We start from the raw sequence: 55799 nt of genomic DNA on the forward strand, positions 1-55799 counted from the left end.
CCTTGAGGCCGCTGAGCTGGGTACAGGCGGCGAGCATGCGCCTGTCCTGCTCCTGCCAGGCCTCGGGGGTGGAGGCCTGGGCGCCGGCGGCGCAGAGCAGCAGGGTGGCGAGCAGGGAGCGGTGAGTCTTCAAGGGCGTTCTCCATCGAGTGGGTCCAGCTGCGTAGACCGCGCGCATGGCCGTTCGTTTGCCGGCCCGGCCATGCGCCGGGTGCCTGCCGTCAGCGTTTCGCGTTGCCGGTCGCCATGCTGGCGAGCACGCCGTCACGGCGGATCAGGCCATGGAACAGCGCCGCCCCCAGGTGCAGCAGCACCGTGGCGAACAGCAGGTAGCCGAGCCAGTAGTGGGCCTGGCGCAGCACGGCGTAGAGCGCGGCGTCATGGGGCGCAATCGCTGGCAGCTGCAGCCAGCCGAGTACCACCACCGGGTAGCCGCCGGCGGACAGCATCGCCCAGCCCACCAGCGGCATCACCAGCATCAGTGCGTAGAGCAGCAGGTGCGAGAGATGGGCGAGCCCGCGCTGCCAACCCGGGAGGTCGGCAGGCAGCGCAGGTGGTGGCCGACGCAGGCGTACCGCGATGCGCAGCAGCACCAGCACCAGCAGGACGAGGCCCAGCGGCTTGTGCAGCTCCACCAGCCAGGTGTGGCGGGTGGACAGGGTGATCACCATGCCGGCACCGATGAACAGCATGGCGAGGATGAGCAGCGCCATGGACCAGTGCAGCAGGCGGGCGAGGGGGCTGAAGCCCGAGGCGTGGCGGTTCATGGGTGGGCTCCTGCGGGGGCGGTGGGCACACCTTCACGGGTGCGGCGGTTGAAGGACACGGCGTAGGCCGCCGAGCGGGCGGCGAGGATCGGGTCGTCCGAGGGCTCGATGCCGTCGGGGAGGATCAGCGGGTCGAAGTTGAGGTCGCGGCAGGCGCCCTGGTCCTCGGCCTGCGCCCGGTCGATCACCAGGGTGCCGGCGTCGATGCGCTGGCGCGAGGCGGGCCAGGGGCGGGACGGGTCATCGCTGGGGTCGCCGGCCTCGGCCAGGGTCAGCACCAGGTGCCAGCGCAGCGGCCCTTGTTGCAGGCGCTGGAACAGGTCGTGGGCGAGGAAGTCCTTGTCGTCCGCCTCACCGGCCAGCGGCTGGTAGGGCGTCTCCGGCTCCATGGCCCAGCGCACGTAGCGGCCATTGCCGTCGCCGTCCACCAGGCGGAAGGCGTTGATGCTGTTGTAGGTGGCGTTGGCGAAGCTGTTGGAGGCCTTGTTGTCCTTGGCCCACTGGCGGAAGGCGGCGCTTTCCGGGTGGGCGGTGAAGAAGGCCTGCAGGCGCGCCGGGTCCGGCTTGCCGGTGGCCGGGTCGGGCTTGGAGGCCAGCACCTGCTCGAAGAAACCCTCGATGCCGGAGACCGGCAGCACCGGTGGCGTGTTCATGCCGGTGCGCCATTCCTGGCCGCTGGCCGTGCGCAGCTGCAGCGCCAGGCTGCGCACCGGCACGCTGGCATCGGGCGCGTAGGGATTGCTGCCACCGATGGCCAGGCGCCCGACCACCGGCACTTCGCCCGGGGCGAACACCTCGGCGCGGGACAGCCCGGCGGCCGCACCGTTGCTGGCGAAGTGGCCGCTGACGCAGAGGCCCTTCGCGTGGTTCTTGCGGTAGCCGGGGTAGCTGCCGGCGTTGGCCTCGAAAGTATCGATGATGCGTTGTGGGGTCAGGCGCTGCGGGCCGATCCAGCCGGCGACGTAGGCGAAGGTGCCGGCCAGCGTGGCCAGGCCGAGGCCTATCAGCGCCAGGCGGCCCAGGGTCTGGGAGGGGGAAAGCGGGGGTTGGCTCATCGGTGGCTCCAGGGTGAGCGATCGGGTCGTCGAGCCCGTGGGACGAACGGGATGGAGATTTATTCCCGGCACCTGGAATAAAGTCGTTTCCCGGGCGTCTTCCTCGCACCCGATCCACGACGAGCCGCGCCACCCATGCACGACATTGATGACGACGAACTCCGCGAGCTGTTGCAGCGCCTGCGCCGCTTCGCCCTGTGGCTGACGCGCAACCCCGCCAGCGCCGACGACCTGGTGCAGGCGACCCTGGAGCGCGCACTGGACGGCCGTGCCGGGCCGCGTACCGACGGCAGCCTGCGCGCCTGGCTGTTCGCGATCCTCTACCGCAAGTTCCTCGACGGCCAGCGACGTGCCCGGCGCTATGCACGCATCCTCGAGTTCTTCGGCGCGGCGCCGGCCGAAGCCCCCTCCACCGAGGAACGGGTGATGGCGCAATCCACCCTCGAAGCCTTCGCCCGCCTGCCCGCCGAGCAGCGTGCGCTGCTGGTGCTGGTGAGCGTCGAGGGCCTGAGCTACAAGGAGGCCGCCGTGGCCCTGGACGTACCCATCGGCACCGTGATGTCCCGCCTGTCCCGTGCGCGCAAGGCCCTGCGCGAGCTGGCCGAGGGCGAAATCGCCAACCCCCCGCTACGGATACTCAAATGAATCGCCTGGAACCCAGTGAGAACGACCTGCACGCCTACCTGGACGGCCAGCTGGACGCGGGCCAGCGGGCCTGGGTGGAAGCCTGGTTGGCGAGCGACCCCGAGGCGCGCGCTCGCGTGGACGCCTGGCGCCGGGATGCCCAGCAACTGCGGGCCGGCCTCGCCAACCTGGAAGCACGCCCGGCCAACCCGGCGCTGGACCCGCTGGCGATCCGCCGCTCCCTGCGTGCGCGTCGGCGCCAGCGCCTGGCCACGGCCGCCGCGCTGGTGCTGGCCCTGGGATTCGGCGGCCTGGGCGGCTGGCAGGCCCGTGACCGCACGCTGCTGGCGGAGAACCCGCCGATGCAGGACGCCCTGGAGGCCCACCGCCTGTTCGCCACCGGGCAGGCCAGCGTGGTCGATGTCGCCGCCCGTGATCCGGGGCAGTTGCAGGCCTGGCTGGACCAGCGCTTCAGCCATGCCTCGCGCATCCCCGACCTCGCGCCCTACGGTTTCCACCCCGTGGGCGGGCGTCTGCTGACCAACGAGCAGGGCGCCGCGGCCATCCTGCTGTTCGAGGACGTGGGCGGGCAGCGCATCAGCCTGTACCTGCGCTCGCCCGGTTCGCTCTACGCCGAGATGCCCGCCGGCAGCCGCCGTGATGGCGAGCTGGAAGCGCGCTACTGGTCGCGCGATGGCTACAACTACGCGCTGGTCGCGCCCAACGATGATCCGCGCAGCGAGGTGGTGCAGCGGGCGTTCTCGTTGTAAGGGGCGAACCGTAGGTTGGCGCCGAGCGCAGCGAGGCCCAACGCGGCGATGCTCGGCCCCGCTCCGAGTGCTATCTGTAGGAGCGGCTTCAGCCGCGAAAGACCCACCGCCGGTACAGGGCTGCGAGTGGCCAGGCACTTCATCGCGAATGAATTCGCTCCCACAGAGTCCAGCCACAGCTTCGCGAGCAGAGCTCGCTCCTACGGTTTCGTAGGGCGGGGGGCTCGTGGGTGCACAGTGGTGCTGTCTGGGAGCGCGAATGGTGGACGGATGAAGCGTCGTCCACGCGGGCGCGCGGGCGACGTGGATGTGGGGGAGCCCCGCGCCGAGTGGCACGGGGCGGGGGATTCACATGCCGTTGGCGAAGGCCGGGATGCTCAGGTCGATGGTTTCGCGGACGGGCTTCAGCGCGCTGGCGTACTTGGCCAGGATGTCCAGGTCGTAGTCCATGCGTGCACGGATGCGCTGGTCGTCTTCACCGGCCACTTCGGCACCGTTGAGCACCTTCTCCACGCCGCGCACGATCAGGTGCTCGGGCAGGTAGCAAAGGCGGCAGTTCTTGTAGCTGGAGGCGCGCAGCTCGCTGATCGGGTAGCCGCCGCCGATGCCCGAGGACACGCCTACCAGCAGGCCCGGCTTGTGGGCCAGTTCCGCCTTGCTGGCATAGATGAAGAAGTTCTTGATCGCCGGGCAAGCCATGCCGTTCCACTCGGGGGCGATGACGATCACCGCGTCGGCGGCCTTGAGCTGCTGCTGGAATTCGGACCAGGGGCCCGTGTCGTCGGCCGGCCACAGGGGCAGCGGCCGGGCGCCCAGGTCGATGACGCTGGTGTGGGCTTCGCTGGCCAGTTGCAGTTCCACCAGGCGCTGGCGAATGAAGCGGGCGACCTTGCCGGACTGGCTGTTGGCACGGCTGGAGCCGGCGACTATGGCGTAGTTGAGCATCTCGGGTTTCCTTGCTGAGGGATGACGCAGGCTAGCTGGCGGCGAAACGGCGGACAAGCACCGGCGCGTCAGTCGGGCGGGCAAATGGTGTCAGGGCGCAGTGGACGCCCTGGCGCGGGCGTCCACTGGTTCGCATCAGACGCGGAACTGGTCCATCAGCCCCTGCTGGTGGTTGGCCAGGCGGTTGAGCGCCTGGCTGACCTGGGCGGATTCCTGGGCCTGGCCGGAGAGGGATTCGGTGACGTCGCGGATGGCGGCGACGTTGCGGTTGATCTCCTCGGCCACCGCGCTCTGCTCCTCCGCGGCGCTGGCGATCTGCAGGTTCATGTCGGTGATCACCGCCACCGCGTCGCCGATGCGGTGCAAGGCGGCGACCGCGTGCTCGACCTGCTCGACGCTGCCCTGGGCCTGGCGGTGGCTGCTGTGCATGGAGCCGACCACTTCGCGGGTGCCGTTCTGCAGGCCTTCGATCACCTGGCGGATTTCCTCCACCGAGTCCTGGGTGCGCTTGGCGAGGTTGCGCACCTCGTCGGCGACCACGGCGAAGCCGCGCCCGGCTTCACCGGCGCGGGCCGCCTCGATGGCGGCGTTGAGCGCCAGCAGGTTGGTCTGCTCGGCGATGGCGCGGATCACCTCCAGTACCGAGCCGATCTGCTCGCTGCTGCTGGCCAGGCCCTGGACCTCCTCCATGGCGGCGCTCATCTCGCTGGCCAGTTGCTCGATGGCGCTGGTGGTCTTGCCGATCACGCCCAGGCCGTCGCGGGTGGCATGGTCGGCGCCGCGCGCGGCTTCGGCGGCCTGGGCGGCGCTGCGGGCGACGTCCTGGGCGGTGGCGCTCATCTCGTGGGAGGCGGTGGCGACCTGGTCCACTTCGCGGTACTGCTGCTGCATGCCGGCGCTGGTCTGGCTGGCGATGGCGGCGGACTGGTCGGCGGTGCTGCGGGCGTCCTGCACCGAGCGCTTCACGTCGGCGATGATCGGCTGCAGCTTGTCGAGGAAGCGGTTGAACCAGCCGGCCAGTTCGCCCAACTCGTCCTGGCGCGCGTAGTCCAGGCGGCGGGTGAGGTCGCCTTCGCCGCTGGCGATGTTCTTCAGCATGGCGGCCACCCCGAGGATGGGCCGGGTCACGCCCAGGGCGGTGAGCCACACCAGCAGCAGGCCGACCACGGCGGCGGCGAGGCCGATCAGGGTGGCCACCAGGCTGCTGGAGGCGCTCTGCTCATCGAGTTGTGCCTCGAGCTTCAGGGCCGGGCCCAGCAGGACCTTGTCCGGCACTTCCAGCAGCACGCTCCAGGCGGCGCTCGTGGGGATCGGCTTGAACGGCTGGATGACGCGCAGGACGCCATCGTGGTCGATTTCGGCGGATTTGCCGGCCGTGACCACCGCGGCGATCTCGCCGGCGTCGGTGCCGAAGGCCTTGTCCAGCTTGAGGCTGAGCTGCGAGGCGTCGCGGCTGTGGCCGGCGAGCAGCCCGGTGGGGCTGATGATGCTGACCTGGCCCTGGCCGTCGTAGAGGTCCTTGCTGCCATCGATGCTGAGCTGCTGGAGGCTGTCCAGGCTGATGTCCAGGCCCATGACGCCGATCACCTTGCCGTTCAGCTCCAGGGGGAAGGCGATGCTGGTCATCAGCACCTTCTTGCCGCCGACGTCGTCGTAGTAGGGCTCCAGCACGCAGGAGTCGCGGGTCTTCAGCGGGCAGGTGTACCAGGTGTTGTAGGGCATGCCGCTGGCCATGGGGCTGCTGTCGCCGAGCAGCTCCTCGGTCATGGATTCGGACTCCAGCTTGCCGGGGGTGGCCTGCGACCAGTAGAGCGAGAAACGGCCCTTGTCGTTGCTGCCCAGCTCGGCCTGGTCGATGAACAGTTCGTCCTTGCCGTCCAGGGCGTTGGGCTCGAACACCAGGTAGAGGCCGAGCAGGTTGGGGTTGGCCTCCAGGCTGGTCTTCACCTGGCGGGTCATGTCCTCGCGCAGGTCGAAGGCGTCGAGGAAGCGCTTCTCGGCCTGGTCCTTGAGGAACAGCACCTGGCGCGAGAAGCCCTTGCCGTACTGGTAGGTGTCCATGAAGTAGCGCTGGATGCGCAGGGCCTGCAGCTCGCCACGGGCCTGCATGCGCTGGCGTGCGCTCTGGTCGAGCATCTGCGAACTGGCGGACTTCACCAGCTCGGCGCTGCGTTTGGACTGGTAGAGCGAGGCACCGACCAGGAGGGTCACGATGGCCAGCAGGCAAAGGCCGGCGAGCAGGGTGATCTTCCACTGAATGGACAGGCGACTGAACGGCATGGGGCTTTCCTTCTATCTCGTCGGACTGCAAGCCGCTATCGGCGCGGCAGGGAAAAACTTGATGCGCCTGCCATGGCGATGCGGCTCCATACGGAATGCATGGGAGCGGCTAATTTGGATGCAAATATTATGCACAGGGTGTCCAGTATTTCGCACGGCGTTTCTTTTGACACCCGCCCGCTCATTCGGCAGAGTACGCGGCTTTTTTTGCGGGACACCGCAAGGCGGGAGAGAAGCGGATGAATGCGGTGATTGTAGCTGTCGCCATCATGCTGGTGCTGAGCCTGTGCCGGGTGCACGTGGTAATGGCCCTGGTGATCGGTGCGCTGGCGGGTGGCCTGCTCGGCGGCCTGGGTGTGCAGGGCACGCTGGATGCCTTCAACAAGGGGCTCGGTGGTGGCGCGACCGTCGCCCTGTCCTACGCGCTGCTGGGGGCTTTCGCCGTGGCCATCGCCCGCTCCGGGCTGGCCCACGCGCTGGCCGACGGCATCGTCGGCCGGGTCGTGCGTGGCGGGGAGGCGGGCGGCGCTGCGCTGAAATGGGTCCTCATCGCCCTGTTGCTGTGCGTGGCCATCTCCTCGCAGAACATCCTGCCAATCCACATCGCCTTCATCCCGCTGCTGGTGCCGCCGCTGCTGTATGTGCTGACGCGCCTGCAGATCGACCGGCGCCTGGTGGCCTGCGTGATCACCTTCGGCCTGATCACCCCCTACATGTTCCTGCCGGTGGGGTTCGGCAACATCTTCCTCAACGAGATCCTGCTGGCCAACGTGGCGAAAAGTGGCGTCGACGTTACCGGTGTGAATGTCGCCGAGGCGATGTTGATACCGGCGCTGGGCATGGTGGCCGGCCTGTTCCTGGCCGTGTTCGTCAGCTACCGCCGCAAGCGCACCTACGACCTGGCGCTGATCGCCCGCGCCGAGCAGGTGGAGGCGAAGTACGACCGGCGCAGCCTGGCGGTGGCGGGCGTGGCCATCGTCGTCGCCTTCGTGGTGCAACTGTGGCTGGACTCGATGATCGTCGGTGCGCTGGTGGGCTTCCTGGTGTTCTCGCTGTCGGGGGTGGTGCGCTGGAACGAGGTCGACGACCTGTTCACCCAGGGCATGAAGATGATGGCCATGATCGGCTTCATCATGATCGCCGCCGCCGGTTTCGCCGAAGTGATGCGTGCCACCGGCCAGGTGACCAGCCTGGTGGAGGCCTCTGCCGCGCTGATCGGCAACAGCCGGGCCCTTGGCGCGCTGCTGATGCTACTGGTGGGCCTACTGGTGACCATGGGCATCGGCTCTTCGTTCTCCACCGTACCGATCATTGCGGCGATCTTCGTGCCGCTGGGCATGCAACTGGGCTTCAGCCCACTGGCCATCGTTTCCATCGTCGGCACCGCCGGTGCCCTGGGAGATGCCGGCTCGCCCGCCTCGGACTCCACCCTGGGCCCGACTGCCGGCCTCAATGTCGACGGCCAGCATGATCACATCTGGGACACGGTGGTACCCACTTTCCTGCATTACAACCTGCCGCTACTGGCATTCGGCTGGGCGGCGGCCATGCTTCTCTGACAGCCACCGTGTTGCCCGGCTGAACGTTGGTGCCCACCAACCGCTACAGCTATTCACGGGGCTGCCGATAAGCGGTCGATCCCGCCTCGTTTTCCCGGCCTGCCTCCCTTCAAGGAATGGAAATATGCGCCTGACACTCAAATCCAAGGTCCTGCTGCTGGCGCTCGCGCCGGTGATCCTCTTCGCCCTCGTGCTCAGTGGCGCCGCCGCCAAGGTGCTGCTCAACCTGGCGGAAGGCGAGGTGAAGGAAACCCGCGAGCGGCTGATCCAGGAGAACCGCCAGGAGCTGCAGCACTACATGCAGATCGCCCTGGGCTCGGTCCAGACTCTCTATGACGCGTCCTCGGCCAACGACATGGCGGCCCGGGACCAGGCCATCGAGATCCTCAAGAAGATCAAGTACGGCAAGGACAGCTATTTCTTCGCCTACGATTCGCAGGTGATCCGCCTGTTCCGCGGCGACAGCCCGGTGGACGTGGGCAAGAGCTTCTCGGGCCGCAAGGACGTCAACGGCGTGGCCGTCAACGACGAGCTGGTCCGGGTCGCCAAGGACGACAGCCACTACGTGTTCTATCACTCGCCGCTGCCGGGCAACGAGAGCGTGCAGGTACCCAAGCTCGGTTACACCTACTACCTGCCCAAATGGGACATGGCACTCGGCACCGCGGTCAACCTCGATGGCGTCGAGGCCCAGGTGGCTGCGGTGCAGGAGGCGATCGACGCACGCATCAGCACCATCCTTACCAGCATCGCGGTGATCGCCGCGATCCTGCTGGTGGTGTTCGGCATCGTCGGCACCGCGCTGAGCAACGCATTCCTGCGTCCCTTGCAGCAGATCAAGGCCAATCTGGACGACATCGCCGCGGGTGAAGGCGACCTGACTCGCCGCCTGCCGGCCAACAGCCATGACGAGCTGGGTGAGCTGGCGGGGTCCTTCAACCGCTTTGTCGAGAAGATCCACGGCCTGGTGCGCCAGATCGTCGATATGACCGGCCAGCTTACCGGCCTGGTGGGTGAGGTCTCGGCACAGGCGCATCGCTCCGAGCAGGCCATGGAGCGCCAGCGCCACGAGACCGATCAGGTGGCCACGGCGATCAACGAGATGTCCGCCGCGGCGCACGAGGTGGCCAAGAGCGCCCAAGGTGCCGCAGAGGCTGCCCAGCAGACCGACCAGGAAGGCCAGGCGGCGAAGAAGGTGGTGGATGGCAGCATCACCCGCATCCATGCGCTGGTGGGGGACATCCGCGAGAGCGGCGCGTCCCTGGACAGTTTGCAGCAGGACGTGCAGTCGATCGTCAGCGTGCTGGGGGTGATCCGTTCCATTGCCGAGCAGACCAACCTGCTTGCGCTCAACGCCGCCATCGAGGCCGCACGTGCTGGCGAGGCGGGCCGAGGCTTCGCCGTGGTCGCCGACGAGGTGCGCGCGCTGGCCAGCCGCACCCAGCAGAGCACCCAGGAAATCCAGGGCATGATCGACCGCCTGCAGCAGGGCACACAGGAGGCTGTGACCTCCATGCGCCGCTCCAGCGACGCCGGCGACATCACCAGTGAACAGGCCAACCAGGCCGGCTCCTCGCTGGACGCCATCGCCCAGTTGATCGGGACCATCAATGCGATGAACGCGCAGATCGCCAGCGCCGCCGAGGAACAGACGGCCGTGGCCGAGGAGATCAACCGCAGCGTGCACCAGATCGCCGTCGCCGTTGACAGCGTCGCCGACGAGACCCAGCAGGGCGCACAGACCGCCCGTAGCCTGGCGGCCCTTGGTGAGCGCCTGGGGGCTCTGGTGCGCCAGTTCCGCATCTGATTCCTTTCAGTGGGCTCCCGCGTTCGCAGGGAGTGACGTGGGTGGAAATCCCGTTTCCCCGTCATCCCCGCGAGCGCGGGGATCCACTGGAGAACCACGCCCCCATTCGCCACGCCCACAAAGTCTTCGCACTTTGCCCGCTTCGCGGCGGACTAATCAGGAACCCCACCTGACGGCGTCCGCTCCATGTCCGAATCCCGTTACCCCCTTGAAATCCGATCGCTGATCCTCCTGCTGGTCCTGGTGACCCTGGCCTTCGGCTGGATTCTCCTGCCGTTCTACGGCGCGGTGTTCTGGGCGGTGGTGCTGGCGGTGGTGTTCAGCCCCCTGCAACGGCGGCTGGCCCTGAGGATGGGGGGACGCGGCAACCTGTCGGCGCTGATCTCCCTGGGCGTCTGCCTGCTGGTGGCGATCCTGCCGGTGTTCCTCATCGCCGCGTTGCTGGTGCAGCAGGGGGCGGATCTCTACCAACGGCTGGATTCCGGCGAGCTGGACGTCGGCTCCTATGTCGCGCGGGTGCGCGAGGTGCTGCCCGAGTTCCTTCAGCACCAGCTCGACCGTTTCGGCCTCAACGATTTCGACGGGCTGCGCGACCGCATCGCCAGCGGTGCCATGCAGGGCAGCCAATTCATCGCCACCCAGGCGTTCTCCATCGGCCAGGACACCTTCCAGGTGGTGATCGGCTTCTTCCTCATGCTCTACCTGCTGTTCTTCTTCCTGCGGGACGGCCTGGACATCGTCCGTGGCATCCGCACCGCGGTGCCCCTGGGGGACAACCACAAGCGCCGCTTGCAGATCAAGTTCACCCGCGTGGTCCGTGCCACGGTGAAGGGCAACGTGGTGGTGGCCGCGCTGCAGGGCACCCTGGGCGGGCTGATCTTCTGGGTGCTGGACATCCCCAGCGCGCTGCTGTGGGGCGTGATCATGGCGTTTCTCTCGCTGTTGCCGGCGGTGGGGTCGGGGATCATCTGGGCGCCGGTGTCGGCCTACCTGCTGCTTTCGGGCAGTACCTGGCAGGGCGTGGTGCTGGCGGTGTTCGGGGTGCTGGTGATCGGCATGGTGGACAACGTGCTGCGCCCCATCCTGGTGGGCAAGGACACGCGCATGCCGGACTACCTGGTGCTGCTCTCCACCCTGGGCGGGTTGTCGCTGTTCGGCCTCAACGGCTTCGTCATCGGCCCGCTGATCGCCGCACTGTTCATGTCCAGCTGGGACCTGTTCACCAGCACCCGGCGCCAGGTGAAGCTGCCCTGACCCTCGCTCAGCGCAGGATGCGGCGGAAGGTCAGGCTGATGCGCGGCCCGGCTGACGCAACCCGGGGAATGGCGTGCAGCCAGTGGGCCTGGACGGCCTGGTCCATATACAGCAGCGAGCCCGGCGACAGCTCCCAGGTGACTTCCCGCTGGCGGTCCGCCTTGCTGCGGAAGTGAATCGGCCGGGCGCTGCCGAGCGAGAGGATGGCGACGCCGGTATCGGCAGCCAGTTCGGAGCAGTCGTCGGAATGGAAGCCCATCGAGGACTGGCCGTCCTCGTAGAGGTTGAGCAGGCAGTTGTTGGGCAGGAAGCCCAGCCGTCGGTGCAGCCGTTCGCACAAGGCCTGTAGGGCGTCCGGTAGCGAGGTGGCGGGGTAATCGATCTGCGAATAGTTGTAGGCGACGCCAAAGCTGGCGGTGCGGCGGGCACGCATGCGCGTGTCCCACTCGACGCTGGCCACCAGGTGCTGGAAGAGCTCGTCGGGGGCGTCGAGGAAGCCGGGGTCGAACGAAAGGTCTGGCGTGTCGTGCATGGGGCGGCATCCTTGCTGAAGGGGGGATTGTATGCCGGGGACGGATGCTCTGCATCGCCGGAGGGCAATGGTCGGGCCGGGGTGGGGGAGGGCAGCGCGGAGGCGTCGCCGGGGTGTTCGGGCCGCGGATGAGCTTCCCGTTTTCCACGCAAGAAAAAACCCGGCCAAGGCCGGGTTCTTTCATTGCAGCGAGTAGCTTCAGTGTGCGAGTGCCACCAGGCCGGAGTGCTGGACCAGGTCCAGCAGCGGCTGCGGGTAGACGCCGAGGAAGAAGGCCAGCAGGGCGACGAACAGCAGCATGATGCCGCCGGCGCGTTGCGCCCAGTGCAGGTCGGCGTCGTGGCGGCGCAGGTTGGGCTCCACCAGGAACAGGGTGACCATCACCCGCAGGTAGTAGAAGACGCCGATGGCGCTGCCCAGGACCATCACGCCCAGCAGCAGCCACAGGCCCGACTCGACACCGGCGGCGATCACGAAGAACTTGCCGATGAAGCCCGCGGTGAGCGGGATACCGGCGAGCGACAGCATCATCACGGTGAGTACGGCGGTCAGGTACGGGCGGCGCCAGAACAGGCCGCGGTACTCGTACAGGGCGTCGCAGTCGCGGCCGTTGTACGGGGTGGACATCAGGGTCACCACGCCGAAGGCGCCGAGGCTGGTCAGCACATAGGTGGCGAGGTAGACGCCGATGGCTTCCACGGCCATGCCCTTGCTGGCGATCAAGGCGATCAGCAGGTAGCCGAAGTGGGCGATGGAGGAGTAGCCCAGCAGGCGCTTGATGTTGTTCTGCACCAGCGCGAGCAGGTTGCCGAACAGGATCGAGGCGATGGCGATGGCGCCCAGCAGGTCGTTCAGCCAGCCGCCGGCGGTGGCCGGGGAGATCTGGTACAGGCGCAGCAGCACGGCGAACACGGCGACCTTGCTGGCGGTGGCCAGGAAGGCCGATACCGGTGCCGGGGCGCCTTCGTACACGTCCGGGGTCCACAGGTGGAAGGGCACCAGGGAGAGCTTGAACGCCAGGCCGATCAGCATCATGCCGATGCCCAGGTGCACCAGCATGTTCGGTGCGCCTTCGGTGGAGAACCTCGCACCGATGCCGGCGAAGCTCAGGGTGCCGGCGTCGGCGTAGAGCAGGGCCATGCCGAACAGCAGGAAGGCGGAACCGGCGGCCGAGAGCACCATGTACTTGATGCCGGCTTCCAGCGAGCGCTTGTTGAAGAAGGCGTACGCCACCATGCCGTAGACCGGCACCGAGAGCAGCTCCAGGCCGATGAACAGGCCGGCCATGTGCTGCGCGGTGACCAGCACCAGGCCGCCGCAGGCGGACAGCAGGATCAGCAGGTACATCTCCTCGCGGTTGCCCGGGTAGCCCTGGCCGGTGTTGCCGCCCAGGTAGGCGTGGATCAGGGTGACGCAGGCGAGGGTCGATGCCAGCACCAGGCCCATGTAGTAGCAGCCGAAGGTGTCGATCCTCAGGAGCGGGGTGACCTCGATGGGCGTGACGCCCAGGGCCGGGATGATCGACAGCAGCGCCAGGTTGAGGCCGATCACCGAGAGCCCGAAGGTCAGGGTGTGGTTGCGCTTCCAGGCGATCGCCAGCATCACTACGACGACCGTGGCACAGGCGACGAGCAGCGGCAGCAGGGCGATCAGGTGTTGAGTCGTGAATTCCACAGCGTGATGTTCCATAACAGCTACCGGGCCGAGGCGAGTTGGGTGAAGGCTGCGTCCAGCCACTGATGCACGCCGTGCATGCTAGCGGCGGAAGTGTCCAGCACCGGTTGCGGGTAGACGCCCAGGAGGATCAGCAGGGCGGCGAGGCCGAGCACCATTGTCAGCTCGCGGGGCTTGAGGCCCAGCAGCGGGGTGTCGGACTTGGCCGGGCCGAAGTAGGCGCGGTGAATCATGATCAGCGAGTAGACCGAGCCGAACACCAGGCCGGTGGCGGCGATGACGGTGACCCAGGCGGCTTTCTGGAAGGAGCCGACCAGGATCAGGAACTCGCCGACGAAGTTGCCGGTGCCGGGCAGGCCGAGGGCCGCCGCGGCGAAGAACAGGCTGATGGCCGGCAGGTAGGGCATGCGGCCCCAGATGCCGCCCATCTCGCGCATGTCACGGGTGTGCAGGCGCTCGTAGAGCTGGCCGCAGAGGATGAACAGCGCCGCGGCGGAAAGGCCGTGGGCCATCATCTGCACCACCGCGCCCTGCAGGGCGATCTGGCTGCCGGAGTAGATGGCGATCAGCACGAAGCCCATGTGGGAGACGCTGGAGAAGGCCACCAGGCGCTTGATGTCGGTCTGCGCGAAGGAGAGCAGGGCGCCGTAGATGATGGCGAACACGCCGAGCCAGTGGGCGATGGGCGCGAACTCGGCCGATGCATGGGGGAACAGCGGCAGGGCGAAGCGCATCAGGCCGTAGGCGGCGGTCTTCAGCAGGATGCCGGCCAGGTCCACGGAGCCGGCGGTCGGGGCCTGGGCGTGGGCGTCCGGCAGCCAGGAGTGGAACGGCACCACCGGGAACTTCACCGCGAAGGCGATGAAGAAGCCGAGCATCAGCAGGTATTCGGCGGTCGGGGTGAGCTGGACCTTGAGCAGGTCGGCGTAGTTGAAGGTCATCACGCCGGTGTTGTTGTAGTTGATCAACACCAGGCTGAGGATGGCCACCAGCATCACCAGGCCACTGGCCTGGGTGAAGATGAAGAACTTGGTGGCGGCGGTGATGCGGGTCTTGCCCTTGCTGCCGCTGTGACCCCAGAGCGCGATGAGGAAGTACATCGGCACCAGCATCATTTCCCAGAAGAAGAAGAACAGGAACAGGTCGACGGCGAGGAACACGCCGACGACGCCGCCGAGGATCCACATCAGGTTCAGGTGGAAGAAGCCGACGCGGTTCTGGATCTCGTTCCAGGAGCAGAGCACGGACAGCACGCCGAGCAGGCCGGTGAGGGTGACCATCAGGACCGACAGGCCATCCATCGCGAGGTGGATGGTGATGCCGAAACGCTCGATCCACTGGACCTTGAACTCGTGCGCCCACACCGGGCCGGCCTCGGGGGAGGGCGCCAGGGTGAAGTCGCCGGTGGCCCACAGCCAGAGGCCGAGGCCGAACAGCAGGGACATGGTCAGCAGCGCGATCCAGCGCGGCAGGGTGTTGCCGAAGCGCTCACCTTGCCAGCACAGCAGGCCGCCGATGAAGGGGATCAGGATTAGCCAGGGCAGAATCATGACGGGCTGGTTTCCTTAAGAAGATTCAAGTCAGCAACACGGCGCCGAGCACGAGCACGGCTCCGCCGACCAGGGATACTGCGTACCAGCGCAACTGGCCGGTCTGGCTGCTGCTCAGCAGGCCGTTGCCGCCCCGCACGATGCGTGGGATCAGGCCGATGCCGGAGTCGATCGGGTCGTGACCGAGCAGGCGGGTGATCAGCAGGTACGGTTTGACGAACAGCTTGTCGTAGACCCAGTCGAAGCCCCAGGCGGCGTACCACCAGGCGCCGAGGAAGCGGCCCGGCGCGCTCTGGGCGACGGCGCTGATGAAGCGACGCTTGCCGAGGAAGAGCAGGGCGGCCAGGAGGATGCCCGCCAGGGCGATGGCGCCCGAGGCGATCTCCAGGCTGTGCTGCGCTTCGCCGCCGGCATGGCCGACGCTCTGCGGCAGCACGCCGTGCAGCGGCGGGGTGATCAGCGCGCCCACGAAGGTGGACAGCACGATCAGCACCGACAGCGGCAGCCAGTGGGCCACGCCGTGGCCGGCATGGGCCTCGGTCTTGGCCTCGCCATGGAAGGCGATGAAGATCAGGCGGAAGGTGTAGATCGAGGTCAGGAAGGCGCCGGCCAGGCCTGCGTAGAGCAGCCACTGGTGGCCGCTGGCGAAGGCTTCCCAGAGGATCTCGTCCTTGGAGTAGAAGCCGGCGGTGACCAGGGGCAGGGCCGCGAGGGCCGCGCCGCCGACGATGAAGCTGGCGTAGGCCAGCGGCAGCTTCTTCCACAGGCCGCCCATCTTGAAGATGTTCTGCTCGTGGTGGCAGGCGTTGATCACCGCACCGGAAGCGAGGAACAGCAGGGCCTTGAAGAAGGCGTGGGTCATCAGGTGGAAGATCGCCGCGTCCCATGCACCCACGCCCAGGGCGAGGAACATGTAGCCGATCTGGCTCATGGTGGAGTAGGCGAGGATGCGCTTGATGTCGGTCTGCACCAGCGCGGCGAAGCCGGCCAGTACCAGGGTGACGCCACCGACGATGCCGACCAGCTCGAGGATCTCGGGGGTCAGCAGGAACAGGCCGTGGGTACGGGCGATCAGGTAGACGCCCGCGGTGACCATGGTGGCCGCGTGGATCAGGGCGGAAACCGGGGTCGGGCCCGCCATCGCGTCGGCCAGCCAGGTCTGCAGCGGCAGCTGGGCGGACTTGCCCACGGCGCCGCCGAGCAGCATCAGGGTGGCGATCCACAGCCAGGCGTCGCCGGCCACGTATTTCTGCGGGGCCAGCACCATCAGCTCCTGGATGTTCAGGGTGCCCAGGTGCATGAACAGCAGGAACAGGCCGATGGCCATGAACACGTCGCCGATGCGGGTGACGATGAAGGCCTTGAGCGCGGCGTTGCCGTTGTTCGGGTTGCTGTAATAGAAACCGATCAGCAGGTAGGAGCAGAGGCCCACGCCTTCCCAGCCGAAGTACAGGAACAGCAGGTTATCGCCGAGCACCAGGAACAGCATGCTGGTGATGAACAGGTTGGTGTAGGAGAAGAAGCGCGAATAGCCTTCTTCACCGCGCATGTACCAGGAGGCGAACAGGTGGATCAGGAAGCCGACGCCGGTGACCACGCCCAGCATGGTCAGCGACAGGCCGTCTAGGTACAGGGTGAAGCTCGGGGCGAAGCCGTCGACGTCCATCCACTGCCAGAGCACCTGGGTGTAGACGCCGCCTTCCGGCGGGGCGACGTTGAACTGGAAGATGATCCAGGCCGCGGTCAGTGCGGAGAGGCCTACGGAGCCCACGCCGATGACGGCGGAGGTGTTTTCGGAGAAGCGCCCGCGGGAGAACGACAGGATCAGCCAGCCGAGCAGCGGGAAGAGGAAGGTCAGGAATAGAAGGTTCATCCGCGCATCTCGCTGGCAGCGTCGATATCGAGGGTGTGGAAGCGGCGATACAGCTGCAGCAGGATCGCCAGGCCGATGCTGGCCTCGGCGGCTGCGAGGGTGATCACCAGAATGAACATGATCTGGCCGTCTGCCTGCGCCCAGCGGGCACCGGCGACGACGAAGGCCAGGGCGGCGGCGTTCATCATCACTTCCAGGCTCATCAGTACGAAGAGGATGTTGCGGCGCACCATCAGGCCGACCAGCCCGAGGCCGAACAGCATGCCGGCGACGGCGAGGCCATGTTCCAGGGGGATTGCTTGCAGCATGGCGTTACTCCTTCGCTTCGTGGCGGCCGAGGTGGTAGGCCGCGACCAGGGCTGCCAGGAGCAGCATGGAGGCGAGTTCGACGGCCAGCAGGTAGGGCCCGAAGAGGCTGATGCCCACTGCCTTGGCGTCTACCGTGGTCTGGCCGATGGTGGCGCCGCTGCTCTGGCTTAACAGCACGTAGAGCAGCTCGGCGAGCAGGGCCAGGGACAGCACCGAAGGGCCGACCCAGATGCCGGGCTTCAGCCACTTGCGTTCCTGCTCGACGATGGCCGGGCCGAGGTTGAGCATCATCACCACGAAGACGAACAGCACCATGATGGCGCCGGCGTAGACGATGATCTCCAGGGCGCCGGCGAAGGGAGCGCCGAGGGCGAAGAAGCACATCGAGACGGCCAGCAGGGAAATGATGAGGTAGAGCAGCGCATGCACCGGGTTGGTGTTGGTGACCACCCGCAGGGTGGACACGACCGCGACGCCTGCAGCGAAATAGAAAGCGAATTCCACGCACGTCTCCTTAGGGCAGCAGGCTCTTCACGTTGATCGGCTCGGCTTCGTTCTGCGCGGCGCCTTTCGGCTTGCCGGCGATGGCCATGCCGGCCACGCGATAGAAGTTGTAGTCCGGATTCTTGCCGGGGCCCGAGATCAGCAGGTCTTCCTTCTCGTAGACCAGGTCCTGGCGCTTGTACTCGCCCATCTCGAAATCCGGGGTCAGCTGGATCGCGGTGGTGGGGCAGGCTTCCTCGCACAGGCCGCAGAAGATGCAGCGGGAGAAGTTGATGCGGAAGAACTCGGGATACCAGCGGCCGTCCTCGGTCTCGGCCTTCTGCAGCGAGATGCAGCCGACCGGGCAGGCCACGGCGCACAGGTTGCAGGCCACGCAGCGCTCTTCGCCGTCGGGGTCGCGGGTCAGCACGATGCGGCCGCGATAGCGCGGCGGCAGGTACACGGGCTCTTCGGGGTACTGCAGGGTGTCACGCTTGCGGAAGCCGTGGGAGAACACCATCACCAGGCTGCGCAGCTGGGTGAAGGTGCCGACCACCACGTCGTAGATGTACTTGATCATGGTCTTTCTCCTTACTGGGCCGTGGCCAGCACGACGGCGCCGGTCACCAGCAGGTTGATCAGGGTCAGCGGGAGGCAGAACTTCCAGCTGAAGGCCATCACCTGGTCATAGCGCGGACGCGGGATCGACGCGCGGAGCAGGATGAACAGCATGATGAAGAAGGCGGTCTTCAGGGCGAACCAGATGAACGGGATCTGCGGCAGGATGCCGAAGGGGCCGTGCCAGCCGCCGAAGAACAGGGTCACCAGCAGCGCGGACACCAGCACGATGCCGATGTACTCGCCGACGAAGAACATGCCCCATTTCATGCCGGCGTATTCGATGTGGTAGCCGTCGGCCAGTTCCTGCTCCGCTTCCGGCTGGTCGAACGGGTGACGGTGGGTCACGGCGACGCCGGCGATGAAGAAGGTACAGAAGCCGAAGAACTGCGGAATGATGAACCACAGGTGCTGGGCCTGGTATTCGACGATGTCGCGCATGTTGAACGAGCCGACCTGGGCGACCACGCCCATCAGCGACAGGGCCAGGAACACCTCGTAGGAGACGGTCTGGGCCGAGGCGCGCAGGCTGCCGAGCAGGGCGAACTTGTTGTTGCTCGACCAGCCGGCGAAGAGCACCGCGTACACGGTGATGCCGGCCATGGCGAAAAAGAACAGGATGCCGATGTTCAGGTCCGCGACGCCCCAGGTGGGGGTGATCGGGACCACGGCGAAGGCGATGAGCAGGGCGCTCATGGCGATCACCGGCGCCAGGGTGAAGATCACCTTGTCGGCGAACGGCGGCGTCCAGTCTTCCTTGAAGAACATCTTCAGCATGTCGGCGGCGATCTGGAACATGCCGAACGGGCCGACGCGGTTGGGGCCGTAGCGGTCCTGCCACCAGCCCAGCAGGCGTCGTTCGACGAAGCTCAGCAGGGCGCCGCAGACGACCACGGCAAGCAGGATCACGATGGCCTTGAGCACCGCGATGATGACGTCGATCACCTCGGGAGTGAGCCAGCTCATTGCGCGGCCTCCTGCAGCAGGGTCACGGTGGCACCGGCGACGGCACCCGGGATGCCCGGCAGGCCGGCGGGCAGGCCGACGAGGCCCGCGGCCAGCTCCTCACGGACCTGCAGCGGCAGGCGCAGGGCCTGGCCGTTGACGCGCAGCGACAGCATGGCGCCGTCGTTCACGCCCAGGCGGTCCGCCTCGGACTTGGCCAGGGCGACATAGGCCTCGGGCATGCGCTCCTGGATCGGCGCGGCGCGGGAGGAGTTCTCCTCGCTGCCGAACAGGTGGTGGAAGGGGACGACCTGCCAGGTGCCTTGCGCGGGGTTGAAGGGCGCAACGGCGGCGAACCAGGGCAGGGTGGCGCCCTTGGCCTCGATCAGGCGCACGCCCGGGTCACCGGCGCGCAGGTGGCCGCCGACTTCGTCCTGGAACTTGTTCCAGGCCTGGGGCGAGTTCCAGCCCGGGGACCAGGCGAAGGGGATCTGCTGACGGGGTTCGGCGCTGCCGGCATAGCCTTCCATGGAGAAGGCGAAGGGCGAGTCCTTGTCTTGCGGCTGGCGCGGCTCGTGCACGCTGATGTTGGCGCGCATGGCGGTGCGGCCGCTGTAGCGGTGCGGCTCGCGGGCCAGCTTCAGGCCCTTGATGCGGAACGAGGCGCTGGGCGCGGCGTCGCGGATCGAAGCCAGCTGGCTGTTGCTGTCGGCGACGGCGGCGGTGACCTGGTCGAGCTGGGTCCAGTCGACGGACTTGCCTTCCAGGGTGCTGTGCAGGGCGTGCAGCCAGCGCCAGCCCTCGCGGACGAGGATGTTGGCGTCGTAGTAGGTCGGGTCGTAGACCTGGAAGAAGCGCTGGGCGCGGCCTTCCTGGCTGACCAGGGTGCCGTCGCCTTCGGCGAAGCTGGCGACCGGAAGTACCAGGTGGGCGCGCTCGACGGTCGCGGTCTGCTGGTGGTCGGCGACGATCACCACCTTGGCGGCGGCCAGTGCGGCGTCGACCTTGGCGGCTTCGGCGCGGCGGTACAGGTCGTTCTCCAGTACTACCACGGCGTCGGCCTGGCCGGCGGTCAGGGCTTCCAGGGCGGCGTCCACGGATTCGCCACCGAACAGGGCCAGGCCCATGCTGTTGGCTTCCGGGACCACCAGGCTGATTGAGCCGTTCTTCTCACGGTTCTTCAGGGCGCTGGCGATGTTGGCGGCGGCTTCGATCAGGGCCTTCTCGCCGAGGGAGGCGCCGGAGACGATCAGCGGACGCTTGGCTTGGATCAGGGCGTCGGCGATGGCCTTGACCAGCTCGGCGGCCTCGTTGTCCAGGCCATCCACGGCCGGGGCGCTCGGGTCGATGGCATGGGCCACGGCGAAGCCGATGCGGGCGAGGTCGGCCGGGGCGGCGTGTACGCACTGGGTGGCCACGTCGTCGAGGCGGGTCTCGGCGATGCTGGCGATGAACAGCGGGTTCAGCGCGTCCTGGGCGACGTTCTGCACGGCGGCCATGTGCCAATCCTGGATCTTCATCGAGGCAGCGATGTCGGTGGCCTTGCCCTTGACCGACTGGCGCAGCGCCAGGGCGACGCGCGCGGCGGTCTGGGTCAGGTCTTCACCGAGCACGAAGACGGCGTCGTGGCTTTCGATGTCACGCAGGGTGGGCACCGGCAGCGGGCCGTTCTGCAGGATGTCGCGGATCAGGCGGATGTTCTCCAGTTCGCTGGCGGCGATGCCGGAGTAGTAGTTGGCTTCGCCCACCAGTTCACGCAAGGCGAAGTTGGACTCCAGGCTGGCACGCGGCGAGCCGATGCCGATCACGCGCTTGCCCTTGAGCAGCTCGGCGGCCTTGTCCAGCGCGGCGTCGAGGCCCAGTTTCTGGGTGCCGAACGACGGCTGGCGCGGGCGGTCCTCGCGGTTGACGTAGCCATAGCCGAAGCGACCGCGATCACAGAGGAAGTACTGGTTCACCGAGCCGTTGAAGCGGTTCTCGATGCGGCGGATCTCGCCGTAGCGCTCGCCGGGGCTGATGTTGCAGCCGCTGGAGCAGCCGTGGCAGATGCTCGGGGCGAACTGCATGTCCCACTTGCGGTTGTAGCGCTCGGAGTGGGTCTTGTCGGTGAACACGCCGGTCGGGCAGACCTCGACCAGGTTGCCGGAGAACTCGCTCTCGAGGGTGCCGTCCTCGACGCGTCCGAAGTAGACGTTGTCGTGGGCGCCGTAGACGCCGAGGTCGGTGCCGCCGGCGTAGTCCTTGTAGTAGCGCACGCAGCGGTAGCAGGCGATGCAGCGGTTCATCTCGTGGGAGATGAACGGGCCGAGCTGCTGGTTCTGGTGGGTGCGCTTGGTGAAGCGGTACCGGCGCTCGTTGTGGCCGGTCATCACCGTCATGTCCTGCAGGTGGCAATGGCCGCCTTCCTCGCACACGGGGCAATCGTGCGGGTGGTTGGTCATCAGCCATTCGACGACGCTGGCGCGGAATTGCTTCGCCTCTTCGTCCTCGATGGAGATCCAGGTGTTGTCGGTCGCGGGGGTCATGCAGGACATGACCAGGCGGCCGCGCTTGTCGTTTTCGTCGGTGTACTGCTTGACCGCGCACTGGCGGCAGGCGCCGACGCTGCCGAGCGCCGGGTGCCAGCAGAAGTAGGGGATGTCGAGTCCGAGGGACAGACAGGCCTGCAGGAGGTTGTCTGCACCATCGACTTCGAGCGTCTTGCCGTCTACGTGGATAGTGGCCATGGTTCAGTCTTCATCTGCCCGTTTGACCGGGCTTGGCTAATGGAATCAGGTTGCGGTCGGGGCCGCTCTTGGCGGCCGCCAACCGGCGGAGCTGGCTCTTATGCGCCGACCGGTTCGGGTCGGATCGCCGGTGCGTTCTCGGCGATGCCTGCTTCGAACTCCGGACGGAAATACTTCATCGCGCTACCCAGCGGCTCGACGGCGCCCGGTGCGTGGGCACAGAAGGTCTTGCCTGGGCCGAGGAAGTTGACCAGCCCTTCGAGGGTCTCCAGGTCGCCTCGCTGGCCTTCGCCGCGTTCGAGGGCGCGCAGGACCTTGACGCTCCAGGGCAGGCCGTCACGGCAGGGCGTGCACCAGCCGCAGGACTCGCGGGCGAAGAACTCTTCCATGTTGCGCAGCAGCGAGACCATGTTGATGCTGTCGTCCACCGCGAGCGCCAGGCCGGTGCCCATGCGGGTGCCGACCTTGGCGATGCCGGCGGCGTACATGGGGGCATCCAGGTGCTCGGGGAGCAGGAAGCCGGTGCCGGCACCGCCGGGCTGCCAGGCTTTCAGCTTGAAGCCATCGCGCATGCCGCCGGCGTAGTCCTCGAAGAGTTCACGGGCGGGTACGCCGAAGGGCAGTTCCCAGAGGCCGGGGTTCTTCACCTTGCCGGAGAAGCCCATGAGCTTGGTGCCCATGTCTTCGCTGCCCGGACGGGCGAGGCCCTTGTACCAGTCCACGCCGTTGGCGACGATCGCCGGCACGTTGCACAGGGTCTCGACGTTGTTGACGCAGGTGGGCTTGCCCCAGACGCCGACGGCGGCGGGGAAGGGCGGCTTGGAGCGCGGGTTGGCGCGGCGGCCTTCCAGCGAGTTGATCAGGGCGGTTTCCTCGCCGCAGATGTAGCGGCCGGCACCTGTGTGGACGAACAGCTCGAAATCGAAGCCCGACCCGAGGATGTTCTTGCCCAGCAGGCCGGCGGCCTTGGCTTCGTCGATGGCACGGTTGAGGTTGCGCGCCGCGTCGACGTATTCGCCACGCAGGAAGATGTAGCCGCGATAGGCCTTGAGGGCGCGGGCGCTGATCAGCATGCCTTCCACCAGCAGGTGGGGCAGCTGTTCCATCAGCATGCGGTCCTTCCAGGTGTTGGGTTCCATTTCATCCGCGTTGCACAGCAGGTAGCGGATGTTCATGGATTCGTCGGCGGGCATCAGGCCCCACTTCACGCCGGTGGGGAAGCCCGCACCGCCGCGGCCCTTGAGGCCGGAGTCCTTTACGGTCTGCACGATGTCGGCCTGGGCCATCTCGCCGAGGGCCTTGCGTGCAGCTGCGTAGCCGTTCTTCTGCTGGTATTCCTCGAGCCAGACGGGCTGCGCGTCGTCACGCAGGCGCCAGGTCAGCGGGTGCGTCTCGGCGCTGCGCTGGATGCGGTTGGCCGGGCCGACGGAGGTGAGGGTCTTCATTGATAGGCCTCCAGCAGTTGCGCGACGCCGTCGGCGCTGACGTTGCCGAAGGTGTCGTCGTCGATCATCAGGGCCGGGGCCTTGTCGCAATTGCCCAGGCAGCACACCGGCAACAGGGTGAAGCGATTGTCGGCGGTGGTCTGGCCGAGGCCGATGCCGAGGTTCTGCTGGATGCTGCCGAGTACCGACTCATGGCCGCCGACGTAGCAGGTCATGCTGTCGCACACGCGGATGATGTGGCGGCCCACCGGCTGGCGGAATATCTGACTATAGAAGGTGGCCACGCCTTCGACGTCGCTGGCGGGGATGCCGAGGATCTCGCCGATGGCATCGGCGGCGCCGTCAGGCACCCAGCCGCGCTCCTTCTGGACGATCTTCAGGGCTTCGATGGACGCCGCGCGCGGGTCCTCGTAGTGGTGCATCTCGTGCTCGATGGCCGAGCGCTCGGTTTCGCTGAGGGCGAAACGGTCGGTCTGGATAATGCTCATGTCAGCGGTCCACGTCAGCCATAACGAAGTCGATACTGCCCAGGTAGGCGATCAGGTCGGCCACCATGCTGCCGCGGATCACCGAGGGGATCTGCTGCAGGTGGGGGAAGCTGGGCGTGCGGATCCGGGTGCGGTAGCTCATGGTGCTGCCATCGCTCGTCAGGTAGTAGCTGTTGATGCCCTTGGTCGCCTCGATCATCTGGAAGGCTTCGTTGGCCGGCATGACCGGGCCCCAGGAAACCTGCAGGAAGTGGGTGATCAGGGTTTCGATGTGCTGCAGCGTGCGTTCTTTCGGCGGTGGCGTGGTCAGCGGGTGGTCGGCCTTGTATGGGCCTTCCGGCATGTTCTTCAGGCACTGGTCGATGATGCGGATGCTCTGGCGCATCTCTTCGACGCGGACCATGCAGCGGTCATAGGCGTCGCCGTTGTGGGCCAGCGGCACTTCGAACTCGAAGTTCTCGTAGCCGGAGTACGGGCGGGCCTTGCGCAGGTCGAAGTCCAGGCCGGTTGAACGCAGGCCGGCACCGGTGACGCCCCATTCCAAGGCTTCCTTGGTGTTGTACTGGGCGACGCCGATGGTACGACCCTTGAGGATGCTGTTCTTCAGCGCGGCCTTGGTGTACTCGTCCAGGCGCTTGGGCAGCCATTCGACGAACTCCTTGACCAGGCCATCCCAGCCGCGCGGCAGGTCGTGGGCGACACCACCGATGCGGTACCAGGCCGGGTGCAGGCGGAAGCCGGTGATGGCTTCGATGACCTTGTAGGCGCGCTGGCGGTCGGTGAAGGTGAAGAACACCGGGGTCATGGCGCCGACGTCCTGGATGTAGGTGCCCAGGAACAGCAGGTGGCTGGTGATGCGGAAGAATTCAGCCAGCATCACGCGGATGGTGTCGACCTTCTGCGGCACCTTAATGCCGGCGAGCTTCTCCACCGCGAGCACGTAGGGCAGGTTGTTCATCACCCCGCCGAGGTAGTCGATGCGGTCGGTGTAGGGGATGAAGCTGTGCCAGGACTGGCGCTCGGCCATCTTCTCGGCGCCCCGGTGGTGGTAGCCGATGTCCGGGACGCAGTCGACGATCTCTTCGCCGTCGAGCTGCAGCACGATGCGGAAGGCACCGTGGGCGGAGGGGTGGTTGGGGCCGAGGTTGAGGAACATGTAGTCCTCGTTCTCGCCCTGGCGCTTCATGCCCCAGTCCTCGGGGTTGAAGCGGGCGGCTTCTTCCTCGAGTTGCTGCTTGGCCAGGGTGAGGCTGTAGGGATCGAACTCGGTGGCGCGCGCCGGGTAGTCCTTGCGCAGCGGGTGGCCTTCCCAGGTGGGCGGCATCATGATCCGCGAGAGGTGCGGGTGGCCGGTGAAGTGCACGCCGTACAGGTCCCAGACTTCACGCTCGTACCAGTTGGCGTTGGGCCAGATGCCGGTGACGCTGGGCAGGTTGAGGTCGCCTTCCTGGAGCGACACCTTGATCATCACGTCGCTGTTACGCTCCATGGAGATCAGGTGGTAGAACACGGTGAAGTCGGCGCCCGGCAGGCCGCGGCGATGCGTACGCAGGCGCTCGTCGACCCCGTGCAGGTCGTACAGCATGACGAAGGGGCGCGGCGAGTTGCGCAGGAAGGTCAGCACCTCGACGAGCTTCTCGCGAGCGACCCAGATGACCGGCATGCCGGTGCGGGTGGCCTGGAGGGTGAAGCTCTCGGCGCCAAAGCGGGAATTCAGTTCAACGACGACATCTTGGTCGTCAGCCTTGTAAGGCGGAATAGACAGAACGGTGTCTGCAGTCATGGTCTCGGTCGCTTTCGGTCAACGTACAGAGTGAGCCGGGTCTCTTCTTGTGGAAGAGACCGGATCAGACTTCGTCGGGGCTGCGCAGGTTGGTGACCTGGATACGCTGTTCGCGGCGCTGTTCCTTCTGCGACGGCATTTCGGCACGGTAGATGCCTTGGTCGCCGACGACCCAGGAAAGCGGACGGCGCTCCTGGCCGATGGATTCCTGCAGCAGCATCAGGCCTTGCAGGAATGCCTCCGGACGAGGAGGGCAGCCAGGGATGTACACGTCCACGGGGAGGAACTTGTCCACGCCCTGGACCACCGAATAGATGTCGTACATGCCGCCGGAATTGGCACACGAGCCCATCGAGATCACCCATTTGGGCTCCAGCATCTGCTCGTAGAGGCGCTGGATGATGGGCGCCATCTTGATGAAGCAGGTGCCGGCGATGACCATGAAGTCAGCCTGGCGGGGTGATGCGCGAATGACTTCCGCACCGAAGCGGGCGATGTCATGCGGCGCCGTGAAGGCGGTGGTCATCTCCACGTAGCAGCAGGACAAGCCGAAGTTGTACGGCCACAGGGAGTTCTTGCGACCCCAGTTGACTGCACCGTTGAGAACATCTTCCAGCTTGCCCATGAAGATGTTCTTGTGGACCTGATCTTCTAGCAGGGGGTCGGAAACGATCTCCCGCTCACCGATCGGGTACTGCTCGTTGGGAGCAGTCGGATCGATCCGAGTAAGTTTGTATTGCATCGCCAAAGCCTCATTGTTTTAGCTTCGCCTGCCGATTGCGACGACCTTCGGGGGCCCAGTCGAGGGCTCCGATGCGCCAGAGATAGGCAAGACCTGCCAACAGAATTGCTATGAAAATGGTAGCTTCGATGAGGCCCGCCCACCCGCTTTCGCGAACGGATACGGCCCAGGCGAAGAGGAAGAGGGCTTCGACGTCGAAGATCACGAAGAGCATCGCGACCAGATAGAATTTTGCGGAGAGGCGCAGGCGGGCACTGCCGGTGGGGAGCATCCCGGATTCGAAGGGTTCGTTCTTCGCACGACCGTGGGCGCGACTGCCGAGCAGGCTCGATACGCCGAGCATGAAGGCGCAGAGGCCGATGACGCCCAGCAGGAAAACAGCGAAACCCCAGTTATGGGAAAGAATGGCAGTGGCTTCCGACATGCCTGAACTCCTTCAACAAGGAACGGCGTTCACTCGTTATTAAAATGATCCTTGCCCGCACAAGAGTGCCCGGCAATCTATTCGGACAATTTTATGCCCGTATGGGCGTACAAGTAAATTTTTCAGACTAAAAAATTAACCCGAAAGCCAGTTTAAAGACCTTGTACAGCTCTGAAAGCCTAGGGCGGCGAGGGTTCCGGTTTTTTGTCAGGCTTTGGTCGGATTGCGGCGCTATGCCGCAGGGGGCAGATATAGATAGGTTAATGATAGTCATTATCATTTGACTGGGGAATATATAACCACTACATAGCGAGTCCTACGGAAGTGGTTAAAACATGCGCACTTAATAGCCGCTGTTACTCACAACTTCTTTCCTCTATGCCTAATTCATATGTGGCTGTCGTTGTTGCCCTGGCGACCTTGTACTAGCGTGCTAGGTGCGTCGTGGATGCGGCGCGTTCCCCCTGTTTCCCTGTCGTACTCAGCGGGTCGGCTGGACCACGGATTCGCCTGCCTGGGCGCGCTGGTCCACGTGAAAAACAAGAAAAAGAGGGAATCGCCATGGGCGTTGCCAAGTCGCTGCGTCACTGCTTCGTGCTACTGCTGTTCTGCCTGCCGTCCCTGCCTGCCCACGCCGAGCTCGGCGATTACGGGTTCTGGCGGACCCTGGTCAACCTCACCTCGCCACCGAAGGCCGACAACAAGGTGCTGCCCGAGCAGCGGGTCGGGCCCTATCCGTTGCTGGCCAACCCCGCCGGGTTCGATTCCGGCTTCAAGGCGGGCAACTACTACGCCTGGCAGACGGTGCAGCTCGCTCCCGAGACGGGCGCCGTGTGCGGCAACGGCTCGCCCTACAAGTTCTTCGTCAATCGGGTGCCCAACACCAGCAACACCATCATCTATATGGAGGGCGGCGGCGCCTGCTGGGACTACGCCAGCTGCACCGGGCAGACCGGCATCCGCGGCGCGCGCAATCCCAACGGGATACCCGATGACTACATGAAGCTGCTGAACCCCAGTGCCAGCCTGGTCAGCCCCTTCGTGGTGCGGCTGCATCCCTGGACGCGGGTGAAGACGCAGAACTGGAACATGGTCTATGTGCCCTATTGCACGGGCGACATCTATTCCGGCGACAAGGTGGCGGTCTACCAGGACCCCACCGGGCAGAAGCCTCAGCTGATCTGGCACCACAACGGGCTGCGCAACACCCGTGCGGTCACGGCCTGGCTCAAGGACAACCTGGAGCGCCCGGAGCAGATGCTGTCCACCGGCTGCAGCGCCGGCGGGGCGGGGAGCCTGATCAGCCATGCGGTGACCCGCCAGGACATCGCGCCCACCCGCGGTTTCATGATCGACGACTCGGGGCCGGTGTTCAGCGCGGTGACCGGCGGCAGCAACCAGGCCTACCCGTCGCTGCCGTTGCAGACCTTCATCCGCCAGGCCTGGGGTCTGGACAATGGCCCGCTGCAATTGCTGCAGAGCCGCCTGCCGGGCGTCACCCTCAACGACCTGGGCAGCATCTACCCGGCGCTTTCCGCGAACCTGCCGGGTGATCGCCTCGGGCACACGCACTTCTGGAAGGACCTCAACTACTCGTCGTATTCCTACGAGCGCTTCTATCCGGAGATCGCCAACGCACCGGACCAGGCCACCAAGGAGGCGCTAATCCACGCCAAGTGGGACGTGGACACCGGTCGCCTGCGCAATACCCTGGCCAACCTGCACAATTTCGGCGGTTACTTCCCGCAGTACCGCGCGGTGAACGAGAGCCATTGCACCAGCATCATCGAGTTCGCCAATGCCGATATCCAGGAGCAGAACCTGCAGCTGGATGATTTCGTCACCAACGTGCTGGATGGCAGCGGGCCGGTGATGGATGCGTCCGAGACGAGCGATGCGGCGGATCGGGCCAAGCCCTTCAACCTGCTCTACTACATTCTCAACCAACTGCTCTGATGGCGTGTCGCGAGGCGGGCGATCCGCCTCGCGATCTCAGTGGTAGGCCTGCTCGCGGGCCTGCTGCAGGCGCTGCCTGAGGTACTCGTCGCGGCTCAGGCCGTCTGGGATGCTCTGCATCGCCAGCACTTCTTCGACGATGCGCTTCTCTTCCTGCTTGTAATGATCGAACTGGGGCGAGGGCTTCGCCGCCAGCTTCTTCTCCAGCGCATCGCTGCGAGCCTTGTAGCGTTGCAACAGGGCATTGGCCCGCGCTTTCTGTTCTTCCACGTCCGTGCTGGTGGCCTGGATCAGGGCGATCTGCAGCATCAGCGATTCGCTCGCTGCCAGCTCGCCGCTCTGCTCGTGGGCCTGTACTTCCTCGGCCAGCCGGGCGGCCTGTTGCTCGCGCGCTTCTGTCGACAGGCCGGGCGCGGCCTTGAAGAAATCGCGGTAGGCCGAGTGGAACTCCAGGCGCTTCTCGTATTCCGCCATCCGTGCGGGATCGATGCGCGGTGCGCCCGTCGTCTCCGGCGCGTCGCTCGCCACAGAGGCAGGCGCCTGGGTGGCCTGTTGTGCGGGCTGGGTGGCGACCTGGGCTTCGGCGGGCAGGCGCCAGTAGAGGGTGGCGGCGGCGGTAACCGCGGCGATCGCGGTACTCGCCAGGATGAGATTGACTCGGGCCATCGGGGTCTCGCCCTTCCAGTTGGGACACCCGTACAGCTTAGTCAAGGCTCGCGCTTGCGGCTGACCCAGGCCCAGATCATTTCGCAACGGATCGGCTCGATGCCGGCTTCGTCGGTGATGATCACCGCGACACGGACCTCACCCCGGTCCTCTTCGTGGATGCGGCGGACCTGCTCGGCGTCCAGTTCGGCCACCGCCTTCAGGCCGCCCGTGGCGCGCTTGAGGTAGTCCACGTGCAGGCTCTTTATCAGCGGCAGCTTGTCGTCCGGCACGTTCATGCCCACCAGCAGTCCGGTGGCGGACTCTGCCAGCAATGCCATGGCAGCCGCATGCACGCCCTTGATGTGGTTGCGCACGCGGGGGCGGTTGGCGAGGCTCATCACCGCGCGCTGCTGGCTCAGGTGATGGACGCGTACGCGGGCGGTGCCGGCGAAGCGGACCTGGCTGCCGATCAGCAGGCTCAGGAGGGGTGTGTGCAGGGCGGCGGGCAGCCGGCTTACCAGGGCGATGGCGCGACTCAGGCGGTTGGCTGGCATGGATGGGCCCTTGGTGAGTGGGCGGCCAGTTTGTCATCGGTAAAAAGGACCGGCCATTGCTGGCCGGTCGCAAATGCCTGGCACTTCGGCCAGTGGCTGGGGGGTCAGAGAATGCGGCGGCGGTCCTCCCGGGTGATCACCACCGTGGAGGAGCGCGGCCGCTTGCCCGGTCCATCCGGCCAGGTGCTGGTCAGGTTGGTGGGCGTGGAGCCCTCGCCCGGGTGCTGGATATTGACGAACAGGGTGCGGAAGTCCGGGGTCGCGGCGATGCCGGTGACCTCGGCGCCCAGCGGGCCGACCAGGAAGCGCTTGAGTTCGCCGCTGCGCGGGTCCGCCACCAGCATCTGGTTGTTGCCGAAGGGGCCGGAAGCCAGCTGGCTGCCGCTCATGTCGGTCTGGATCCACAGGCGACCGTCGTCGTCGAACCACAGGCCGTCGGGGCTGGCGAGGATGTTGCTGGCGTCCAGCGGCTTGCCGTTCGGGCCGCGGCTGTCGGTTTCCGGGCCGGCGAGCATGAACAGGTTCCAGTTGAAGGCCTGGCCGGCGTAGTCGCGGCTCTGTTCGCGCCAGCGGATGATGTGGCCGTAGGCGTTGGCGGGGCGCGGATTGGGCGCATCCGGCGTGGTGCGCGCGGTGTTGTTGGTGAGGGTGAAGTACACCTCGCCGTTGTCCGGGTTGACCGCGCCCCACTCGGGGCGGTCCATCTTGGTCGCGCCGACCACGTCCGCTGCCAGGCGGGTGTTGATCAGCACCTCGCCCTGGTCGGCGAAGGCCACGCCGGCAGCGAGGCAGGCCTTGAGGAAGGATTTGTCGTTGATGTCCAGCGCCAGCCACTGGCCGCTGCCGTCGGCGTTGAAGCGCGCCACGTACAGGGTGCCTTCGTCGAGCAGGCGGCCGTTGCTGCGGCCGGGGCGGTAGGCGTCGCGGCTGACGTATTTGTAGATGTACTCGTTTTGCGAGTCGTCGCCGGAATAGCACACCACCGGGCGGCCGGCCTTCACCGGGGCGAAGATGAGGCCTTCGTGGGCGAAGCGGCCCAGGGCGGTGCGCTTGACCGGTACGGAGTCGGGTTCGAAGGGGTCGATCTCGACGATCCAGCCGAACTGGTTCGGCTCGTTGCGGTAGTCGCCCCTGGCGTCGGTGGTCTTGCGGGTGGCGTCGAAGCGCTCGAATTCGTCGCCGGGGAGGGTTTCCCAGCCGAAGCGGCTGCCGTTGCGCAGGCCGTAGCGTTTCAGCTCGCGGGGCAGGTCGGTGTCACGGGTGGAGAAGTAGCCGGCCCAGTTCTCCTCGCAAGTGAGGTAGGTGCCCCAGGGCGTGAAACCGTTGGAGCAGTTGTTCTGGGTGCCGCGTGCGGCGGTGCCGTTGGGGCTGTGGCGGGTCTGCAGCAGTTTGTTGCCGCGTGCCGGGCCACTGATCTGCATCGGCGTGGCGGCGGTGATGCGCCGGTTGCGGCGGCTCGGTACCACCGTCCATTCGCCGCGCACGTCACGGCGGATCTCCACCACCGATACGCCGTGGGCGTTGATCTCCTTGCGCACTTCCTCGGCGCTCGTGCGCTTGCCGTTCACGACGGTCGGGCCGTTGGGGTGCAGCAATGGCGCGTCAATGTACTCGTGATTGAGTACCAGCAGGCCATGGTCGGAGCGCAGGCCCAGGCCGTGGCGGGTGTCGATGGGGAAGAAATGCATGCCGTCGTGGTGCATGCCGGTCTGTTCGGCCTGGTCTTGAGCGCTGTTGCTGGCGTCCTCGGCGAACGCCGGGTAACGGCCGGTGATGGGCGTGCCCCAGGGAATGAAGGGCGTTGCCTTGTAGCCCGGCGGCACGGTGATGGTGTCGGCGCGGCCGGTCGGGATGCCCTCGAAGGCCAGTCGGCGGCGCGGCTTGAAGGGGAAACCGAGGCCGCGGGCTTCGCCCTGGCTGGCCTCGGCCTGGCCGGGCAGGGACACGCCGAGGAAGGCGAGGGCGCCGAGTGCGGCGCCACCGGCCAGCACCTCGCGGCGCTTCACGCCTTCGATCAGCTCGCTGATGTGGGGGTTCCGGGACTGGTTGCTCGGCACTTCGTCGCCATTTCCAAAGAGGACGGCGTTCTCTTTCTCGTTGTTCAAGGCTCTGTCTCCATACGGGCGAATCGGCGGAGACTTGACGCTACGGCCTCAAGGCGACGGAACTGTGACAGGGCGATGGGCGTGGTGCCTTATGTGCGGTGCCGCACAAAACGTTTCAGGGTGTCCCGGATGATACGGGCGTCGGCCGGATGGCGAAGATCAGTGCGCCGCCGCGGAGCGCTTCGATCACCTGGTCGCGGTCGCCGCCGGAAAGCACCAGGCAGCCGAAACTGCGCCCGGCCACACCGTGCTGGCGGATGAATTTGTCTTCCATGTAGTCCATGGCGTGGATGACGATGGCGCGCTGCATGGCCTTGTCGTTGCTCGGGTCCAGCCCGGCCAGGCGCATCGACAGGCCGTGGCCGGGCTGTTCGCTCCGGTAGACCTCGCCGGTGCGGTAGGCGCCGAGGGCGGAGGCGTGGCTTTCCGGTTCGTTGGAGAAGCGCTCGGCGTAGCCGTCGTGGTCGGCATCCGAGCCCTTGCCATGGGCCACGCGGTAGCTCGCCAGCAGCTCGTGGGTGTCGCGGTCATACAGAAGGAAGCGCTTCTGGTCGGAGCGCTGGGAGTAGTCGACCACGGCGAAACGCGGGTGCTCGTTGTGCTGAAGGTGGTCGAGGATGGGCTGGAGCGTGCCTGGGGTGAAGCGTTGCTCGAGGTCGCCGGCATGGGCGAGGAGGGGGAGCAGGGCCAGCAGGCAGGGAATGAGCGATCTGGGCATCGGATTGAAACCGTCGGCTGTCGGCCAGAGGTAAGTTCAGACGCGCGATGGATGCAAGGCGTTCCCCCGGGGAGGTTTCACGGTGCATAAAAAAAGCCCCGGCATCGCTGCCAGGGCTTCGAGGCATCCAGCCGACCCGAGGGTCGTGCTGGTGAACAGTTCCTATTAGTGGAACTGGTTCATGGTGTTGTCTTTACCGCTCGCCTTCAGAGCCGCTTCGCCAGCGAAGTACTCCTTGTGGTTGTCGCCGATGTCGGAGCCAGCCATGTTCTGGTGCTTGACGCAGGCGATGCCCTGGCGCAGTTCCTGACGCTGTACGCCTTTGACGTAGGCCAGCATGCCCTGGTCGGCGAAGTACCCTTTGGCCAGGTTGTCGGTGGACAGCGCGGCGGTGTGGTAGGTCGGCAGGGTGATCAGGTGGTGGAAGATGCCGGCGTGAGCCGAACCGTCGCGCTGGAAGGTGCGGATCTTCTCGTCTGCAACCTGGGCCAGTTCGGTCTCGTCGTACTCGACGCTCATCAGCTTGGCGCGGTCGTAGGCGGAAACGTCCTTGCCTTCGGCGACGAACGCGTCGAACACCTGCTGGCGGAAGTTCAGGGTCCAGTTGAAGGACGGGCTGTTGTTGTAGACCAGCTTGGCGTTCGGGATGACCTGACGGATGCGATCAACCATGCCCTTGATCTGGCCAACGTGCGGCTTCTCGGTTTCGATCCACAGCAGGTCGGCGCCGTTCTGCAGGCTGGTGATGCAGTCCAGTACGCAGCGGTCTTCGCCAGTGCCGGCACGGAACTGGAACAGGTTGGACGGCAGGCGCTTGGGACGCAGCAGCTTGCCTTCGCGGTTGATCACCACGTCGCCGTTCTTCAGCTCGGCAGGGGTGATTTCTTCGCAGTCCAGGAAGGAGTTGTACTGGTCGCCCAGGTCGCCCGGCTGCTTGGTCACGGCGATCTGCTTGGTCAGGCCGGCACCCAGGGAGTCGGTACGGGCAACGATCACGCCGTCGTCAACGCCCAGCTCGAGGAAGGCGTAGCGAACTGCGTTGATCTTGGCGAGGAAGTCTTCGTGCGGAACGGTCACTTTGCCGTCCTGGTGGCCGCACTGCTTCTCGTCGGAAACCTGGTTCTCGATCTGGATGCAGCAGGCACCCGCTTCGATCATCTTCTTGGCCAGCAGGTAGGTGGCTTCCGGGTTACCGAAGCCAGCGTCGATGTCGGCGATGATCGGAACGACGTGGGTTTCGTAGCCGTCGATCTGGGCCTGGATCTCGTCGGCCTTGACCTTGTCGCCAGCGGCGCGGGCAGCGTCCAGGGCGGTGAAGAGCAGGTCCAGTTCGCGGGCGTCAGCCTGGCGCAGGAAGGTGTAGAGCTCTTCGATCAGGCCGGAAACGGCGGTTTTCTCGTGCATCGACTGGTCCGGCAGCGGGCCGAAGTCGGAACGCAGGGCCGCAACCATCCAGCCGGACAGGTAGAGGTAGCGCTTGTTGGTGGTCTTCAGGTGCTTCTTGATGGAGATCAGCTTCTGCTGACCGATGAAGCCGTGCCAGCAGCCCAGGGACTGGGTGTAGACGGAGGCGTCGGCGTCGTATTCGGCCATGTCCTTGCGCATGATGGCCGCGGTGTACTTGGCGATGTCCAGACCGGTCTTGAAGCGGTTCTGGGCGCGCATACGGGCGACGGATTCCGGGTTGATAGCGCTCCAGCTGTTGCCTGCGGCTTCTTTCAGAGCGGCAACTGCCTTGATGTCGTTTTGATATGCGGACATGGTCAATCCTTCAAATGTGTTTGGTTGAGCACCGACTTCCCCCTGTTAAGCCCTGGAAGGCATCACGGGTAGCTCACCACAGAACGTCGAGAATGTGACCGGTACGAGTAGGACACTCGAGAGGAGGGGTGACGAGACGAGCGGTACAGATGACCTCGCTGTCCGGACTGCTCGCCTTCGGCTCGTGGATGCCTTTGGCGGATCAGGTTCGGTTGGATCGTCGATCTGGCTGCTGCGTTAAACGCTTCCCCGTCCCTCAGGACAACTTCGTTCCAGTCGCAACCTCGTCGAACTGCCTTGTGGGCTGTAACAACACGGGACGGCTCGAAGGTATTGAGCGCGGCCCGGGAGCCCGTTGCAGGGCCCCTGGTTAGCGGGAGCGGGGCCATGATGCGCTTCAAACAAGTGTTCGTCAAACGTTTTGTAGTGATTTTTTCGCACTACTACATAAGTCTTAAGAACGACCGATTGGTCAGGGAAGGGGTGGGTCAGTCGAGGCTGTCGACCTTCAGGCGCATGGTCATGTTTTCGCCGCCCTGGGTGCTGCGGCGCTGCAGGAAGCCGCTGTCATCGGACTGGCTGGACTGATTGACGCCGCCGACCGTGATCCACTCGCCGAGACGACCGCTGACGCGGGTATCGGTGCTCTGCACGTCGATCACGCCGGGCTGGGACTGACTCAGACGGTCGCTGTTGCTGCTGATGCTGACGTGGACGATGTCGCCGGTGACGCTGGCGGTGACATAGAAGCCGCGGGTCACGTTGCGGTATTCGGTGTTGCTGTAGACCTGCCCGTAGGGGCCGGTGCTGGCGGTGGTGATGGGAACGCTCTGGCCGACCTGGATCAGCGCCGGGTAGCCCTCGCTGGCCTGGACCTGTTGCACGCCGCCGCCGCGGCTGTCGGTGCTGCGGCGGATGATGCGCACCTGGTCGCGGCCGCGCACCTCGCCACGCCCGGCTTCTACGTCGACGCCGCCTACGCTGGCCGAGCCGTTGACCGCATAGCCGCGGTCGTCCTGGTAATTGCTGTCGCTGGTGTCCACGGAGATCAGCAGGCGCTTGGGCGCGGTGTCCAGCTGGCCAAGGACCTTGCGCAGTTCCTGGATCTTCGCCGGCTCGGCATTGACGATCAGCTGGTTGCCGTAGGCGCTGACGCGGCCTTCGTTGCCGAGCACCGATTGCACCACGGGCATCACGTCCTCGGCGGTGCGGTAGTTAAGCGGGATCACCTCGGTCGCGGCCTGGAGCGGCAGGCTCAGGGCAAGGAGCAGGGCGGCGAGGAGCGCGCGTGGGGTCATAGCAGGAAACTCCGCAGGTCGGGATCGCTGACGCTCTGCTCCCAGGCCTGGTCGAACTGGGCCTGGCGCAGGCGGCAGCGCCCGGGGTCGTTGTACAGAGCGTAGCCGGAGAAGCTGTCCAGTTCCGGGCGCAGCAGCAGGCCGCGATCATCCACCAGCAGGTAGGCGCACTCTTCGTTGGAGTGATCGGGGTTGAGTTTGCGTATCTGGCTGTTGCTGGACAGGCGGCGCACCAGGTTGAGCAGGCGATGGCCTTCCTTCACCGGGCGCGTGACGTCACGTATCAGGATGCGCAGGCGGTTGCGCGGGTTGGCCAGGAGGAAGCGGGTGCAGGCGTCCTGGATGCTGCTGTGGTGGTAGAGCCAGGCTTCGAGGTCCGGCGTGTAGAGGCACAGGCTGCGCTGCGCCTGTTGCAGCAGGGCGAGGGCGTGGGGGCGTGCATCGTCGGGTTTGGCGAAGCGCTGCAGGTCGGTGTGTTCGCCAAGGGTGTAGGGCGCGGGCTCCCAGGGGGCCGGCTCGCGCAGATCCGGGGCCGGGTTGTGGACCTCGAAACGCCCCGGTGACTGGAATTCGATGGCCGGCAATTCGGCATCGGGCTCTTGGTTTTCCGGGGCGTTGGGTTCCATATCGACCTCTACTGGCTGTCGCGCACCATGTCCACGTGGGGGATGCCGGCTTCGAGGAACTCGCCGCTGACGACGCGAAAGCCGTGGCGCTCATAGAAGGGGGTGGCGTGCACCTGGGCGGAGAGCATCTGCTGCTTGAGGCCGCGACGCTCCGCTTCGGCGATCACCGCTTCCAGCAGGCGGTCGCCGACCCGCAGGCCGCGCCAGTCCTTGAGCACCGAGACGCGGCCGATGTGACCATCGGGCAGCAGGCGCGCGGTGCCGATGGCGTAGTCGCGTTCCAGGGCGAGGAAGTGGACCGCGTCGACGTCTTCCGCATCCCATTCCTGCTCCGGTGCCACCGCCTGTTCGGCGATGAACACGGTTTCGCGGATGCGGCGCAGGTCGGCATTGTCCTTCTGCCAATCGGCGATGCGGACGTGTATCTCACTCATCGGCAAACTCCAGACTTCCTTGCTTGACCAGTTCCCATAGAAGCTTACGCCCGTCCTCGTCGGCCAGCCATTGGCCGAGGTTGTCGATGTGCAATGCGTCGCTGGCGCAGACGAGTTTCAGCAGCTCGCGCAGGCTGCTGGGCAGCAGGCGGCTCTGGCCGCTGGCGAAGAGCACCAGGCCGATATCCACTTCGGACCAGGCCATGCGGGCGCTGGGGTTGCGGATCAGCACGGCGCCATCTTCCAGGGCGCCGACGAACTCGTCTTCTTCCACTTCGGTGCCGGCGACCAGCTCGGGATAGCGCGGCTCGGTCATGAACTGGCCGAACCAGGTCAGCAGCAGGCGTTCGTCGCTCATGTGCTCGGCCAGCAGGGCCTTGAGGCGGTCGAGGGAGTCCTGCTGGATCTGGTAGGGGTCGCTGACCGGCGCGATGTCGGCATCGCTGTAGCGTTCTTCGTCCGGGATGAACTGGGCGAGGAAGTCGGTGAAATGGGTCAGTACTTCAGCGGCGCTGGGGGCGCGGAAGCCGACCGAGTAGGTCATGCAGTCGTCCTCGGCGATGCCGAAGTGGGCCAGGCGCGGCGGCAGGTAGAGCATGTCGCCCGGCTCCAGTACCCATTCATCGGTGCCCTGGAAGTCGGCGAGGATGCGCAGGTCGGCGTGGGGCAGCAGTGGGCTCGAGGCGTCGCACATCTGGCCGATCTTCCAGCGGCGCTGGCCATGGGCCTGGAGCAGGAAAACGTCGTAGTTGTCGTAGTGCGGGCCGACACCGCCGCCGGGGGCGGCGAAGCTGACCATGATGTCGTCGATGCGCCAGCTGGGCAGGAAGCGGAAATGCTCCAGCAGTTCGGCGACTTCCGGGACGAACTGGTCGACGGACTGGACGAGGAGGGTCCAGTCCTTTTCCGGCAGGCCCTGGTAGGTGTCTTCGGAGAACGGGCCGCGACGCAGCTCCCACGGGTGCTCGCCATGTTCGATCACCAGGCGCGATTCGACTTCCTCTTCCAGGGACAGGCCGGCCAGCTCGTCGGGGGAGATGGGGCTCTCGTAGTCCGGGATGGCCTGGCGGATCAGCAGGGGTTTCTTCTGCCAGTAGTCGCGGAGGAATTCACGGGCGGAGATGCCGCCGAGGATTTGCAGGGGGAGATCGGAAGTCATGGCGGAACCTTTCAAATAAAAACGCCCGGCACAGCCGGGCGTGCAAGGGGGCGATAGCCGTCAAATACGCTTGGCCTGGGCCGCCGCGTTGCCGATGTAGGCGGCGGGGGTCAGCTTGCGCAGTTCGGCCTTGGCTTCGGCCGGCATGTCGAGGCCGTCGATGAAAGTCTGCAGCGCTTCGGGGCTGATGCCCTTGCCGCGGGTCAGTTCCTTCAGCTTCTCGTAGGGGTTTTCGATGGCGTAGCGGCGCATCACGGTCTGGATCGGTTCGGCGAGGACTTCCCAGCAGGCGTCCAGGTCGGCGGCGATGCGTGCTTCGTTCAGCTCGAGCTTGCCGATGCCCTTGAGGCTGGCTTCGTAGGCGATGACGCTGTGGGCGAAGCCGACGCCGAGGTTGCGCAGCACGGTGGAGTCGGTCAGGTCGCGCTGCCAGCGGGAGATCGGCAGCTTGCTGGCCAGGTGCTGGAACAGGGCGTTGGCGATGCCGAGGTTGCCTTCGGAGTTCTCGAAGTCGATCGGGTTGACCTTGTGCGGCATGGTCGAGGAGCCGATCTCGCCGGCGACGGTCTTCTGCTTGAAGTAGCCGAGGGAGATGTAGCCCCAGACGTCGCGATCGAAGTCGATGAGGATGGTGTTGAAGCGGGCGATGGCGTCGAACAGCTCGGCGATGTAGTCGTGCGGCTCGATCTGGGTGGTGTAGGGGTTGAAGCTCAGGCCCAGGTCACCTTCGATGAATTCGCGGGCGTTGGCTTCCCAGTCGATTTCCGGGTAGGCCGAGAGGTGGGCGTTGTAGTTGCCCACGGCACCATTGATCTTGCCCAGCAGCGGTACGGCGGCTACCTGGGCGATCTGGCGCTCCAGGCGGTAGACGACGTTGGCCAGCTCCTTGCCCAGTGTGGTGGGGGAGGCGGGCTGGCCGTGGGTGCGGGAGAGCATCGGCACGTCGGCGAAGCGGATCGCCAGCTCACGGATGGCGTTGGCGGTCTGGCGCATCAGCGGCAGCAGCACGCCGTCGCGGCCTTCGCGCAGCATCAGGGCGTGGGACAGGTTGTTGATGTCCTCGCTGGTGCAGGCGAAGTGGATGAACTCGCTGACCTTGGCCAGTTCCGGCAGCTTGGCGGCCTGCTCCTTGAGCAGGTACTCCACGGCCTTGACGTCGTGGTTGGTGGTGCGCTCGATTTCCTTGATGCGCTCGGCGTGCTCCAGCTGGAAGTTCTCGGCCAGCTCGTTCAGCAGGGCGTTGGCTTCGGCGGAGAAGGGGGCGACTTCCGGAACGCCGCCGTGGGCGGCAAGGCGTTGCAGCCAGCGGACTTCGACCTGTACGCGGAAGCGGATCAGGCCATATTCACTGAAGATCGGGCGCAGTGCGTTGGTTTTGCCGGCGTAGCGGCCATCGACGGGGGAAACCGCGGTGAGCGAGGAGAGCTGCATGGGGCGTTCTCGGACAATCGGTCAACGAAAAGGGCGCACATCATACACGAAAACCGGCCCCGATAACGTGAGCGGGCTTGCGCCGTTCGGCGCTTGCCCGCGAATTCAGCTGCGCAGCATGGGATAGAGCTCGCCCAGCAGCTTGCGGCGGCTGAACAGCAGCTGCCAGCGATGGCCGCCGAGTTGGCGCCAGAGACGGGCGGAGCGGATGCCGGTGAGCAGCAGGGCGCGGATCTTGGCGGCATTGCTGGGTTGTTGCAGGTGGCGCATGTCGCCATGGACCTGGATGCGCTGGCGGAAGGTGCTGAGGGTGTCCTGGTAGAGGCTGCCGCACGAGGCGATGACGTTGTCGTGGACGACGCCGAAGTGCTGCGTCTGCTGCTGGATCTGGTCGAGCCGGCTGCCGATCAGTTGCAGCATGTCCTCGCGCTTGTTCAGCTGGCGCTCCAGGGTCAGTAGCGATAGGGCGTAGCGCAGCGGTTCGCGCTGCAGGCTGCTGGGCTCGCGTTCCAGGGCGCTGATCAGGGCCTTGTAGCCGTCGCGCAGGTTGATGTCGTCGCCGCCATAGACGTCCAGGGTGTTCTTCGGGTCGCGAACCAGCAGGCTGCCGAGCATGCAGCCCAGCGGCGCTTCGCTGACCTGGCCGGTCTTGGCGATCTTGTCCACCAGCACGGCGGCTTCGAACACGGCGCCCAGTGCTACGAGTTGTTCCTGCAGGGGCGTCATGGGCGGCGCACCTCGGCGTCCCAGGCTTCGGCCGTTTCGATCACGCCGCCACCCAGGCAGATTTCGCCGTCATAGAAGACGACCGACTGGCCGGGCGTTACAGCCCTCTGGGGGGCGTCGAAGACTGCACGGTAGCCATTGGCGGTGCGCTCCAGGGTGCAGGCCTGGTCGCTCTGCCGGTAGCGGACCTTGGCGGTCAGGGGGCGGGGCTGGTCGAGCTCGATCGGGTTGACCCAGAAGATCTCCGAGACGAGCAGGGCGCGGGAGAACAGCCAGGGGTGTTCGTTGCCCTGGCCGACGACCAGTACGTTGCGCGCGACGTCCTTGGCCAGGACGTACCAGGGTTCGTCGCTGGCATCCCTCATGCCGCCGATGCCGAGACCCTGGCGCTGGCCGATGGTGTGGTACATCAGGCCGTGGTGGCGGCCGATGACTTCGCCGTCGGTGGTTTCGATGTCGCCGGGCTGGGCCGGCAGGTATTGCTTGAGGAAGTCGCTGAAGCGGCGCTCACCGATGAAGCAGATGCCGGTGGAGTCTTTCTTCTTCGCGGTGGCCAGGCCGTGTTTCTCGGCGATGGCGCGGACTTCGGGCTTTTCCAGTTCGCCGACGGGGAACAGGGTGCGGGCAATTTCCTTGCCGCCGACGGCGTGGAGGAAGTAGCTCTGGTCCTTGTTCGGGTCCAGGCCCTTGAGCAGCTCGGTGCGGCTGTCGACGTCGCGGCGACGCACGTAATGGCCGGTGGCGATGAGGTCGGCACCGAGCATCAGGGCGTAGTCGAGGAAGGCTTTGAACTTGATCTCGCGGTTGCAGAGGATATCCGGGTTGGGCGTGCGGCCCGCCTTGTATTCGGCGAGGAAGTGCTCGAACACGTTGTCCCAGTACTCGGCGGCGAAGTTGGCTGTGTGCAGCTTGATGCCGATGCGATCGCACACGGCCTGGGCGTCCGCCAGGTCTTCCTTGGCGGTGCAATATTCGGTGCCGTCGTCCTCGTCCCAGTTCTTCATGAACAGGCCTTCCACCTGGTAACCCTGTTCCATCAGCAGGAGGGCGGAAACGGAAGAGTCCACGCCGCCGGACATGCCGACGATCACGCGGGTTTTGGCTGTATCGGACATAAGACTCTGGGACTGCTGCAAAAAAGAACGGGATTCTAACAGGTGCGGTCGGCTCGGGCGATCACGCCGGGTCGCGGATCAGGCTCAGGGGGAAGCGTTCTCCGGCCAGGTAGTCGTCGATGCAGCGGATGATCAGTGGGCTGCGCCATTGTTCACGGTGCGCCAGGAGCTCGTCACGGGTCAGCCAGCGTGGGCCGATGATGCCGGTGTCGAGCTCGCGCTCGGGACGGTGGCGCAGCGGGCGTGCGGCGAAGCAGACGCGCTGGTAGGTCACGCCGTTGCTCGGCGCGGTATAGAGGTAGATGCCGGTGACGGCGGTCAACTCGACTTCCCAGCCGGTTTCCTCGAGGGTTTCGCGCAGGGCGGCCTGGATGAGACTTTCGTCGGCTTCCAAGTGGCCGGCAGGCTGGTTTAATACCGCCCGGCCATCCGATATCTCCTCGACCATCAGAAAACGGCCCTGGTCTTCTACCAGGGTGGCGACTGTGACATGGGGGGTGAAGCGCATGGGATCCTCCTCGGTGGGCGGCCAATCTTAGTCATCCGCAGAGGGGGAGGCGAGAGGAGCGGCAATCCGGAAGCAAGCTGCTAGGATGAATAGCGCTTGCTCAGGTGGCCATGTGTAGCGATGTTGTAGTTTGACTACATGCACGGCTAAAGCACAGGTTTCATGCGGGTTTAACTGCCAGCCCGATCTGCATAAACAAGGAAAAGTGCGTGACTTTCTGTAGAAAAACTACAAGAATGTGCCGCCTTTCCGAGACCCAAGATCCATCCGTCGCGCCGACCGCGTGATGGTTGTCAGACCACGAGAACTACGGAGTCCAGCATGGGATACCAAAAGATCCAGGTGCCTGCTACCGGTGACAAAATCACCGTCAATGCCGATATGTCCCTGAACGTCCCGAACAACCCGATCATCCCCTTCATCGAAGGCGATGGCATCGGCGTCGACATCAGCCCAGTCATGATCAAGGTGGTAGATGCCGCCGTTGCCAAGGCCTACAACGGCACTCGCAAGATCTCCTGGATGGAAGTCTACGCTGGCGAGAAGGCCACCCAGGTCTACGACCAGGACACCTGGCTGCCGAAAGAAACCCTGGAAGCGGTACGTGACTACGTCGTTTCCATCAAAGGCCCGCTGACCACTCCGGTCGGTGGTGGCATCCGCTCCCTGAACGTGGCCCTGCGCCAGGAGCTGGACCTGTATGTTTGCCAGCGCCCCGTTCGCTGGTTCGAAGGCGTGCCCAGCCCGGTCAAGAAGCCCGGTGACGTGGACATGGTGATCTTCCGCGAGAACTCGGAAGACATCTACGCAGGCGTCGAGTGGAAAGCTGGCTCCCCTGAGGCCGAGAAGGTCATCAAGTTCCTCACCGAGGAAATGGGCGTCAAGAAGATTCGCTTCACCGAAAACTGCGGTATCGGCATCAAGCCGGTTTCACTGGAAGGCACCAAGCGTCTCGTGCGCAAGGCCCTGCAGTACGCCGTGGACAACGATCGCAGCTCCGTGACCATCGTCCACAAAGGCAACATCATGAAGTTCACCGAAGGTGCCTTCAAAGAGTGGGGCTACGAAGTCGCGCGTGAAGAGTTCGGCGCCGAGCTGCTGGATGGCGGCCCGTGGATGCAGTTCAAGAACCCCAACACCGGCAAGAACATCGTGGTGAAAGACGCCATTGCCGACGCCATGCTGCAGCAGATACTGCTGCGTCCGGCCGAGTACGACGTGATCGCCACCCTGAACCTGAACGGTGACTACCTGTCCGACGCCCTGGCGGCCGAGGTGGGTGGGATCGGCATCGCTCCGGGTGCCAACCTGTCCGACACCATCGCCATGTTCGAAGCGACCCACGGCACTGCGCCCAAGTACGCTGGCCAGGACAAGGTCAACCCGGGTTCGGTCATCCTCTCCGCCGAGATGATGCTGCGCCACATGGGTTGGACCGAGGCTGCCGACCTGATCATCAAGGGCACCAACGGTGCCATCGCTGCGAAGACCGTGACTTACGACTTCGAGCGCCTGATGGACGGTGCCAAGCTGGTTTCCTGCTCTGGCTTCGGCGACGCCACCATCGCTCACATGTGAGACTGATGGCGTAACGAAAAGGCCGGTCATCATGACCGGCCTTTTTTATGCCCTAAGGAATGGGCTCAAGCTTCGACCGTGCTGCCCTGGGGGAGGCTGGCAGTGGCGGCAGGTGCTTCGGAGTTTGCCGTGACCGTACTGATGTTCACGGCGTGCAGGCCTTTGGGGCCCTGGATGATATCGAAGCTTACCGGTTGGCCAGCTTTCAAGGTTTTGTAACCATCCATCTGGATGGCCGAATAATGGGCGAACAGGTCCTCATCTCGGCCGTCAGCGAGGATAAATCCATAGCCCTTGGCGTTGTTGAACCACTTGACCTTACCGCTAACCATGCTGATATCCCTCTGCAAAGGACTCCATCACTGGAGTATCATCCACTTCGACCCCGCGCCTGTTTCGACCGAATGGACGAGGGTGCGGAACCCCTGATACCCGTAGGTGGGTATCCATTGTTTGTAACACCGTTTTGCCTTTAGTCAAGGCGATGCAGCGACCAGCTGAGAAGCGGGTCAAAGTCCAAACGGCGTCTCCCTTTCGCCTATCAAGAAGCTTTATTCCAGCATGCATGCAAGCAGCCAGATTCGACTAACATTCAATCAGGATCGCCCTGAGCATCATGGGGACGACGACACGGGTCTGGTCGTCCAGGAAGCCAAGCCGATCCTTCAAGCGCCACCTATGTATAAGGTGGTCATGTTTAACGATGACTACACGCCGATGGATTTCGTCGTCGAGGTGCTTGAGGTGTTCTTCAACCACAACCGCGAGACGGCGACCAAGGTCATGCTGACCGTTCACACCGAGGGGCGGGCGGTCTGTGGGGTGTTTACACGCGATATTGCTGAAACCAAGGCTATGCAGGTGAATCAATACGCGAGAGAGAGTCAGCATCCGCTACTCTGTGAGATCGAGAAGGACGGTTAACGCCGACCGCTTGGGTATGAGGTGAAGCTATGTTAAACCGTGAGCTCGAAGTCACCCTCAATCTTGCCTTCAAGGAGGCCCGCGCCAAGCGTCATGAGTTCATGACGGTCGAGCATCTGTTGCTTGCCCTTCTTGATAACGATGCCGCTTCTGCAGTGCTGAAAGCCTGTGGTGCGAACCTGGACAAGCTGCGGCATGACCTGCAGGAATTCATTGACTCCACCACGCCGCTGATCCCCCAGCATGACGAGGACCGCGAAACCCAGCCCACGCTCGGTTTCCAGCGCGTGTTGCAGCGCGCCGTGTTCCACGTGCAGAGCTCGGGCAAGCGCGAAGTCACCGGTGCCAACGTGCTGGTGGCCATCTTCAGCGAGCAGGAAAGCCAGGCGGTATTCCTGCTCAAGCAGCAGAGCGTCGCCCGTATCGATGTCGTCAACTACATCGCCCACGGCATCTCCAAGGTGCCCGGCCATGGCGAGCAGCATGATAGCGAGCAGGAAATGCAGGATGACGAAGGTGGGGAATCCTCTTCCGCTGGGCATCCTCTGGATGCCTATGCGAGCAATCTGAACGAGCTGGCGCGCCAGGGGCGCATCGATCCGCTGGTCGGGCGCGAGGCCGAGGTCGAGCGCGTAGCGCAGATCCTTGCCCGTCGCCGCAAGAACAACCCGTTGCTGGTGGGGGAGGCGGGCGTAGGTAAGACGGCCATCGCCGAAGGCCTGGCCAAGCGCATCGTCGACAATCAGGTCCCCGACCTGCTGGCCGACAGCGTCGTCTATTCGCTGGACCTGGGGGCTTTGCTTGCGGGCACCAAATACCGTGGTGACTTCGAGAAGCGCTTCAAGGCGCTGCTGAACGAGCTGCGCAAGCGCCCGCACGCCATTCTCTTCATCGACGAGATCCATACCATCATCGGAGCTGGCGCTGCCTCGGGCGGGGTAATGGATGCGTCCAACCTGCTGAAGCCGCTGCTCTCTTCCGGTGAGATCCGCTGCATCGGTTCCACGACCTTCCAGGAGTTCCGTGGCATCTTCGAGAAGGATCGCGCACTGGCGCGGCGCTTCCAGAAGGTCGATGTTACCGAGCCCTCCGTGGAGGACACCGTCGGCATCCTTCGTGGCCTGAAGGGGCGCTTCGAGCAGCACCACCACATCGAATACAGCGATGAGGCGTTGCGTGCGGCTGCCGAGCTCGCGGCGCGCTATATCAACGACCGTCATATGCCGGACAAGGCCATCGACGTCATCGACGAGGCGGGTGCCTATCAGCGCTTGCAGCCTGAAGACAAGCGCGCTCCGCGTATCGATGTTGCGCAGGTCGAGGACATCGTCGCCAAGATCGCGCGGATTCCTCCGAAGCACGTCACCAGCTCCGACAAGGAGTTGCTGCGCAACCTCGAGCGCGACCTGAAGCTGACGGTATTCGGCCAGGATGCGGCCATCGACTCCCTGTCGACTGCCATCAAGCTGTCCCGGGCGGGTCTCAAGTCGCCGGACAAGCCCGTGGGCTCCTTCCTCTTCGCCGGCCCCACTGGTGTGGGCAAGACCGAGGTCGCTCGTCAGTTGGCTAAGGCCATGGGGATCGAGTTGGTGCGCTTCGACATGTCCGAGTACATGGAGCGGCACACCGTTTCGCGCCTCATCGGTGCGCCTCCGGGGTACGTCGGTTTCGATCAGGGTGGGTTGCTCACCGAAGCCATCACCAAGATGCCGCACTGTGTCCTCCTGCTCGACGAGATCGAGAAGGCGCATCCCGAGGTCTTCAACCTGCTTCTGCAGGTCATGGACCACGGTACGCTCACCGACAATAACGGCCGCAAGGCGGATTTCCGTAACGTCATCGTGATCATGACCACCAACGCGGGGGCTGAAACCGCGTCGCGCGCCTCCATCGGCTTCACCCATCAGGACCACTCGTCCGATGCGATGGAAGTGATCAAGAAGAGCTTCACGCCGGAGTTCCGCAACCGCCTGGACACCATCATCCAGTTCGGTCGCCTCACTCACGAAACCATCAAGAACGTCGTCGACAAGTTCCTGACCGAGCTGCAGGCCCAGTTGGAAGACAAGCGCGTTCAACTGGTCGTCAGTGACGAGGCGCGCGGTTGGCTGGGTGAGCGTGGCTATGACGCGCAGATGGGGGCTCGACCGATGGCGCGCCTGATCCAGGACAAGATCAAGCGTCCATTGGCGGAGCAGATCCTCTTCGGCGAGTTGGCCGAGCACGGCGGCGTGGTCCACATCGACGTGAAGGACGATGAGCTCGAATTCGACTTCGAAACCACTGCTGAAATGGCCTGATGCTGATATGGAGAAACGCAAAAAGCCCGGCGATTGCCGGGCTTTTTGTTGTGTGCCTGATTAGCGGGCGCGGTAGGTGATGCGGCCTTTGCTCAGGTCATAGGGGGTCAGCTCGACGCGAACCTTGTCACCGGTAAGGATGCGGATGTAGTTCTTGCGCATCTTGCCGGAAATATGCGCGGTGACGACGTGCCCGTTTTCCAACTCCACGCGGAACATGGTGTTGGGCAGGGTATCGATGACAGTGCCTTCCATTTCGAAGCTGTCTTCTTTCGACATGCAGTAAAGCCCTCGGTATCAATGATTGGCCGGGTGCAAACGGCGCCTGGCAAAAACGGCGTGCATTGTGCCCGAAAAATGCATCGTAAGCCAAGGGTTTCAGGTGAGGGTGACCCAGCGCTGATTGACGAACAGCTCGATGGGGCGGTACTGGGTCTTGTAGTTCATCTTCCTGCAGTTCTTGATCCAGTAGCCGAGATAGACCGCCTGGAGGCCCAGGCGCAAGGTCTCGCCGATCTGCCAGAGGATGGCGAAGCGGCCCAGGCTGCGGCGCTCTTCCGACGGATCGTAGAAGGTGTAGACGGCCGATAGGCCGTTGGGCAGGACGTCGGTTACGGCAATCGCGACCAGGCGACCCTCCAGGCGGAATTCGTAGAAGCGCGAGAACGGCAGGTCGCGGACCAGGAAGGTGGAAAACTGATCACGGCTTGGTGGGTACATGTCGCCGTCGGCATGGCGCTCCTCGATGTAGCGCACATAGAGGGCGTAGTACTCCTCGTTGAACGCTGGGCGAACGGCACGGACTTCGATGTCGGTGTTGCGCTTGAGGATGCGCCGCTGCTGGCGGCTGGGTGCGAAGGCATCGGCGGGGATGCGGGCCGGTACGCAGGCGGTGCAACGCTGGCAATGGGGGCGGTAGAGGTGGTCGCCGCTGCGGCGGAAACCCATTTCCGAGAGCTCGGCGTAGACCTCCACATCCATCGGCTGGCTGGGATCGAGAAACAGTGTGGTGGCCTGTTCCTCGGGCAGGTAGCTGCAAGGATGCGGTTGAGTGGCATAGAACTTCAGGCGAGCCAGCTCGGTCATGGTCGAATCTCGAAAAAGCCTTCCGCAAGTGTAAGCCAGGCTTGGCGACTCGCCTAGGCGACAGCCCAGTTGGCGCTGTTGGGTTGGTCGAGATAAAGCTGGAGGTAGCGTGAGAACTTCTCGCGGGTGATCGAGCGGGCGCCGAAGCTGTGCAGGTGCTGGGTCGGCATCTGGCAGTCGATGAGCACGAAGCCCCAGTCGTTGAGGTGGCGGGTGAGGGTCACGAACCCGACCTTGGAGGCGTTGTCGGTGCGGCTGAACATGGATTCGCCGAAGAACAGCTTGCCCATGGCGAGCCCGTAAAGGCCGCCGACCAGTTCGCCATCCAGCCAGACCTCGACCGAGTGGGCGACGCCGCGGCGATGCAGTTCCAGATAGGCGGCCTGCATCGGCGTGGTGATCCAGGTGCCATCGGTATAGCTGCGTGGCCCGGCGCAGGCCGCGATGACGGCGGCGAAATCCTGGTCGAAGGTGACGCGGAAACGTTGCTGGCGGATCAGCTTGGCGAGGCTGCGGGAAACATGCACTTCCTGCGGGGGTAGAACGGTGCGCGGGTCGGGTGACCACCAGAGGATCGGCTGGCCGTCCTGGAACCAGGGGAAGCAGCCGTGGCGATAGGCCTGGACCAAGCGTTCGGGGGACAGGTCGCCGCCGGCCGCCAGCAGTCCATTGGGCTCGCGGAGGGCGCGCTCGAGGGGCGGGAAGGTCAGGTTTTCGCGGCTAAGCCAGGTCAGCATGGGAAGGGGAGGGCGGCGTGAGGTGCGCCGCCCCTGCGCCTCAGTTGTCGTCGAGGAATTTTTCGGCATCCAGCGCGGCCATGCAGCCGGCACCTGCCGAGGTGATGGCCTGGCGATAGACGTGGTCGGCCACGTCGCCAGCGGCGAAGACGCCCTCGATGCTGCTGGCGGTGGCGTTGCCTTCGGAGCCGCCGCGGACCACCAGGTAGCCGTCACGCATTTCCAGCTGGCCCTGGAACAGTTCGGTGTTGGGCTTGTGGCCGATGGCGATGAATACACCGGCCAGGGGCATTTCCTTGGTTTCGCCGTTTGTGGTGTCTTTCAGTCGGACGCCGGTCACGCCGGTGGCGTCGCCCAGTACCTCTTCCAGGGTGTGATTCCAGTGCAGGCGCACGTTGCCGTTCTTGGCTTTCTCGAACAGCTTGTCCTGGAGGATCTTCTCCGAGCGCAGCTTGTCGCGGCGGTGGATCAGGTGGACTTCCTTGGCGATATTGGAGAGGTAGAGGGCCTCCTCGACGGCGGTGTTGCCGCCGCCGATCACGCAGACCACTTGGTTGCGGTAGAAGAAGCCGTCGCAGGTGGCGCAGGCCGATACGCCCTTGCCGGCGAAGGCCTCTTCGGACGGCAGGCCCAGGTACTGGGCGGAGGCGCCGGTGGCGATGATCAGCGCGTCGCAGCTATAGGTGCCGCTGTCGCCCTTGAGGATGAAGGGGCGCTGCTGCAACTCGGCGGTGTGGATGTGGTCGTAGACGATCTCGGTGTCGAAGCGCTCGGCGTGCTTCTGCATGCGCTCCATCAGGGCGGGGCCGGTGAGGCCTTCGACGTCACCCGGCCAGTTGTCGACCTCGGTGGTGATGGTGAGCTGGCCGCCCGGCTGGATGCCGGTGATGACAACGGGTTTGAGGTTGGCGCGGGCGGCATACACGGCAGCGGTGTAACCGGCTGGGCCGGAGCCAAGGATGATCAGGCGTGAATGCTTGACGTCGCTCATAAAAAGGCCTCATAAGTCTTTGTCACAAAAGAGAATGCATGCTCAAATTGAGCGCTGCGCAAGATGCTGGCGGCTATGCTACACCGAAGCACGAATCACCCGCAAAACGCGCCGCGGCCAGGGCGGACGCTGTGGCGCCGGGCGGTTAAACCCGTACAATGGGCGGCATTTCCGCCAGTAACCGATTCTTGAACGCGCCAAGGGCGCAGGAAAAAAGGCGTTTGAAGAATTCCACGAGTACTGCCCAGACGCCCGTCTGGCGCCAGCAATTGCATTACCGCCTCAAGGAAGGTGCGCTGATCGCGCTGGGCGCGTTGTGCCTCTACCTGTGGATGGCGTTGCTCACCTACGACTCTTCCGATCCGGGCTGGACCCACACCAGCAATGTCGAGCAGGTACAGAACGCCGCAGGCCGCCTGGGCGCCTGGTTCGCCGACATCCTCTTCATGGCCCTGGGCTACTTCGCCTACATCTTCCCGTTGCTGCTTGCGATCAAGACGCTGCAGGTGTTCCGTCATCGCCACCAGGCCATCGACTGGAGTGGCTGGCTGTTCTCCTGGCGCCTGATCGGCCTCGTCTTTCTGGTGCTTTCGGGCGCCGCGCTGGCCGATATCCACTTCCAGGACAGCGTCGGCATGCCAGCATCCGCCGGCGGTGCGCTGGGCGAAAGCCTCAGCCACCTGGCGGTCAACGCCTTGAACGTGCAGGGCAGCACACTGATGTTCTTCGCCCTGTTCCTCTTCGGCCTGACGGTTTTCACCGACCTGTCGTGGTTCAAGGTGATGGACCTGACCGGCAAGATCACCCTCGACCTGGTCGAGCTGATCCAGAGCCTGATCAACCGCTGGTGGAGTGCACGTGCCGAGCGCAAGCAACTCGTGGCCAAGCTGCGCGAGGTGGATGACCGCGTCAACGAGGTCGCCGCGCCCGTGGTTCGCGACAGTCGCGAGCAGGCGAAGGTCAAGGAACGTCTGATCGAACGCGAAGATGCCCTGGCCAAGCACATGATCGAGCGCGACAAGCGTCCTGCACCGGTCATCACGCCCCCTGCGCCGGCCAAGGCTGCCGAGCCCAGCAAGCGGGTGCAGAAGGAGAAGCAGGTCCCGCTGTTCGTCGACAGCGCGGTAGAGGGCACCCTGCCGCCGATCTCCATTCTCGATGTGGCCGAGAAGAAGCAGAAGAGCTACTCCCCCGAATCCCTCGAGGCCATGTCGCGCCTGCTGGAGATCAAGCTCAAGGAGTTCGGCGTCGAAGTGATAGTCGAATCCGTGCACCCGGGCCCCGTGATCACCCGTTTCGAGATCCAGCCCGCCGCAGGCGTCAAGGTCAGCCGTATCTCCAACCTGGCCAAGGACCTGGCGCGTTCCCTCGCCGTGATCAGCGTCCGCGTGGTGGAGGTCATTCCCGGCAAGACCACCGTGGGCATCGAGATTCCCAACGAAGACCGCCAGATCGTGCGCTTCTCCGAAGTGCTGTCCTCGACCGAGTACGACGAGGCCAAGTCGCCGGTCACCATGGCCCTCGGCCATGACATCGGCGGGCGCCCGGTGATCACCGACCTGGCCCGCATGCCGCACCTGCTGGTGGCCGGTACCACCGGCTCCGGTAAGTCCGTGGGCGTCAACGCGATGATCCTGTCGATCCTGTTCAAGTCCACGCCCGAGCAGGCGAGGCTGATCATGATCGACCCGAAGATGCTCGAACTGTCGATCTACGAGGGCATTCCGCACCTGCTGTGCCCGGTCGTGACCGACATGAAGGAAGCCGCCAACGCGCTGCGCTGGAGCGTCGCCGAGATGGAGCGGCGCTACAAGCTGATGGCCGCCATGGGCGTGCGCAACCTTGCGGGCTTCAACCGCAAGGTCAAGGACGCGGAGGAGGCGGGCACGCCGCTGACCGACCCGCTCTATCGCCGCGAGAGCATGGAAGACGAAGCGCCGCTGCTGAAGCAATTGCCGACCATCGTGGTGATCGTCGATGAATTCGCCGACATGATGATGATCGTCGGCAAGAAGGTGGAAGAGCTGATCGCCCGTATCGCGCAAAAGGCACGTGCGGCGGGCATCCACCTGATCCTCGCCACCCAGCGCCCCTCGGTGGACGTGATTACCGGCCTGATCAAGGCCAACATCCCGACCCGCATGGCCTTCCAGGTCTCCAGCAAGATCGACTCGCGCACCATCCTCGACCAGGGCGGCGCCGAGCAACTGCTGGGCCACGGCGACATGCTCTACTTGCCGCCGGGCACCGGCCTGCCGATCCGTGTCCACGGTGCCTTCGTCTCCGATGACGAGGTGCATCGCGTGGTCGAGGCCTGGAAGTTGCGTGGCTCTCCCGACTACATCGAAGACATTCTCGCGGGTGTCGACGAGGGTGGTGGTGGCTCCAGCGGCGGCTTCGATGGCGGTGAGGGCGGTGAAGGCAGTGAGGAAGACCCGCTCTACGACGAGGCCGTGCGCTTCGTCACCGAGAGCCGCCGCGCGTCCATTTCCGCGGTACAGCGCAAGCTGAAGATCGGCTACAACCGTGCCGCCCGGATGATCGAGGCGATGGAGATGGCCGGTGTGGTCACGCCCATGAACACCAACGGCTCGCGTGACGTGATCGCGCCGGGCCCGGTTCGCGACTAACCCTGAACGGAATTCTGATGAGGACCCCCATGCGACTGATCCGCATGCTGCTCGTTGCCGCACTGAGCCTTGGTGCCATGCAGGCCCAGGCTGATGACCAGGTGGCCATCGCCCGCCTGACCGAAATGCTCAACAAGGCCCAGACCATCACCGGTCGCTTCTCCCAGCTGACCCTCGACGGTTCCGGCACCCAGCTTCAGGAAACCTCCGGCGAGCTCGCCCTCAAGCGCCCGGGCCTGTTCCGCTGGCACACCGACGAGCCGATGGAGCAACTGCTGGTCTCCAACGGGCAGAAGGTCTGGCTGTATGACCCGGACCTGGAACAGGTCACCATCCAGACCCTTGATCAGCGCCTCACGCACACGCCTGCGCTGCTGTTGTCCGGCGATGTCTCCAAGATCAGCGAGAACTTCGAGATCGCCCACAAGGAAGGAGGCGATGTGGTGGACTTCATCCTCAAGCCGAAGGCCAAGGACACCTTGTTCGACACCCTGCGCCTGTCCTTCCGCAATGGTGTGATCAACGACATGCAACTGATCGACAGCGTCGGCCAGCGCACCAACATCCTCTTCCTCGGCGTGAAGATGAACCAGGCCATCGACGCCGCCCAGTTCGACTTCAAGGTTCCGGAAGGCGCCGACGTCATTCAGGAATAAGAGGTTTCACGCGCACCCATGGACCTGTTCCGTTCCGAGCCCATCGCCCAGCCCCTGGCCGCGCGCCTGCGTGCCAACAGCCTGGACGAGTACGTTGGCCAGGAGCACCTGCTGGCGCCGGGCAAGCCCCTGCGTGAGGCGCTGGAGCAGGGGGCGTTGCACTCGATGATTTTCTGGGGGCCGCCCGGGGTCGGCAAGACCACCCTGGCCAAGCTTCTGGCCCAGGTCAGCGATGCCCATTTCGAGACGATTTCCGCGGTGCTCTCCGGCGTCAAGGAAATCCGCCAGTCGGTGGAGATGGCCAAGCAGCAGGCCGCCCAGTACGGGCGCCGCACCATCCTCTTCGTCGACGAGGTGCATCGCTTCAACAAATCCCAGCAGGATGCCTTCCTTCCCTATGTCGAGGACGGCACGCTGATTTTCATCGGTGCCACCACCGAGAATCCCTCGTTCGAGCTGAACAACGCGTTGCTTTCCCGTGCCCGGGTCTATGTGCTCAAGAGCCTGGACGAGGCGGCACTGCGCCGTCTCGTCGACCGCGCATTGAGCGAAGACAAGGGGCTCGGCAAGCGCAAGCTGCGCCTGCCAGATGAGAGCTTCGCGATCCTGGTGGCGGCAGCCGACGGCGATGGCCGGCGCTTGCTCAACCTGCTGGAGAATGCGGCGGACCTCGCCGAGGACGACAGCGAGATCGCCCCCGAGCTGCTGCAAAACCTGCTCGGTGACAGCCGTCGTCGTTTCGACAAGGGTGGCGAGGCCTTCTACGACCAGATTTCCGCGCTGCACAAGTCGGTGCGTGGCTCCAGCCCCGACGGTGCGCTCTATTGGTATGCACGCATGATCGACGGTGGCTGCGACCCGCTCTACATCGCGCGTCGCGTGGTGCGCATGGCCAGCGAAGACATCGGTAATGCCGACCCCCGTGCCTTGAGCCTGTGCCTGGCCGCCTGGGACGTGCAGGAGCGCCTCGGCAGCCCGGAAGGTGAATTGGCGGTGGCCCAGGCCATCGTCTACCTGGCCTGCGCGCCGAAGAGCAACGCTGTCTACACCGCTTTCAAGGCGGCCATGCGTGATGTCGCCGAGAACGGTTCCCACGAGGTGCCGCTGCACCTGCGCAATGCGCCGACCAAGCTGATGAAGCAACTCGGCTACGGCGACGAATATCGCTACGCCCATGACGAGCCGGATGCCTATGCGGCGGGCGAGGACTACTTCCCGGAGAACCTCGAGCCCCGCCAGTACTACCAGCCTGTACCTCGGGGGCTGGAGCTGAAGATTCGCGACAAGCTCGATCACCTGGCTGGGCTCGATGCGCGCAGCCCCAGAAGGAGAAGGCCTTGAGCCCCCTGATTCTCTCGGTGTCCCTGGGTGGCATCGTCGGCACCCTGCTGCGTTTCGCCACGGGCAACTGGGTGGCTGCCCACTGGCCTCGTTACTTCTACGCCGGTACTCTTGCCGTCAATATCGTCGGTTGCCTGCTCATCGGCTTTCTCTACGGCCTGTTCCTCCAGCGTCCTGAAGTGCCTGTGGAGATCCGTGCCGGGCTCATGGTCGGTTTTCTGGGCGGCCTGACGACGTTTTCATCCTTTTCCCTGGACACGCTGCGCTTGCTGGAAAGCGGCCAGCTGCCCCTGGCCTTCGGCTATGTGGCGGTGAGCGTGCTGGGAGGCCTGCTCGCGACCTGGGCCGGCCTGACACTGACCAAATTCTGATAGACGGGAACCTCACATGCTCGATTCCAAACTGGTACGCACCCAGACCCAGGAAGTGGCCGATCGCCTCGCCACCCGCGGCTTCCAACTGGACGTGGCGCGCCTCGAATCCCTGGAGAACCAGCGCAAGTCCGTGCAAACCCGCACCGAGCAGCTGCAGGCCGAGCGCAACAGTCGCTCCAAGGCCATTGGCCAGGCCAAGCAGCGCGGCGAGGACATCGCGCCGCTGCTGGCCGATGTCGACCGCATGGGGACCGAGCTGGACGAGGGCAAGCGCGAACTGGAGAGCATCCAGGCCGAACTGGACAACCTGCTGCTGAACATCCCCAACCTGCCGGACGCCTCCGTCCCCGTGGGCGAGGACGAAGATGGCAACGTCGAGGTCCGCCGCTGGGGAACCCCGCGCAGCTTCGATTTCGAAATCAAGGACCACGTGAGCCTGGGTGAAACCCATGGCTGGCTGGACTTCGAAACCGCCGCCAAGCTCTCCGGCGCGCGTTTCGCCCTGTTGCGCGGCCCCATCGCCCGCCTGCACCGTGCCCTGGCGCAGTTCATGATCAACCTGCATACCGCCGAGCACGGCTATGAAGAGGCCTACACCCCTTACCTGGTCCAGGCCCCGGCGCTGCAAGGCACCGGCCAGTTGCCCAAGTTCGAGGAAGACCTGTTCAAGATTGGTCGCGAGGACGAAGCGGATCTCTACCTGATCCCTACCGCCGAAGTGTCCCTGACCAACATCGTCGCCGGTGCAATCCTCGACGCGAAGCAACTGCCGTTGAAGTTTGTCGCCCACACCCCCTGCTTCCGCAGCGAGGCGGGCGCTTCCGGTCGCGACACGCGCGGCATGATCCGCCAGCACCAGTTCGACAAGGTCGAGATGGTGCAGATCGTCGAGCCGTCCAAGTCCTTCGAGGCGCTGGAAGGCCTGACCGCCAATGCCGAGAAGGTCCTGCAGCTGCTGGAGCTGCCGTATCGCGTTCTCGCCCTGTGCACCGGCGACATGGGCTTTGGCGCGACCAAGACCTACGACCTGGAGGTCTGGGTGCCGAGCCAGGACAAATACCGCGAGATTTCCTCCTGCTCCAACTGTGGTGACTTCCAGGCCCGCCGCATGCAGGCTCGCTACCGCAACCCGGAAACCGGCAAGCCCGAGCTGGTGCACACCCTCAACGGCTCCGGCCTGGCCGTCGGCCGTACCCTGGTAGCCGTGCTGGAGAACTACCAGCAGGCGGATGGCTCCATTCGCGTGCCGGAAGTCCTCAAGCCCTACATGGGCGGTATCGAAATCATCGGTTGATCCTCGCCGCTCCCGCCTGCGCGGGAGTGATTCGAGCCTCCCCGAGCGCCCGCGTTCCGGTCCCTGCCGGATGCGGGCGTCGTTTTCCACGGCAACCACTGCAGCAAGGCGCTCCCATGGATTTCCTCCCGCTCTTCCATAACCTCAAGGGCCGTCAGGTGCTCGTCGTCGGCGGTGGCGAAGTCGCACTGCGCAA

At 65.2% G+C, this 55799-nt stretch carries 52 protein-coding genes and 1 pseudogene (2 of these 53 only partly in view); 15 read left to right on the forward strand and 38 right to left on the reverse strand.

Annotation, left to right across the window (positions count from 1 at the left end; all coding sequences use genetic code 11):
• The 3 genes from WFQ67_RS22900 to WFQ67_RS22910 form a co-directional block, all read right to left on the reverse strand.
• Positions 1-133 carry the beginning of a hypothetical protein gene (locus WFQ67_RS22900; protein WP_244863031.1) on the reverse strand. The gene continues 191 nt to the left of window position 1, outside the view, so 133 of the gene's 324 nt are visible here — the first part of the coding sequence; the start codon lies at positions 131-133; the stop codon falls past the left edge of the window.
• An 88-nt stretch (positions 134-221) separates the two neighbouring features.
• Positions 222-767 carry a cytochrome b gene (locus WFQ67_RS22905; RefSeq protein ID WP_337058306.1) on the reverse strand — a complete coding sequence of 182 codons (546 nt, stop codon included), beginning with the start codon at positions 765-767 and terminating at the stop codon, positions 222-224.
• Positions 764-1822, reverse strand: a complete 1059-nt coding sequence (locus tag WFQ67_RS22910) for a catalase family peroxidase (RefSeq protein ID WP_337058307.1) — start codon at positions 1820-1822, stop codon at positions 764-766. The genes WFQ67_RS22905 and WFQ67_RS22910 overlap by 4 nt, the downstream gene beginning before the upstream one ends.
• A 135-nt stretch (positions 1823-1957) precedes the next feature.
• On the opposite strand from WFQ67_RS22910, the gene WFQ67_RS22915 reads away from it, so the two are divergent.
• Both WFQ67_RS22915 and WFQ67_RS22920 read left to right on the forward strand, forming a co-directional pair.
• The gene (locus WFQ67_RS22915) at positions 1958-2467 is read left to right on the forward strand and encodes a sigma-70 family RNA polymerase sigma factor (protein WP_213629736.1); all 510 of its coding nucleotides are present in this window, start codon (positions 1958-1960) and stop codon (positions 2465-2467) included.
• The gene (locus WFQ67_RS22920; protein WP_213629738.1) at positions 2464-3216 is read left to right on the forward strand and encodes an anti-sigma factor family protein; all 753 of its coding nucleotides are present in this window, start codon (positions 2464-2466) and stop codon (positions 3214-3216) included. The genes WFQ67_RS22915 and WFQ67_RS22920 overlap by 4 nt, the downstream gene beginning before the upstream one ends.
• Positions 3217-3564: 348 nt before the next feature.
• Here the strand turns inward: WFQ67_RS22920 and WFQ67_RS22925 are convergent, their stop codons facing one another.
• The 3 genes and pseudogenes from WFQ67_RS22925 to WFQ67_RS30510 form a co-directional block, all read right to left on the reverse strand.
• A complete protein-coding gene (locus tag WFQ67_RS22925; RefSeq protein WP_213629740.1) occupies positions 3565-4161 on the reverse strand; it encodes an NADPH-dependent FMN reductase in 597 nt (198 codons plus the stop codon).
• Between the two features lie 135 nt (positions 4162-4296).
• A complete protein-coding gene (locus WFQ67_RS30505; protein WP_420803758.1) occupies positions 4297-5052 on the reverse strand; it encodes a methyl-accepting chemotaxis protein in 756 nt (251 codons plus the stop codon).
• A 102-nt stretch (positions 5053-5154) separates the two neighbouring features.
• Positions 5155-6441 (reverse strand): annotated as a pseudogene (locus tag WFQ67_RS30510) (PDC sensor domain-containing protein); the annotation flags it as partial.
• Positions 6442-6680: 239 nt separating this feature from the next.
• Between WFQ67_RS30510 and WFQ67_RS22935 the strand changes: the two are divergent.
• The 3 genes from WFQ67_RS22935 (at position 6681) to WFQ67_RS22945 (ending at position 11061) form a co-directional block, all read left to right on the forward strand.
• Positions 6681-8000 carry a Na+/H+ antiporter family protein gene (locus tag WFQ67_RS22935; RefSeq protein WP_337058309.1) on the forward strand — a complete coding sequence of 440 codons (1320 nt, stop codon included), beginning with the start codon at positions 6681-6683 and terminating at the stop codon, positions 7998-8000.
• A 124-nt stretch (positions 8001-8124) separates the two neighbouring features.
• Positions 8125-9807, forward strand: coding sequence for a methyl-accepting chemotaxis protein (locus WFQ67_RS22940; RefSeq protein WP_213629746.1), 1683 nt, complete (start codon positions 8125-8127; stop codon positions 9805-9807).
• Between the two features lie 186 nt (positions 9808-9993).
• On the forward strand, positions 9994-11061 hold the full coding sequence (locus WFQ67_RS22945) for an AI-2E family transporter (RefSeq protein ID WP_213629748.1): 1068 nt from the start codon (positions 9994-9996) through the stop codon (positions 11059-11061).
• A 7-nt stretch (positions 11062-11068) separates the two neighbouring features.
• Here WFQ67_RS22945 and WFQ67_RS22950 read toward each other — a convergent pair whose 3' ends face one another.
• The 14 genes from WFQ67_RS22950 to WFQ67_RS23015 form a co-directional block, all read right to left on the reverse strand.
• Positions 11069-11593 (reverse strand): alpha-ketoglutarate-dependent dioxygenase AlkB family protein, encoded by a 525-nt coding sequence (locus tag WFQ67_RS22950; RefSeq protein WP_213629750.1) that lies wholly within the window; start codon positions 11591-11593, stop codon positions 11069-11071.
• 198 nt (positions 11594-11791) lie between these two features.
• On the reverse strand, positions 11792-13267 hold the full coding sequence (nuoN, locus tag WFQ67_RS22955; RefSeq protein ID WP_213629752.1) for an NADH-quinone oxidoreductase subunit NuoN: 1476 nt from the start codon (positions 13265-13267) through the stop codon (positions 11792-11794).
• A 20-nt stretch (positions 13268-13287) separates the two neighbouring features.
• Complete coding sequence (gene nuoM / locus WFQ67_RS22960) at positions 13288-14817, reverse strand: NADH-quinone oxidoreductase subunit M (protein WP_173174310.1); 1530 nt, start codon at positions 14815-14817, stop codon at positions 13288-13290.
• Positions 14818-14842: 25 nt separating this feature from the next.
• Positions 14843-16690 (reverse strand): NADH-quinone oxidoreductase subunit L, encoded by a 1848-nt coding sequence (gene nuoL / locus WFQ67_RS22965; protein WP_337058310.1) that lies wholly within the window; start codon positions 16688-16690, stop codon positions 14843-14845.
• The gene (gene nuoK / locus WFQ67_RS22970) at positions 16687-16995 is read right to left on the reverse strand and encodes an NADH-quinone oxidoreductase subunit NuoK (RefSeq protein ID WP_031287559.1); all 309 of its coding nucleotides are present in this window, start codon (positions 16993-16995) and stop codon (positions 16687-16689) included. Before nuoK ends, nuoL begins: the two co-directional genes overlap by 4 nt.
• Positions 16996-17002: 7 nt before the next feature.
• Entirely contained in the window at positions 17003-17503 is a 501-nt protein-coding gene (nuoJ, locus tag WFQ67_RS22975) for an NADH-quinone oxidoreductase subunit J (protein WP_337058311.1), read from the reverse strand.
• A gap of 10 nt (positions 17504-17513) precedes the next feature.
• Positions 17514-18062 carry an NADH-quinone oxidoreductase subunit NuoI gene (gene nuoI, locus WFQ67_RS22980; protein ID WP_021219042.1) on the reverse strand — a complete coding sequence of 183 codons (549 nt, stop codon included), beginning with the start codon at positions 18060-18062 and terminating at the stop codon, positions 17514-17516.
• A gap of 11 nt (positions 18063-18073) precedes the next feature.
• Complete coding sequence (gene nuoH / locus WFQ67_RS22985) at positions 18074-19066, reverse strand: NADH-quinone oxidoreductase subunit NuoH (RefSeq protein ID WP_173174304.1); 993 nt, start codon at positions 19064-19066, stop codon at positions 18074-18076.
• Positions 19063-21771, reverse strand: coding sequence for an NADH-quinone oxidoreductase subunit NuoG (nuoG, locus tag WFQ67_RS22990; protein WP_213629754.1), 2709 nt, complete (start codon positions 21769-21771; stop codon positions 19063-19065). The genes nuoH and nuoG overlap by 4 nt, the downstream gene beginning before the upstream one ends.
• A 98-nt stretch (positions 21772-21869) precedes the next feature.
• Positions 21870-23216, reverse strand: coding sequence for an NADH-quinone oxidoreductase subunit NuoF (gene nuoF / locus WFQ67_RS22995; protein ID WP_173174300.1), 1347 nt, complete (start codon positions 23214-23216; stop codon positions 21870-21872).
• A complete protein-coding gene (gene nuoE / locus WFQ67_RS23000; protein WP_021219038.1) occupies positions 23213-23704 on the reverse strand; it encodes an NADH-quinone oxidoreductase subunit NuoE in 492 nt (163 codons plus the stop codon). Before nuoE ends, nuoF begins: the two co-directional genes overlap by 4 nt.
• A gap of 1 nt (position 23705) precedes the next feature.
• Positions 23706-25487 (reverse strand): NADH-quinone oxidoreductase subunit C/D, encoded by a 1782-nt coding sequence (nuoC, locus tag WFQ67_RS23005; RefSeq protein ID WP_173174298.1) that lies wholly within the window; start codon positions 25485-25487, stop codon positions 23706-23708.
• Positions 25488-25551: 64 nt separating this feature from the next.
• The gene (locus WFQ67_RS23010; protein WP_111262129.1) at positions 25552-26229 is read right to left on the reverse strand and encodes a NuoB/complex I 20 kDa subunit family protein; all 678 of its coding nucleotides are present in this window, start codon (positions 26227-26229) and stop codon (positions 25552-25554) included.
• A gap of 10 nt (positions 26230-26239) precedes the next feature.
• Entirely contained in the window at positions 26240-26653 is a 414-nt protein-coding gene (locus tag WFQ67_RS23015; protein WP_111262130.1) for an NADH-quinone oxidoreductase subunit A, read from the reverse strand.
• 561 nt (positions 26654-27214) lie between these two features.
• On the opposite strand from WFQ67_RS23015, the gene WFQ67_RS23020 reads away from it, so the two are divergent.
• Positions 27215-28609 carry a pectin acetylesterase-family hydrolase gene (locus tag WFQ67_RS23020; RefSeq protein ID WP_337058312.1) on the forward strand — a complete coding sequence of 465 codons (1395 nt, stop codon included), beginning with the start codon at positions 27215-27217 and terminating at the stop codon, positions 28607-28609.
• Between the two features lie 36 nt (positions 28610-28645).
• On the opposite strand, the gene WFQ67_RS23025 is transcribed toward WFQ67_RS23020, so the two are convergent.
• The 13 genes from WFQ67_RS23025 to WFQ67_RS23085 form a co-directional block, all read right to left on the reverse strand.
• Positions 28646-29275 carry a hypothetical protein gene (locus WFQ67_RS23025; RefSeq protein ID WP_337058313.1) on the reverse strand — a complete coding sequence of 210 codons (630 nt, stop codon included), beginning with the start codon at positions 29273-29275 and terminating at the stop codon, positions 28646-28648.
• 41 nt (positions 29276-29316) lie between these two features.
• Positions 29317-29811, reverse strand: a complete 495-nt coding sequence (locus WFQ67_RS23030; protein ID WP_337058314.1) for a DUF4442 domain-containing protein — start codon at positions 29809-29811, stop codon at positions 29317-29319.
• A 104-nt stretch (positions 29812-29915) separates the two neighbouring features.
• Entirely contained in the window at positions 29916-31916 is a 2001-nt protein-coding gene (locus tag WFQ67_RS23035) for a PhoX family protein (RefSeq protein ID WP_337058315.1), read from the reverse strand.
• Between the two features lie 115 nt (positions 31917-32031).
• Positions 32032-32634 (reverse strand): murein L,D-transpeptidase catalytic domain family protein, encoded by a 603-nt coding sequence (locus tag WFQ67_RS23040; protein WP_337058316.1) that lies wholly within the window; start codon positions 32632-32634, stop codon positions 32032-32034.
• Positions 32635-32799: 165 nt separating this feature from the next.
• A complete protein-coding gene (locus WFQ67_RS23045; RefSeq protein WP_111262136.1) occupies positions 32800-34395 on the reverse strand; it encodes an isocitrate lyase in 1596 nt (531 codons plus the stop codon).
• Between the two features lie 488 nt (positions 34396-34883).
• A complete protein-coding gene (locus WFQ67_RS23050; protein ID WP_173174286.1) occupies positions 34884-35693 on the reverse strand; it encodes a secretin N-terminal domain-containing protein in 810 nt (269 codons plus the stop codon).
• The gene (locus WFQ67_RS23055) at positions 35690-36319 is read right to left on the reverse strand and encodes a DUF7931 domain-containing protein (RefSeq protein ID WP_213629766.1); all 630 of its coding nucleotides are present in this window, start codon (positions 36317-36319) and stop codon (positions 35690-35692) included. Before WFQ67_RS23055 ends, WFQ67_RS23050 begins: the two co-directional genes overlap by 4 nt.
• A gap of 8 nt (positions 36320-36327) precedes the next feature.
• Entirely contained in the window at positions 36328-36753 is a 426-nt protein-coding gene (locus WFQ67_RS23060) for a GNAT family N-acetyltransferase (protein WP_111262139.1), read from the reverse strand.
• Positions 36746-37912: a ribosomal protein uL16 3-hydroxylase gene (locus WFQ67_RS23065; protein ID WP_213629768.1), complete on the reverse strand. Its 1167-nt coding sequence runs from the start codon at positions 37910-37912 to the stop codon at positions 36746-36748. Before WFQ67_RS23065 ends, WFQ67_RS23060 begins: the two co-directional genes overlap by 8 nt.
• A gap of 60 nt (positions 37913-37972) precedes the next feature.
• Positions 37973-39343 carry an adenylosuccinate lyase gene (purB, locus tag WFQ67_RS23070; RefSeq protein WP_337058317.1) on the reverse strand — a complete coding sequence of 457 codons (1371 nt, stop codon included), beginning with the start codon at positions 39341-39343 and terminating at the stop codon, positions 37973-37975.
• A gap of 105 nt (positions 39344-39448) precedes the next feature.
• Positions 39449-40069 (reverse strand): high frequency lysogenization protein HflD, encoded by a 621-nt coding sequence (hflD, locus tag WFQ67_RS23075; RefSeq protein ID WP_213629772.1) that lies wholly within the window; start codon positions 40067-40069, stop codon positions 39449-39451.
• Entirely contained in the window at positions 40066-41184 is a 1119-nt protein-coding gene (mnmA, locus tag WFQ67_RS23080) for a tRNA 2-thiouridine(34) synthase MnmA (RefSeq protein ID WP_337058318.1), read from the reverse strand. The genes hflD and mnmA overlap by 4 nt, the downstream gene beginning before the upstream one ends.
• Positions 41185-41245: 61 nt before the next feature.
• Entirely contained in the window at positions 41246-41692 is a 447-nt protein-coding gene (locus tag WFQ67_RS23085) for an NUDIX hydrolase (protein WP_236205241.1), read from the reverse strand.
• Positions 41693-42013: 321 nt separating this feature from the next.
• On the opposite strand from WFQ67_RS23085, the gene icd reads away from it, so the two are divergent.
• Positions 42014-43270, forward strand: coding sequence for an NADP-dependent isocitrate dehydrogenase (gene icd, locus WFQ67_RS23090; protein ID WP_111262145.1), 1257 nt, complete (start codon positions 42014-42016; stop codon positions 43268-43270).
• Between the two features lie 65 nt (positions 43271-43335).
• On the opposite strand, the gene cspD is transcribed toward icd, so the two are convergent.
• The gene (gene cspD, locus WFQ67_RS23095) at positions 43336-43602 is read right to left on the reverse strand and encodes a cold shock domain-containing protein CspD (protein WP_111262174.1); all 267 of its coding nucleotides are present in this window, start codon (positions 43600-43602) and stop codon (positions 43336-43338) included.
• A gap of 229 nt (positions 43603-43831) precedes the next feature.
• Between cspD and clpS the strand changes: the two genes are divergently transcribed.
• On the forward strand, positions 43832-44194 hold the full coding sequence (gene clpS, locus WFQ67_RS23100; protein WP_213629778.1) for an ATP-dependent Clp protease adapter ClpS: 363 nt from the start codon (positions 43832-43834) through the stop codon (positions 44192-44194).
• Between the two features lie 29 nt (positions 44195-44223).
• A complete protein-coding gene (gene clpA, locus WFQ67_RS23105) occupies positions 44224-46494 on the forward strand; it encodes an ATP-dependent Clp protease ATP-binding subunit ClpA (RefSeq protein WP_173174271.1) in 2271 nt (756 codons plus the stop codon).
• A gap of 60 nt (positions 46495-46554) precedes the next feature.
• Here clpA and infA read toward each other — a convergent pair whose 3' ends face one another.
• The 4 genes from infA to trxB all read right to left on the reverse strand — a co-directional run bounded on the left by infA (position 46555) and on the right by trxB (position 49308).
• The gene (infA, locus tag WFQ67_RS23110) at positions 46555-46773 is read right to left on the reverse strand and encodes a translation initiation factor IF-1 (protein WP_016492441.1); all 219 of its coding nucleotides are present in this window, start codon (positions 46771-46773) and stop codon (positions 46555-46557) included.
• 99 nt (positions 46774-46872) lie between these two features.
• A complete protein-coding gene (locus WFQ67_RS23115; RefSeq protein ID WP_213629779.1) occupies positions 46873-47580 on the reverse strand; it encodes an arginyltransferase in 708 nt (235 codons plus the stop codon).
• A 53-nt stretch (positions 47581-47633) separates the two neighbouring features.
• Positions 47634-48317, reverse strand: coding sequence for a leucyl/phenylalanyl-tRNA--protein transferase (aat, locus tag WFQ67_RS23120; protein ID WP_213629781.1), 684 nt, complete (start codon positions 48315-48317; stop codon positions 47634-47636).
• Positions 48318-48357: 40 nt separating this feature from the next.
• On the reverse strand, positions 48358-49308 hold the full coding sequence (gene trxB / locus WFQ67_RS23125) for a thioredoxin-disulfide reductase (RefSeq protein ID WP_111262150.1): 951 nt from the start codon (positions 49306-49308) through the stop codon (positions 48358-48360).
• 221 nt (positions 49309-49529) lie between these two features.
• Between trxB and ftsK the strand changes: the two genes are divergently transcribed.
• The 6 genes from ftsK to cysG form a co-directional block, all read left to right on the forward strand.
• Complete coding sequence (gene ftsK / locus WFQ67_RS23130) at positions 49530-51938, forward strand: DNA translocase FtsK (RefSeq protein WP_337058319.1); 2409 nt, start codon at positions 49530-49532, stop codon at positions 51936-51938.
• A gap of 29 nt (positions 51939-51967) precedes the next feature.
• A complete protein-coding gene (gene lolA / locus WFQ67_RS23135; RefSeq protein ID WP_213629783.1) occupies positions 51968-52594 on the forward strand; it encodes an outer membrane lipoprotein chaperone LolA in 627 nt (208 codons plus the stop codon).
• An 18-nt stretch (positions 52595-52612) separates the two neighbouring features.
• Positions 52613-53935 (forward strand): replication-associated recombination protein A, encoded by a 1323-nt coding sequence (locus WFQ67_RS23140; RefSeq protein ID WP_337058320.1) that lies wholly within the window; start codon positions 52613-52615, stop codon positions 53933-53935.
• Positions 53932-54306, forward strand: a complete 375-nt coding sequence (gene crcB, locus WFQ67_RS23145; protein ID WP_111262154.1) for a fluoride efflux transporter CrcB — start codon at positions 53932-53934, stop codon at positions 54304-54306. Before WFQ67_RS23140 ends, crcB begins: the two co-directional genes overlap by 4 nt.
• Positions 54307-54322: 16 nt before the next feature.
• The gene (gene serS, locus WFQ67_RS23150; RefSeq protein WP_213629787.1) at positions 54323-55603 is read left to right on the forward strand and encodes a serine--tRNA ligase; all 1281 of its coding nucleotides are present in this window, start codon (positions 54323-54325) and stop codon (positions 55601-55603) included.
• A 116-nt stretch (positions 55604-55719) separates the two neighbouring features.
• A protein-coding gene (cysG, locus tag WFQ67_RS23155; RefSeq protein WP_337058321.1) for a siroheme synthase CysG crosses the window boundary here: on the forward strand, positions 55720-55799 show its beginning. 1315 nt of this gene lie beyond the right edge of the window; 80 of the gene's 1395 nt are visible here — the first part of the coding sequence; it begins with the start codon at positions 55720-55722; its stop codon lies beyond the right edge, outside the window.

Origin of the sequence: Pseudomonas sp. USHLN015, from assembly GCF_037153275.1 — a bacterium.
Classification (GTDB): Bacteria; Pseudomonadota; Gammaproteobacteria; order Pseudomonadales; family Pseudomonadaceae; genus Metapseudomonas; species Metapseudomonas tohonis.

What these genes read in the sequence shown, in the direction of transcription:
- WFQ67_RS22950 (WP_213629750.1), bottom strand. Translation starts at nt 11,593, where the DNA reads ATGCACGACACGCCAGACCTTTCGTTCGACCCCGGCTTCCTCGACGCC.
- WFQ67_RS22910 (WP_337058307.1), bottom strand. Translation starts at nt 1,822, where the DNA reads ATGAGCCAACCCCCGCTTTCCCCCTCCCAGACCCTGGGCCGCCTGGCG.
- purB (WP_337058317.1), bottom strand. Translation starts at nt 39,343, where the DNA reads ATGCAGCTCTCCTCGCTCACCGCGGTTTCCCCCGTCGATGGCCGCTAC.
- hflD (WP_213629772.1), bottom strand. Translation starts at nt 40,069, where the DNA reads ATGACGCCCCTGCAGGAACAACTCGTAGCACTGGGCGCCGTGTTCGAA.
- nuoC (WP_173174298.1), bottom strand. Translation starts at nt 25,487, where the DNA reads ATGACTGCAGACACCGTTCTGTCTATTCCGCCTTACAAGGCTGACGAC.
- cspD (WP_111262174.1), bottom strand. Translation starts at nt 43,602, where the DNA reads ATGGTTAGCGGTAAGGTCAAGTGGTTCAACAACGCCAAGGGCTATGGA.
- nuoF (WP_173174300.1), bottom strand. Translation starts at nt 23,216, where the DNA reads ATGAAGACCCTCACCTCCGTCGGCCCGGCCAACCGCATCCAGCGCAGC.
- icd (WP_111262145.1), top strand. Translation starts at nt 42,014, where the DNA reads ATGGGATACCAAAAGATCCAGGTGCCTGCTACCGGTGACAAAATCACC.
- WFQ67_RS23085 (WP_236205241.1), bottom strand. Translation starts at nt 41,692, where the DNA reads ATGCGCTTCACCCCCCATGTCACAGTCGCCACCCTGGTAGAAGACCAG.
- WFQ67_RS22935 (WP_337058309.1), top strand. Translation starts at nt 6,681, where the DNA reads ATGAATGCGGTGATTGTAGCTGTCGCCATCATGCTGGTGCTGAGCCTG.
- WFQ67_RS22915 (WP_213629736.1), top strand. Translation starts at nt 1,958, where the DNA reads ATGCACGACATTGATGACGACGAACTCCGCGAGCTGTTGCAGCGCCTG.
- nuoH (WP_173174304.1), bottom strand. Translation starts at nt 19,066, where the DNA reads ATGAGCTGGCTCACTCCCGAGGTGATCGACGTCATCATCGCGGTGCTC.
- WFQ67_RS23025 (WP_337058313.1), bottom strand. Translation starts at nt 29,275, where the DNA reads ATGGCCCGAGTCAATCTCATCCTGGCGAGTACCGCGATCGCCGCGGTT.
- lolA (WP_213629783.1), top strand. Translation starts at nt 51,968, where the DNA reads ATGCGACTGATCCGCATGCTGCTCGTTGCCGCACTGAGCCTTGGTGCC.
- WFQ67_RS23020 (WP_337058312.1), top strand. Translation starts at nt 27,215, where the DNA reads ATGGGCGTTGCCAAGTCGCTGCGTCACTGCTTCGTGCTACTGCTGTTC.
- WFQ67_RS22925 (WP_213629740.1), bottom strand. Translation starts at nt 4,161, where the DNA reads ATGCTCAACTACGCCATAGTCGCCGGCTCCAGCCGTGCCAACAGCCAG.
- WFQ67_RS23115 (WP_213629779.1), bottom strand. Translation starts at nt 47,580, where the DNA reads ATGACCGAGCTGGCTCGCCTGAAGTTCTATGCCACTCAACCGCATCCT.
- nuoL (WP_337058310.1), bottom strand. Translation starts at nt 16,690, where the DNA reads ATGAACCTTCTATTCCTGACCTTCCTCTTCCCGCTGCTCGGCTGGCTG.
- WFQ67_RS23045 (WP_111262136.1), bottom strand. Translation starts at nt 34,395, where the DNA reads ATGTCCGCATATCAAAACGACATCAAGGCAGTTGCCGCTCTGAAAGAA.
- clpA (WP_173174271.1), top strand. Translation starts at nt 44,224, where the DNA reads ATGTTAAACCGTGAGCTCGAAGTCACCCTCAATCTTGCCTTCAAGGAG.
- serS (WP_213629787.1), top strand. Translation starts at nt 54,323, where the DNA reads ATGCTCGATTCCAAACTGGTACGCACCCAGACCCAGGAAGTGGCCGAT.
- WFQ67_RS23040 (WP_337058316.1), bottom strand. Translation starts at nt 32,634, where the DNA reads ATGCCCAGATCGCTCATTCCCTGCCTGCTGGCCCTGCTCCCCCTCCTC.
- WFQ67_RS22920 (WP_213629738.1), top strand. Translation starts at nt 2,464, where the DNA reads ATGAATCGCCTGGAACCCAGTGAGAACGACCTGCACGCCTACCTGGAC.
- WFQ67_RS23065 (WP_213629768.1), bottom strand. Translation starts at nt 37,912, where the DNA reads ATGACTTCCGATCTCCCCCTGCAAATCCTCGGCGGCATCTCCGCCCGT.
- WFQ67_RS23055 (WP_213629766.1), bottom strand. Translation starts at nt 36,319, where the DNA reads ATGGAACCCAACGCCCCGGAAAACCAAGAGCCCGATGCCGAATTGCCG.
- WFQ67_RS23140 (WP_337058320.1), top strand. Translation starts at nt 52,613, where the DNA reads ATGGACCTGTTCCGTTCCGAGCCCATCGCCCAGCCCCTGGCCGCGCGC.
- clpS (WP_213629778.1), top strand. Translation starts at nt 43,832, where the DNA reads ATGCATGCAAGCAGCCAGATTCGACTAACATTCAATCAGGATCGCCCT.
- WFQ67_RS23060 (WP_111262139.1), bottom strand. Translation starts at nt 36,753, where the DNA reads ATGAGTGAGATACACGTCCGCATCGCCGATTGGCAGAAGGACAATGCC.
- WFQ67_RS23030 (WP_337058314.1), bottom strand. Translation starts at nt 29,811, where the DNA reads ATGCCAGCCAACCGCCTGAGTCGCGCCATCGCCCTGGTAAGCCGGCTG.
- nuoI (WP_021219042.1), bottom strand. Translation starts at nt 18,062, where the DNA reads ATGATCAAGTACATCTACGACGTGGTGGTCGGCACCTTCACCCAGCTG.
- nuoE (WP_021219038.1), bottom strand. Translation starts at nt 23,704, where the DNA reads ATGAGCATTATCCAGACCGACCGTTTCGCCCTCAGCGAAACCGAGCGC.
- nuoM (WP_173174310.1), bottom strand. Translation starts at nt 14,817, where the DNA reads ATGATTCTGCCCTGGCTAATCCTGATCCCCTTCATCGGCGGCCTGCTG.
- aat (WP_213629781.1), bottom strand. Translation starts at nt 48,317, where the DNA reads ATGCTGACCTGGCTTAGCCGCGAAAACCTGACCTTCCCGCCCCTCGAG.
- WFQ67_RS22940 (WP_213629746.1), top strand. Translation starts at nt 8,125, where the DNA reads ATGCGCCTGACACTCAAATCCAAGGTCCTGCTGCTGGCGCTCGCGCCG.
- WFQ67_RS30505 (WP_420803758.1), bottom strand. Translation starts at nt 5,052, where the DNA reads ATGCAGCAGCAGTACCGCGAAGTGGACCAGGTCGCCACCGCCTCCCAC.
- WFQ67_RS23050 (WP_173174286.1), bottom strand. Translation starts at nt 35,693, where the DNA reads ATGACCCCACGCGCGCTCCTCGCCGCCCTGCTCCTTGCCCTGAGCCTG.
- trxB (WP_111262150.1), bottom strand. Translation starts at nt 49,308, where the DNA reads ATGAGCGACGTCAAGCATTCACGCCTGATCATCCTTGGCTCCGGCCCA.
- WFQ67_RS23010 (WP_111262129.1), bottom strand. Translation starts at nt 26,229, where the DNA reads ATGCAATACAAACTTACTCGGATCGATCCGACTGCTCCCAACGAGCAG.
- WFQ67_RS22945 (WP_213629748.1), top strand. Translation starts at nt 9,994, where the DNA reads ATGTCCGAATCCCGTTACCCCCTTGAAATCCGATCGCTGATCCTCCTG.
- WFQ67_RS22905 (WP_337058306.1), bottom strand. Translation starts at nt 767, where the DNA reads ATGAACCGCCACGCCTCGGGCTTCAGCCCCCTCGCCCGCCTGCTGCAC.
- mnmA (WP_337058318.1), bottom strand. Translation starts at nt 41,184, where the DNA reads ATGTCCGATACAGCCAAAACCCGCGTGATCGTCGGCATGTCCGGCGGC.
- WFQ67_RS23015 (WP_111262130.1), bottom strand. Translation starts at nt 26,653, where the DNA reads ATGTCGGAAGCCACTGCCATTCTTTCCCATAACTGGGGTTTCGCTGTT.
- infA (WP_016492441.1), bottom strand. Translation starts at nt 46,773, where the DNA reads ATGTCGAAAGAAGACAGCTTCGAAATGGAAGGCACTGTCATCGATACC.
- nuoG (WP_213629754.1), bottom strand. Translation starts at nt 21,771, where the DNA reads ATGGCCACTATCCACGTAGACGGCAAGACGCTCGAAGTCGATGGTGCA.